Here is a 57,671-nt window from a genome sequence, read left to right on the forward strand (position 1 = left end):
CCGCGCCATTCTCGAAGCCTCCCCTTATGCCTACGAGATTATGGAGTGCGATCCAGAGCTCGCCGACACGGCCGTATTTTGTGAACGCTATGGCAAGGCACCGGAAGATTCGGCGAACACGATTCTGGTCCGCTCCAAGACGGGCGATCTGAAATACGCCGCCTGCGTGGTGCTGGCGACGCACCGGCTGGACGTGAACAAGGTGGTGCGGAAGAAACTGGAGGCCCGAAAGGTGTCCTTCGCCAGCGCGGAGGAGACGAAGGAGCTGACCGGTCAGGAAATCGGCGGCGTCACGGCGCTGGGGCTTCCGGCGGATCTGCCGCTCTGGATCGATGCGGACGTGATGGCGCGGAAAGAGATCATCCTCGGCGGCGGCAACCGATCCTCGAAGCTGATCGTCGATCCGAAATTGCTGCTGGACCAGCCTTGTGCGGAAGTCGTCGAGGGACTGGCAAACCCCATCGCTCTTTAGTCTTGAATCTTATCCTGGGTCGTCATTCCCGCGAACGCGGGAACCCAGGGATCAAGGGCATAGCTCTATGATTTCCGGGTCCCCACCTGCGTGCGGATGACGTCTGTTATTGAGCGAGCGACAAGCATCAGGGACGGAAAGTCGCCGTGAGGGCAGCCCGTTCAATCCGGCACACTTATTCTGCTCATAGCCAATTCGGGGGGCGATCATGGAAATCGACTGGCATGCAGAGCGCACGGATCTGGCCAACCTCGCTGTGCTCGACACCGAACATACGGCTGAGCCCATCGATCTCGTCGCTGTCCGGGCGTACCGGTTAGGCCGGGTCCGGGCCGAGATGAAAAAGCGCGGCATTGCCGCCTGTCTGCTTTTCGATCAGGTCAATATCCGCTACGCCACCGGCGCCCGGAATATGCAGATCTTCAGCTCCCGCAACACCGGACGCTACCTGCTGCTGACCGAGCACGACGCTATCCTCTACGAGTTCACCGGCGCCATGCATCTGGCGGACGGACTGGAGACCCTGACGGACGTGCGGCCGGCTATCACCGCGAGCTTCGTCGCCGCTGGCGAGAAGATCGCTGAGCGGGAGAAATTATGGGCGCGCGAGACCGCAGCGGCACTGAAAGAGCTGGTCGGCGATAAATCCACCATCGGCATCGAGCGGGTCAATGCAGGTGCGGCGGCGGCACTGGCGGCGGAGGGGTTCCGTCTCATCGACGCACAGGAACCGGTTGAAATGGCCCGGGCGATCAAATCAGCCGAAGAGATGAAATGCGTCCGCGCGTCCCTTCGCGCAACGGAGATCGGTGTTGGCAGGCTGCGCGCGGCCATCCGCCCCGGCCTTACCGAGAACGCACTCTGGTCGGTGCTGCATCAGGCGATCATCGAACAGGACGGGGATTATGTGGAAACGCGGCTGCTGAATTCCGGACCCCGGACCAATCCCTGGTTCCAGGAGACCGGCATGCGCGTGATCGGCGAGAACGAGTTGATCGCACTCGATACGGATGTGGTCGGCTGCCACGGCTATTACGCCGATTTCTCCCGCACCTTCCATTCCGGCCCGGATAAACCGAGCGAAACCCAGCGCACGCTCTACAAGACCGCGCATGAGCAAATCCATCACAACATGGCGATCATCAAGCCGGGCATGACCTTCCGGGACTATTCAGAGCAGGCCTGGGACATCCCCGAGAAATATTTCGCCAACCGATATTACCTCTCGTCGCACGGTGTCGGCATGACCGGGGAATATCCCTATCTCTACCACCGCGCCGACTTCCCGGACGCCGGTTATGACGGAGTGATCGAACCCGGCATGACTCTTTGCGTCGAGAGTTTCATCGGCAAAGAGAACGGCGGCGAAGGCGTCAAGCTGGAGCAGCAGGTGCTGGTCACCAAAACCGGGATCGAATTGCTCTCGCAGTTTCCCTTCGAGGACGCATTGCTGGCCTGATCAGGCAGTATGAAGATCCAGCGATCCCGCACCATGGATCGGTCCATTTCCCGGCGTCTGCACGAGGACCGATAGCCGGTCAGTGGGCATGCTGGCGGCGCTGCCCGGGATCCGGAGTGTATCCGCCTTGCCGTCCCAGTGGCCGAGCGACCGATAGAACCGGACCACGGCGAAGTCCTCCAGCGTACGGCCCCGGTTCTCCCCGCGTGGGACTTCAGTCACGTGACGGTCGTCGCTGCCGACGAGAAAAAGCTCGGCGTCCGTATAGTCGGCACCCTGCTCCGCATCCAACAGCAGCTCGAAATCCGCGCCGTCCCGGTTGAGCGTGACGGCAAGACCGGGCCCACCGCGCTGCGCCCGTCGCCGTTCCAGTTCCTGCAACACGATTGAGCGACGCGAGCCGACCAGATCCGCCTCACCGTCGATGACCAGTTGCGGCGTATAGATCGTGCGGAGCTTCATCGCATGACCATAGCGCCGCTGCCGGTCGCTCATCTCCTTGGAGGAGAACGGGTCTTCCCAGCCGATGTAGTTCCAGTAATCGACATGGTAGGCGAGCGCGATTACGTCCGGCTCTTTCGCCAACTCGCCGAGCAGTTCATCCGCCGGCGGACAGGACGAGCAGCCTTGACTGGTAAAGAGCTCCAGGACAATCGGACCGGATCGGCGGGTTGCCGCCATCACGGGCCGGGTGGGGCGCGCCAGGGCCGCAAGGCCGAGGGCGCCGGCGGCGGCGATGCCGCCCAGAATGGTGCGTCGCGTGGTCATCATGGGAGAAGAGGATACGGGCGCTTTCATCCCGGCCCGAATCAACACCCGTCACGGGCGGGTGACTGAAGCCGGTCTCAGAGACTGAGATTGAACGCCACCGAAACCCGTGTGCCGTCTCCGTTTTAGCGGGTCACACCGTACAGCCATTGATGCCCATTTTGACGCGTGGTGCGTACATCAGGGGCAAGGCCCCGCGCGGATCGTTGAACTCGAGCGCCCCACCCAAGGTTTCACCACCGGCAATCCCGCCATCGTCAGCATAAAAACAGGCGGACCAGAAGGCGCCCGGGTGATAGTGCGCATGGTTTCCCATGCCCTTGCCGTTGATATTGGCCCAGGCCGTCACTTTCCATTTCAGCGGATCACGTGTGAGCTGACCCGTGGAGAAATCCAGCGAGGCCTTGTTGGCGACTTGCTGCAAAGCATGCGCCAGAGCCTCGCCCTCATCCCCAGCCCATTGCAGGAAATCGTGGCCTGACTGCCAGCCTCCGTCATTGCTGTGGCTGACACCCGCATCCTGGCGCGACCGGGCCCGGATGGTGTCAGCCAGCCGAGCCACGTCGGCCTGACGGCGGAACGGCTTGACCACGATCAGCGGGGTGGCGAACAGGAACTCGGTTTTCATGGGTGTCATCCGTGCGACAAGAGAACGGAAACCCATTAACGGAGCCCGGCCCGTCAGCCCGGTTAAGAATTGTGAATAATGGTTACAGGGCCCTGGAGGCCGACACCGGAGCACCCGATGAACCTAGCGGCTCCGCCACTGTCCGTTCATGCTTTTCTCAGAAAATTGACGCAATCGGCCTCTGGAATCGGGCGGCTGAAGAGATAACCCTGGAACTGGCTACAACCAAGCGCGATCAAGGCATCCCGCTGTGGGATCGTTTCGACGAACTCCGCCACGATAGCGACGCCCCGCTTCTGACCCAGCGCCGCAATGCTCCGGATGATGTCGGCATTTGCTTCATTCACCAGCACATCGCGTGTGAGCGATCCATCTATCTTGATTGCACCGACCTCGAAGCGCCTGAGATAGAGCAGCGAGGAATACCCCATGCCAAAATCATCCATGGCAAGGCGGACGCCGATCTCCATCAGCCCGCGGAAGGCGTCATCAACCTGCTGATTGTCCGGAATCGCTTGAGATTCGGTAACTTCCAGCTCGATCTCACACGGCGAGAGTCCGTTCCGTTCCAGCGCCCGGGAGACCCTTTTCGGCAAGTCCGGATCGGTGAGCTGCATCGGCGAAATGTTGAACGCCATGGTCAATTCCTCATAACCGAGCGCGTTCAGTCGGGCTTTGCACGCACAAGCCTCGTCGATAACCCAGGCACCGAGTTCGTTGATCATGTCGCCATCCTCTGCCAGCGTCACCGCCAGAATCGGAGAAAGCGGGCCGTGCTGTCGATGCGTCCAGCGCAGCAGCGCCTCGAAGCCGACCACCGTTTCCTGTCCATCCAGCTTCGGCTGGTAATGCAGCTCCAGATCGCCGCGTGCGATGGCCTGTTTCAGTTCGCCGAGCAAGCCGCGCGCGATGACGCCGGTATCGTCTTGCCTGTGGATCACCGGCGAGCGCTTCTTCTCTTCCATGATGGCTGATGCGGCTTTTTGCACCAGCTCCGACTGGCGCGCCGCGCGCTGGCGTTCGGCCATTCGCACGAACGGCAGGTAGAGGAACGTGCTGAGCCCGATCAAGACGCATTGCAGCGCCGCGCCGTGCCAGGATCCGGTCACCATCCAGCCGGAAATTAGTGGCGGTGTGGTCCAGGGCACGCGGGTGTCGGCAAACGAGATCATCCCGGCCTCGATTGCGCCGACAGAAATCAGGGTGGCAAGCAGCGGCACGCCGATGAAAGGCAGCAAATATAAGGGGTTTAGCACCACCGGAAGCCCGAACAGAACAACCTCGTTGATATTGAACAGGGACGGGATCAGGGCCAGCCGCGCGACCCGGACCTGGCCGCCTTCGCGCACACTCAGCATGATGGAAAACAGCAATCCGAGCGTACAACCGGAGCCGCCGAGCAAGATGAAGGTATCAAATAGCGGCCGGTATCCGCGGGCGGATGAGTAGGCCTCACCAAGGGGGGCAAACAACAAACCCTCGACGGAACTCAGCACCAGCGTGCCATGCGCACCGAAAAACCAGGTAATCTGGTTTATCAGGCTGGCGAGAATGGTGGACGACCAAATACCGGAACTGAGGATCGATTCAAAAAACAGAACCGGGTCCGGCAGCCAGGCAGACATTTCTTTCGCCAGAGCGAGTGTGACCAGAGTGGCGAGCGCCGCCGAGGTGACAGGCAGACACGAACGTACCGCCTGGAAAAAGACCACATCGGTATCGAAGGTCAAATAGTGCGACCAGGAGATCTGCCATCGCGACATCGCGTGCAGAATAATGCCTGTGCCAAGTCCGATCAGGATGCAGGCCGGCATTGCGCCATAACTGAATCCGTCTGCCAGGCTGTCGCCGCTGATGAAAATATAGAGCATGAAATTCACCAGTGCGGAGAACCCCACGGCAATCGACTGCATCGGTTCGCGGTCAGCCGTCCGGCGCGACAAACGTCGATGAACGAACACCGCAACCGCAATGGCTGTTCCGACGCCCCAGGCTGCCAAACAGGCCTCGACCGCAAGCGCAACCGCTGCTTGCCAGCGGGGACCGAAGAGATCCGCCATGGCGGCGTGATAGCCGGGCACCGGCAGATATCGCAGCAGGTCAGCCAGCACCCGGAAAAAGGTCAGGGGCAACAGAGTGATGAAAGAGTCGCGGATGGCGAACAGATAGAGACGCACGGTATCACGCAACATGATCGGTCAAACTAACCTCGAGCCGGCATACGGATACGCAGAGCCCCCCGCGCGACCGGTGCACTCTCCCAAACTGTACGGAACCTATGTTCCAATTCCTTGAGATAGCGTTAATTTTCGACGCTCTCGCATAGAAATGCGCACCGAGACGGCTCCCGGAGCCGGTTCCGGAAACGTCTCCTTATCATCTCCGGCGTCATAATCTCCGGCATCCCATCAAGCGTCAGGAACGCCCAGACAAAAGAGCGTATCCGGCTTCTAGACCGAGCGAATATCGGTGACGGTTTCCGCACCGAACTTTTCGCCGATCATGTGCGCGGCGATCTTCGCGCCAACCGCATCTGGATCGGCCAGCGCGCCGGTCTCCTTCAGCTCGACGAACTGGGCGCGCAGTGCAAAATCCTCTTCCGAGCTACCGCGGATGGTCGACTGCATACCGGTATCGATCACGCCAGGCGCCAGGCTCTCGATCTTCATCCCCGGCAGCGCATCCTCACGCACCCCGTTCGCATGCTGGTCGAGCGCCGCCTTGGTCGCACAATAGACGCTCCAACCGGTATAGGCATGCCGTCCGGCGCCGCTGGAGATATGCGCCAGCCGCCGGTCGGCAATATTGCTGCTCGCCGCCGCGAAGGCATCCGCCAGCACCAGTGCGGCGCTGATATTTACGGTGACGGCCCGGGCAATTTCTGCGGCCCCCTGCCGGCCAAGCGGTGCGATCGGTTCGACGATCCCTGCATTGTTGATCAGTAATGCGCTTTCCGCTCCCTCCAGGAAGCTCTCCAGCTCCCCGCCATCCAGCCAGGCCGCAAGCGCGTCAGCATCCCCAAGATCGAGCGCGACCTGCTCCAGCCCCGGCTCAAAGCCCGGCAAAGCGGAGCGGGAAAGGCCCAGCACATTATACTCCTCCGCCAGCAGTGCGGCGGTAATGCCGGCGCCAAGCCCCTTGCTGTGTCCGGTGACGATAGCTTTTTTCATGATGATCTCCCTCAGCGGTTGGACAGGCCGGCGCCGAATGGGCGTCCTGCCGCAAATGATATGTCCTCACATAGCATTCCAGACTGTCCTCGTCCCGCTTCTCGCATCCATCACACAGCTCTCACAACAGCTCCAGCCGAGCGAGGTCTTTGGGACGGCCCGAGAGGCTGAGGATTTCAGCAATTTCAGCCTGCGACGGAACGAAAAGCGCAATCTCCCCGATTGTCTTGCGCTCCCGGCTCCGGGGACGAACCGGATGCCAGGCACCTGCCGAAAAGATCTCAAACCCCGCCATCACCTCAACCGGCACCGGACCGAGCGCGGGCTTCAGAAACCAGGAAGACCGAAATTTCGCTGTGCCACCATCGGCGCCATTCCCGATGTCCAATGCGTGGGCAAGACGCGCGGCATCCGCCTCCGAGACGAGCACGTCGATGTCTCTCGGATCCTCGCTCACGACACCGTGCAGCGCGAGAGCCGCACCGCCGAAAATCCACCAGGGATCTGCAGTCCCGTCCAGCGCGGCAGCCAAAGCCCCGAGCGTTACGTGAAACGCGTCAGACTGCATCTTCCCCTCCCGCTGCCTTAGCCCGACCACAACAGGCTTGAGGATCACGCCAGATCACTCTGGATCGTCTCCCCCGTAAGTATCATTCTTACGGCAGCTGCGACTCTATCAATGTCTGCTTGAGAGCCCCTGTGGAGAAACACACGTGGAAGAGCCTGAAATTTTTCCATAGAGCGGGATAGTCGGAAATTTTAGTGCCCTGCCTCTTGGTTGTATACAGTATAGATGAAAAACAGAGCCTATAGTTCGGGAAAGGCCATATATTCATCATGAAAAAAGAGAATAAAACGCACACAAAAATTGATGAAGTCTTTTACCGCGACATCATCGACAAAACAGCAGATGCAATCGTTGCGATAGATACTCACAAAAACATCATTTTTATTAACCATTCTGCCGAAAAAATGTTTGGTTATGAGTCAAACGATATCGTAGGCAAAGATCTTAATGTGCTGATTCCCTCCCGCTTCCATACCAGGCACAACATCGACATCGAGAATTTCTTCAATACCGGCCAGGATGCGAGGGTTATGGGGGACCGGCAAAGCTATATCGTCGGCCGCCATTCCGATGGCCACGAAATCAAACTCGGCGCCGGTATCGTGCGCGTTCATAATGGAAGCAGCGATGTTTTTGCCGCGATCCTGCGGGATGTCAGCTGGCGCATTGATCTGGTCGACGATCTAACGGAGATGGCCCGACTTGACCCTTTGACGGGGCACCTGAACCGCAGAAGCTTCATGGAAATCGCAGTCAAGGAGTGTGAGCGCGCCAATCGTCACTGCATGAATCTGGCTTGCCTGTTTTTCGATCTGGACCGCTTTAAATCCCTGAATGACCAATACGGGCACGATGCGGGAGATTTCATACTGGGTGAGTTCGCTGAGCTGACACGCAACACGCTCCGGTCAATCGACAGTTTTTGCAGGTGGGGAGGAGAGGAATTTGTCGCCCTTCTTCCGAATACGGATCTTGAGGGCGCCATAGTCGCGGCAGAACGAGCCCGCCGCAGAATTGAAAGTCAGAGCTTCGTATTACCGGATGCCAGCACTGTGAAACTCACGGTCAGCGTCGGCGTTACCCATGCTATCGGTCCCGGGATCGACATAACCAAGCAAATCAAACAGGCCGATCTGGCTCTTTATGAGGCCAAGCGGGAGGGACGAAACCGCGTGAAGGTCTCTCCACAGGCCGACCATGGTGGTCTCGCCCAAGCATCGGAACATCATGACGACCTGAACGATGGCGCAGACCGGGGATAGCGCCAACTCACGAACGAGATTTCGTGAACACACTGACAGTCTGCCCGACAACGACGGGAATCAGGCTGGCGCCGAGGCTCAGCACCCAACCTTCAGCACCAGGCGGCTGAAGCCCAATCACTGATGACAAAACCGGCAGGAAGACAGCTCCGAGAATCAATGCAGTGCACAGTATCAACGCCCCCCAGATATACGGGTTGGCCGTAACCTCATTCCGGATCAGGCCTGTGCCACGCCCCCGCATGTTGAAGACATGCCAAAGCTGGGCGAAAGCCAACGTCAGGAATGCGATGGTCACCGCCTCCTCCGGCGCATAATCAAGGCTCTGGAGCGCAACAACGAAAGCGCCGAGTGTGGCGACTGTGATCAGGACGCCGAACAGCGCGACCGAGAGCCAACGCTGACCGTCCAGGATCGGTTCATTCGGATCGCGCGGCGGACGGCGCATGATGTTTGAACTGCCCTCGCCAACCCCGAGTGCGAAGGCGGGGAACACGTCCGTCACGAGATTGAGATAGAGGATCTGCAGCGGCAGCAACGGAAGTGGCAGGCCACAGAGAGTCGCCACGCCAATGACCAGGATCTCGCTCAGATTACAGGACATCAGATAAATGACGAATTTGCGGATATTGGCGAAGATAATCCGGCCATGCCGCATTGCCTCCACGATCGACGGAAAAGCGTCGTCCGTCAGCACCATATCGGCCGCTTCACGGGCAACGTCGGTACCGCGACGCCCCATGGCAATCCCGATGTCAGCCTTTTTCAGAGCAGGTGCGTCGTTCACGCCGTCACCCGTCATCGCCACAACGGCGCCGCTCTGCTGATAGAGCGAGACCAGCTCAAGTTTCTTTTTGGGACTGACCCGGGCGAAAATTGACGTGGCCAGAAGCCGCGCGTGATCATCCTTCGTGCCGCCATCAAGGCTCTCAAGCTCATCCGGCCCCATGGCTGCGGCAGATTCATCGGCAAGCCCGACCTGAGCGGCAACCGCCTTTGCCGTCCCGATGTGATCTCCGGTCAGCATCGCGACACGCACACCGGCGGAGTGGCAGGCCGCAATCGCGTCCGCAACGTCCGAGCGGGGCGGGTCGAGCAGACCGACAAGACCGACCAGCGTCAGCTCTTGGTAAGGTGGTTCCGTGGCGCTCCTGACGGACTTCATGGCGAGCGCAAGAACCCGCAGTCCATCGCCGGTCATAGCCTCGTTGCGGAGCCTCCAAACCTTCCGGCTTTCCTCGTCCATCAGCACCGGACCGTCGTCCGTCAGAACCTGAGTGCAATGTTCGATTACCGTCTCCGGCGCTCCCTTGATCGCGACCAGGAAGTCGTCACCCGCCGCATGGGTCGTGGCCATCATTCTTGTTTCCGTCGCGAAGGGCTCCTCATGCACTTCCGGCATCAGCGCGAGCAGTGCGCTCCGGTCGAGGTCGGCGGCGCGGCCAGCGACCAGCAGGGCCGTCTCCATCGGGTCTCCAACACCCGGCGCATCGCTCGCGGTTTCAGAAAGCTCCGCGTTGCCACAGAGGACGCCAACACGCAGAGCCATGTGGATCGGTTGGTCCGGCTGGATATCGACCGGGTCGCCCTGCAGACTTATCGTCGGTGGGGCACCATCCTCCCCAGGCGCAACATCGAACACGCCCTCTTCGAGCTGGAATTGGACGACCGACATCCGGTTCTCGGTCAATGTGCCTGTCTTGTCGGTCAGGATGATTGTTGTCGCGCCAAGCGTCTCGACCGCCGACAGATCCTTTATCAGCGCGTTTCTCCGGGCCATCCGCCACATGCCGCGGGCCAGTGCCACAGTGGCGACGATAGGAAGTCCCTCAGGAACAGCGGCGACCGCCAGGGCGATGGCCGTATGGACCATCGGCACCAGGTCCTGCCCGGCATAGAGACCGGTTACGGCGATGAGCACCGTCAGCCCCAGGGTAACAAAGACCAGTTGCCCACCCAGCCGGTCGAGGCGTTTCTCCAGCGGGGACATCTGCGCTTCGGCATCGTCCGCGAGAGCAGCAATTTGACCGAGTTCGGTGGCCATACCCGTGGCGACGGTTATGCCAAGCCCGTTACCGCTGGTAACAGCGGTCCCCTTGAACGCCATGCAGTTTCGGTCGGCGACCGGCGCATCGGGTGGCACCGGCTCAACATCCTTGATCACCGGCACGGACTCGCCTGTCAGGGCCGATTCATCAATATGGAGTCCGGTATTCTCGACCAGCCTGAGATCCGCCGGGATAACGTCGCCCGCCTCCAGAACGACAATGTCTCCGGGCACGATGTCCTCTGCCGGAACCGTGATGGTACGGCCCGCGCGGCGTAGCCTTGCCTGTACTTTCGACAGGCGCCGCAGCGCTTCCATGGAGCGGACTGCCCGCAATTCGGTGACGAAACCGATTGTCGAATTGATGACAAGGACCGCCAGGATGGCGCTCCCCTCGACCCACTGCCCAAGGAAGACTGAAAGTGTTGCAGCGGCGATCAGCAGATAGACGACAACGCTGCGGATCTGGGCTGCGAGAATAGCCCATACGTTTTTGCGCCTGGCCGCACGTAATCGGTTCGGACCTGCACTCCGGCGCCGTCGCCCGACATCCGCATCGTTCAACCCGCTATCGAGGGCGACGTCATACTCACGAAGCACCTGCTCCGGCGATAGCGTATGCGGAGTCTCCGCAGCTGACCGGTTCGGGTTTTCGGCAGCCGACTCATGTGCTGCCCGCGCGACGCGTGTCATTACCCTGGTGCCCGGTTGTTAGTCGGCACCTTGGGTGTCGCCTGTCCGGGATGCCCCCTTTGGTTTCACCCCGTCCTTGGCACCACCCGCGACTTCCTTCGGCCCAAGACAGACTGCTATCTCATTGCGGTCGAGGGTTTCCCGTTCTTCCAGATCCGTGATCAGACGCGTAACCTTCGGCTCGTTCTCCTTGAGAAGGCTCACCGCACGCTCTTCCGCCGCCACAAGATACCGGCGGACGGCAACGTCGGCTGCAGCAGCCGTTGCCTCCGAGAAGTGCCGCGGCTGCGCCATCTCGCGCCCGAGGAAAGGATGGGACTCGCTCTCCCGCACATCGACCGGGCCGACCTCCTCTGACATGCCCCAGCGCCCAACCATGGAGCGGGCGATCTGGGTAGCCATGCGGATGTCCTCATCGGCACCGGAACTGACAGAGCCGAGGAAGACCTGTTCAGCGGCTCGGCCACCGAGGATTACCGTCAGCCGGTCGTTCAGATATTCCTCCGTCAGGGTGTGGCGTTCGATCTCCGGCAACTGATGGGTACCGCCGAGGGCACGCCCGCGCGGGATGATCGTCACCTTGTGCAGCGGATCCGCACCGGGCAGGAAATAGGCGACAGCCGTGTGCCCTGACTCATGTACCGCAAGCCGGTGCCGCTCCTCCGGATGGATGGCCAGCGTACGAACAGCCCCCATGATGATGCGGTCACGCATTTCATCGAAATGCCGGGGCTCGACCTTGAGCAGGCTCTCCCGCGCCGCCGCCATCGCAGCCTCGTTGACCAGATTTTTCAGGTCGGCACCGGAAAAGCCCGGCGTTCCGGTTGCGACCAGATGCAGATCGACACTTTCGGCCAGCGGCACGTTGCGGCAATGCACTTTCAGGATCGCCTCGCGGCCCTTCAGGTCGGGGAGTTCCAGCGTCACGTGCCGGTCAAAGCGGCCGGGCCGCAGCAGCGCAGGATCGAGCACATCGGGCCGGTTGGTGGCAGCAAGAACGACCACAGCTTCATGCCCCTCGAAACCGTCCATTTCGGCGAGGATCTGGTTCAGGGTCTGCTCGCGCTCGTCATGCCCGCCGCCGAGCCCCGCACCGCGTACCCGGCCGACACTGTCGAGCTCGTCGATAAAGATAATGGCCGGGGCCGCTTTCTTTGCTTCGTCGAACAGGGTGCGGACCCGGGAGGCCCCGACACCGACAAACATCTCGATGAATTCGGAGGCCGACATATGGAAGAACGGCACGCCCGCCTCCCCCGCCAGCGCGCGGGCCAGCATGGTCTTGCCGGTACCCGGGGGGCCCTGCAGCAGGATGCCGTGCGGGACTTCCGCGCCGAGCCGCTGATAACGCTCGGCATCACGCAGGAATTCCAGGAGTTCGGAGACCTCGGCCTTGGCGTTCTCCTGCCCAGCAACGTCGGCGAAGCGGATCTTCGGTGTCTCGGCCTTGGTGACAGATTTCATCCGGCCACGCAGGAAATCTCCGGCGCCCCCCCGGCCGCCGAGCCCGCCGGGCATCATTCCGGACATACGTGACCACATGAAGAACCAGAACCCGAGGATCAGCAGCCACGGCAACAGGCTGACGAGCCATGACCCCTCTTCCGCCGGGCGGGACTGAACCTCTACGCCCGCTTCCTGAAGGGCATCGAGCAGCTCAGGGTCGCCGGTCGGCGGGACATAGGAGACAAAAGCTGTCGTCGAACCGCTCGGGCCAGTCGTCGCTGCCCGCAGAAGTCCCTCGATCCGTTCTCCCTGGAACAGCACGCTCTCCACCTGACCCTCGGCGACCAGCGCCTTGAAGTCCGTGTAGCTCCGCACCACGCGGGTATCGGTTCCCGGAAGAAGCCGGGAAAGAGAGAGGATGGCGACGACCGCAAGCGCCATGATCACCCATTGGACGATGTGCGGCTTCCAGTCTTTCGGCGTTTCGTCCATCCGGGGATCCTGTCTTTCGCGGTCTCAGTAAGGCCTAAAGGTTAACAAGCACGGTGGGAAACGGCCCAATATCTGGATCAGGACCGTGTCCCGGCGAGGCATCATACCCCCCCGCGCCGCCACATCCTACTCTGCGGCCTGGGCACCACGTTTATTTTCCATATAGGCGTTCAGCTTCGGCCAGACATCCTCGGCCATCCGCGTGAAGGAGCGGTGCCACATGGCCTGCGTGCCTTCCATGTCGTGCCCGGTCAGCATCAGGGTGCCGAAATCGCCGATCTCGTCCCGGAAGGCGATGAGCCGGTCGAGCACCGTCTCCGCTGTCCCGGCAATAACGAATTCACGCGCTTTCTCCATCGCCTCGCGCTTCACCGCGTCCCAATCGATGGAGGCAGGCGCATCGCCGTTCGCAAGACGCCCCTGCGCCCCGAGATACTGGTAGTACCAGGAGAACACCCCGTCCGGATCGGCGAGCATTGCCTCCGCCTCGGCATCGCTGTCGGTGATCAGCACGGACCGGCCGACGCGCCAGACGGACGGGTCCGCCTTGCGCCCCGCCTTCTCCGCGCCCGCCGCATAGGTCGGCCAGTGGGTGGCGATATCGGCCGCCGGGACGAAGTTGCCCGACAACATGCACCAGCCACGTTGCCCCGCGAAATTGGCGGTCATGGAATTGGCACCGCGTACCGAAACGGCGATTGGCGGATGCGGCTGCTGGAAAGGCCGGATAAAGCGGCCGATGCCCATTTCCGGCAACACCCGATCCTCGATCCGCGCCGTGAAATGCTCGCCCTCGTGGCTCCAGGGCGGATCCTCGCTCCAGACCTTCTGGATCAGGTCGATGGACTCGACCATGGCCATGGCCCGGGCCTTGTGGTCGAGATTGTCGAAAATCTCCCAATCGCTCGACAGACCGCCGGAGCCGATCCCGAAGATGAAGCGGCCGCGCGCCAGATGGTCGAACAAAGCCGCATGCCCTGCGACCACAACCGGATGCTGCTGCGGTAACGAGATCACCCCGGAGCCGAAGGTGATCTGCGTCGTCTCCGCGATCAGCGAGGCGTTGAACAGCAGCGGTGAGGTCACCGGCTCGGCGGTCGAGGTGTAATGCTCTCCCATCCAGGCTTCCGCGTAGCCGAGCTTGTCCGCGAGGATCACAAGCTGGCGGTTTTCTTCCAGCACGTCCGCGAAATCCCGCGACGGCGGATGCAGCGGCATCATGAACAGGCCGAGCTTGGCCATGAGAGTCTCCCTGATTTTTTTGTATACAAAGCGAGGCTAGCACCGGCTCAGGTGGCGGGGAAGAGCTCTGGTGTGCGTCCATCACCCATGATCGTCATTCCTCGCCCATGATCGTCATCCACCCCACCAGTATCGTCATCCCGACGCAGGTGGAAGGTAAGGATGACCGAGGTGGAAGGCAGGGATGACGGCCTTGGGGAAGAGATCTGGTGTCGCGCTCACGGCCAGGCGCACACAAACCCCGCATTTCGCCCATTGACCTTCCCCCGGCTGGAAGCAGCAGAATGGAAATCCAGTCACCATTGGTCAGAGGAATTCGCGATGAAACAGCCTTTCCTGTTACTGGCGACGGCTACCGCCGCCCTCAGCACCCTCGCCCTTACCGCCCCGGCAGCAATGGCGGACGCCGGAGAGGGCTATGGCGGATATCACCACATGATGGGCAGCGGCTGGTTCATGGGGCCGTTCATGATGATGGTCCTGATCATCTTCCTGGTTGGCGCCGGGATTTACGCCTTCCGCTCTTTAGGCCATACGGCAAAACCGGACGCGGCCGGGGCGCAAGACAGCGCGCTGGCGATCCTGCGCGAACGGTTCGCCAAGGGCGAGATTGACCGGGAAGAATTCGAGGAACGCCGCAAAGCGCTGGAATAGCAGCAACGCTCCCCCGGCCCCGGCCCTTCGTCCTTTCGCTCCTTCACCCTCCCACCCTCACCGTCATCCCGACGCAAGTCGGGATCCACACGGTGGTGACGCGAAACAAGACCGGAAAATCTGGCCCGGATGGTTGCGGCTTGCCCTCCGAGCTATGGATCCCGACTTGCGTCGGGATGACGATGGGGGGGGGAGAGCGAACTGCGCACGAAACGAAAAAGGCCGGTGCACCTCTCGATGCACCGGCCTCCTCTTCTCACACCCGTCCGGATCAGAACGCTTTCACGGTCTCCGGGCGGTACTTGTTTTTCGGCACGAAGCCGGAGCGTGTCGCCTCGCGCTGCTCGCGGACCCAGACCTCGCGGTTCGGGTGCAGGCCGCCGCCGCGGGACGCCGGGACCGCCGTGTGGCGGGCGCGGTGCAGCAGGCGGGTATCGGCGACGCCGCAGAGCGGATGCACCCCGCCATTGTCGGCCACGACCTTGTCCCAGGCCGCCTTGCGCGCCGTCATCACCGCCGGATCGTTCAGCGCGGTGCAGATCAGCTCGTTCGTGGTCAGGTCGGCGATGATCTCGTCCCCGTCCTCGATCAGTGCTATCGGGCCGCCGAGCGCCGCCTCGGGACCGACATGGCCGATCACCAGACCGACCGAGCCGCCGGAGAAGCGGGCGTCGGTCATCAGGGCGACGACGATATCCCGCTCACGGCAGAGCGTGGTGATGCGCGAGGTCGGGTCGAGCATTTCCGGCATGCCCGGCGCGCCGCTCGGGCCGGCATAGCGGATGATGATGATATCGTTGTTCTGGAACCGCTCCGGCGTCTCGTCCAGCGCCTTCAGCAGGGCCGGCTCACCCTCGAACACCCGGGCGTTGCCGATGAACTTGTTGTCGTCGAGACCGCCCTCGACGCCCGCCAGCTTCAGGATGGCGGAGAAATCGGGGGAGAGATTGCCGCCGAGCACCCGCAGGCCGCCGGTCGGCTTGTACGGCTTCTCGACCGGATAGATCACCGTGCCGTCGACCTTCCTGGTCTCCAGCCGCTTCACCTGTTCGGCCAGCGTCTCGCCGGTGCAGGTCAGCACGTCGCCGTTCAACAGGCCCGCTTCCAGCAGCTCGCGCACGATCACCTGCACGCCGCCGACGCCGTCGATATCGACCATCGAGTATTTGCCGTAGGGCCGGGCGTCGGTCAGCACCGGCACGACATGCTCGGCCAGATGGTTGAACTCTTCCGGCGTGATGACCTCTTTCCAGAAATCGGCGAACCCGGCGGCGCGGGCGATTTCCGGGGCGTGCAGCGTCACGTTGGTGGAGCCGCCGATGGCCATAGCGACGATCATCGCGTTGCGCAGGCTGTCCCGGACCACGATGTCACGCGGTTTCAGGTCGTTCTTCATCATCTCGGAAAGAATCTGCACCAGCTCGGCCGGGAATTCCTTCAGGCGGCGCGGATCGTCGGAGGCCGGGGCCACCATGTGCAGCGGCTGCATGCCGACGACGCCGATGAAGGTCTGCATCGTGTTGTAGGTGAACATGCCGCCGCAGCTGCCCATGCCCGGGCAGGCATTGCAGGAGATCCGGTGCCGGAATTCTGCGTCCGGGTTCCCGGCGACCTGGTAGGCCGACACGATATCGAGCGCCTCGCCCGTCTCCGGGTCCTTGCCCGGATGGATCGGCCCGTCGGACATGATGATGGCAGGCTGGTTATGCTCCAGCAGCGCGGCCAGCGTGCCGACCGGCGGCTTGTCGCAGGCGACGACGGCGATGGTGCCGGCAAGGCCGGTTGCTTCCAGATGCTCGCACAGCGCGTCGTTGGTGACTTCGCGGCCGATCAGCGAGTAGCGCATTTCCGGCGTGCCGTTACGCACCCCGTCCGAGGTGGCGATGGTGAATTCCGGCTGCACCAGACGGAACGGCAGCTTGCCCGCCTCCCGGCCGATCCGGCCCTTCAGCGCCTCGTGGATCGCCTCCACCTTCTCCGCCACGCCGAGATAGCACTGGCTGTCCCCCTTGGTGCCGACCACGCCGACGGACGGCTCGTGGATCAGCTCCGGATCGGTGCCGAGCGCATTGGCAAGCCCGATGGTCTGGGCCGAACGGCCCGGATGGCGGTCGATAAGGACGGTCTTTGAATTCTTCACGGGAGCATTTCCTCAGGGTGGGCGCATATCACTCGGACGGCGGTTTGACGCCGCCGGGATGTTTGGAGCGGATATTAGGACATGCGGGGGCGCGAGGGAAAGGGGGGTGACGAGATGTAGTCATCAACCAAATATGCGACACGAGTTGCGCAACATATCAGCAAGCTGTTCTTATTTATTATGGCGATAGATTTCTGGAAGTTTCCTTTCCGGATACTCAGGCTTTAAGTGCCAGTGAGCTTTATAGCGATTTGGAATTTCAGTTATTGTGAGCAACATTTTTATTGAAGAAACAACCTCGTCGAGATCGTTACCTGTTGGCATATATCCTTTATGCACGACGTCGTGCCTAAACGTCACAGATTTTGCAATCCTACGCAGAACCTCTGCTTTGTCTCCATCGTATAAAGACAATATTCTAGGAAGAAGTTTCTGTGACAGAAACTTCCACCCGTAACGCTCATCATCTGAATATTTTTTTAATGCAATAAATTTTCGAAAATGCTTCCAACTATCAAGTAATGATAATTCAGCCAGACACATTGCCTCAAAAACCCCCATTCTCATATTTTTTTGGTGAAATGCATTCTCCATAACAATTTCCAAATCAAACAATGACTTAGGAAGTATAAAACCTGACATCAAAAAAGATCCAACATTCTCTGATCTATCTGAAATATCTCCAAATTTATTGGAGTGTCCAGCAACGCCAGAGACATAATCATCAACCTTTACAATTGTTACACTCCATTCCTCAGGTATCGAATCAGACAACCTCTCTAAAGCAGTTGGAGCCATTGTTCCGCTATAAAGAGTCCGCGCCGTCATTAAAAATTTACCCCCACACCCATTAGATGGATCAATCCTAGATCGCAAATCAGGCGTTAAATACCGGTATGTATATAATAACTTTCGAAGAGCCACGCTAAAGAACCTAAGATCGTCGTATTCTTTTTCATTTTTCACCTCCCTGCCAATAATTACCTCTGTAAATGACGAGTTTCCAAAAATTTTCCCATTATTTTTATTTTCAACTGCAATAGCCACACCTGACGATCCATACTTATCCGAAATTACTGCACTTGAATTATCAGAATCGACACCATGAATGGGATACTTAATCCTCGACACCTTCCCATTACCTTTTTCTTGCAAAAAAAGTTCATTATTGTAATCTATTATCTCTAGGGCTCTCACATGCCTTACAATATTTATGAATACAGGAACAGAATCAACAACCGTCATATATGCAGAATTCGGCGCCAAATCAATAAATGACGGATAGAAAGTACGACCATATACCGCCCCAACCTGCTCACAAAAAACCCAATCACCATCTTTAATTTCTAAAGGCCGACCATCCATTAGAAGCCCATCCTCATTTTATATTTTACGAACGCAGTTATTTTGAAAAACTTCAAATTAAAACAAACAATACGTCAAGAAAACCGCCGTCCAAATTAAAGAGAAATTTTATTTAGTTCGCATTGCCACCCCACCGGTATCTCCGCCCCACTCCGGCAACGGCCGCTCCTCATACGGGCAATCCCAGGCCGCGCAATTTTCCCGCCCGATGACCTCCGCCGGAAGTTCGAGCACCTCCGGCACCGCCTCCCCTTCCAGTATCCGCAGCGCCGCCATCAGTGCGGTGCAGACCAGTGCCGGGGCGTCGAAGCTGACCGTGGCGAGCATCCGGCCCGCGCGGATCGCCGTGATCGCTTCCGGCATGGCGTTCATGCCGACCACGGGGATGGCGAGGCCAGCGGCGTCGAGGGCTTCCAGCGCGCCGAGGGCCATCGCGTCGTTGGCGGCGAGCAGGCCGTCGAGCTGTCGGTGCTCCGCCAGTATCCGTGCCATCGCCTCCCGGCCGCCGGGGCGCTGGTACTGGCCGGTCTCGCGGGCCGCGACGGAAATCTCCGGGTGCTTTGCCGCGGCGTCGAGAAAGCCCCTGGTGCGCGGCGCCGTGGTCGGGGAGTTCGGTGCGCCCTCGATGATGCCGATCCGGCCGCGCCCGCCCAGCTCCCGGATGAGGGTCTCCGCCGCCGCCAGCGCCAGGGCGTAATTGTCCGACGTGACGAAGCTCGCGGGCGTCACCCGGTCCGAATGGGCGACGAAATAGACCAGCGGAATCCCGGCATCCTTCGCCCGCTGCAAGCTCTCGTCGAGGGCCGAGGGGTGGACGGGGGCGATCAGGATGGCGTCGGGGCGGCTGTCGATGGCGCGGGTGAGCAATGCCCATTGCTCGTCGATATCGTCCGGGGTCTCCGGCGCGGCCCCGGTCAGATCGCAGCCGAGGGTCTCCGCCAGCCGTGCCGCGGCGATCTGCGCGCCGACATAGGCCGGATTGGTTCTGTTCTTGGTCAGGCAGCAGATCCGATAGCGTCTTTGCATTGCCGCGCGCCTTACGCTCCCCCGTCCGACTACGCCTGCTCGCCCCGGGCGGCGGCGCGGGCCAAGAGCATCTCCTGCATGAAGATTTCGGCCTCTTCCGGGTCCCCGGTCACAATCACCCGGCCCACGAGGCCGGAGAGCACGATATGCGCGTTGGCGAGCTTGCCGATCTTGTCGTAGTCGGGATCGCGGGTGACGGTGGCGCCGTAGAAAGCGTTGACGCCGCCCGCCTTCAGCACCGCGACAATCGCGTCCATGTCCTCGATCGAGAGACTGTTCTCGTGCCGCTGGTGGTTGTCTAGGATCGCGAACAAGGCGCCCGACGGGCTCTGCCTGGCGATCACATGATAGAGCGGCAGGCGCTCCTTGATGCCGATCGGGCCGACTGCCTTGATCCGGTGCAAGACTTCCCCTCCGACCCGATAGGAAGCGTACTCGAAACAGCTCATCGTCCCGGTTTCGATCAGCTCGCCCGCAATAGTGTGGTTTTCGGTCAACATAAGGCGGTCTTCGGTCAGCTCACATCATTCGATGTCATCAAAGCATCCCCGGGCAGCGATCCAAAAGCCTTAATTCCATATCCAAGCAGGGGTACCGGCCCCTCTTTCACCATTTGCCACCGGCACCATTTGCATCACCGGCGGCCCGGCCATACATAAGAACAAGGCTCCACCGAGCCATTCCCTGTTCCGGAGGCACGCCCATGTCCGATTCTTCGCTCCAGAGCCGGCCCGCGCTGAAGAGCTGGCCCGAGGCCGCGCCGCGTCTGGTTGCCGTCGCCGCCGGGCGGGAGGCGGCCGCTCTCGTCATCCGCGACGTGCGCCTCGTCAATGTGCACAGCCGCGAGGTGCTGGACTGGCAGGTCGCCGTGGCCGAGGGGCGGGTTGCCTATACCGGGCCGGACGCCTCCCACTGCATCGGCGAGAATACGCGGGTGATCGAGGGCGGCGGGCGGTATCTGATCCCGGGGCTGTGCGACGCGCATATGCATATCGAGTCCGGCATGCTGACGCCGGCCGAGTTCGCCGCCGCCGTGATCCCGCACGGCACCACGACCATGTTCACCGACCCGCACGAGATCGCCAACGTGCTCGGGCTCGCCGGCGTCCGGATGATGCATGACGAGGCGCTGCTGCAGCCGGTCAACATCTTCACCGAGATGTCCTCCTGCGCGCCCTCCGCGCCGGGGCTGGAGACCACCGGCTTCCAGATCAGCGCCGAGGACGTGGCGGAGGCGATGAGCTGGCCCGGGATTATCGGGCTGGGCGAGATGATGAACTTTCCGGGCGTGATCAATGGCGATCCGCAGATGCTGGCGGAAATCGCGGCAGCCATGCGGGCGGGCAAGACCGTCGGCGGGCATTACGCTTCTCCCGACAAAGGTATCGCCTTCAGCGCCTATGTGGCGGGCGGGCCGGCGGACGATCACGAGGGCACCGAAGAAGCCGACGCGATTGCCCGGGTGCGCAACGGCATGCGCTCGATGATGCGGCTGGGCTCGGCCTGGTACGATGTCGAAAGCCAGATCACGGCGGTGACGGAGAAGGGTCTGGACCCACGGAACTTCATCCTCTGCACCGACGATTGCCATTCCGGTACGCTGGTGAATGACGGCCACATGAACCGCGTCGTCCGCCATGCCATCGATTGCGGCTGCGATCCGCTGGTGGCGCTGCAGATGGCGACGATCAACACCGCGACCCATTTCGGGCTGGAACGGGAGCTGGGCTCGATCACGCCCGGCCGCCGGGCCGACATGATCCTGACCTCGGACCTCGTGAGCCTGCCGATCGAGCATGTCATCGCGCGCGGGGAAACCGTGGCCATGGACGGCAAGATCACCGTCGACTGCCCGCATTACGATTGGCCGGACTCTGCCCGGCATACGGTGCATCTGGGCAAGTCCCTGGCGGCGGCGGATTTCGCGGTCCCGGCGCCGGAGGGCGCGAACGCGGTCACCGCCAAGGTGATCGGCGTGGTCGAGAACCAGGCGCCGACCAAGGCGCTGACAGCCGAGCTGCCGGTCGCGGACAGTGTGGTCGAAGGGAAAGATGGGGTTTGCCAGATCGCGCTGGTCGAGCGGCACCGGGCCACCGGCGGCGTGGTGAACGGGTTTGTCTCCGGCTTCGGCTACAAGGGCCGGATGGCCATGGCCTCCACCGTCGCCCATGACAGCCACCACATGATCGTCGTCGGCACCGACCGGGAAATGATGGCGCTGGCCGCGAACCGGCTGGGCGAGGTCGGCGGCGGTGTCACGGTCTGGAAGGACGGCGAAGAGCTGGCGCTGGTCGAGCTGCCCATCGCCGGGCTGATGTCAGACCACCCGGCAATCGAGGTCGCCGCCAAGGCGGACCGCATGGTCGCCGCCATGGAGGCATGCGGCTGCACACTGAACAACGCCTACATGCAGCACTCCCTGCTCGCGCTCCCGGTGATCCCGGAGCTCAGGATCAGCGATCTCGGGCTGGTGGATGTGACGAAGTTCGAGCTGACGGAGCTGATTGAGAGTTAGGGGCAAACGCCTCCCCTCGCCCACCTCCATCATTCCCGCGTGCGCGGGAACTCAGCGATCGTAGAGTCCGCCCGTCTTCCCTGGGTTCCCATTGTCATGGGGATGACGATGATGGGGAGCTGGAACGCGCCGGTTTCTACTTCCCGCCGTCAGTGCTTGCCAGCATTTCCATGATGAAGGTTTCAGCCTCTTCCGGGCTATGCGTCGTCATCAGCTTTCCGTTCAAGCCGACATTCTCGACGTTCGCGTTCGCAAGTTCGACGATATCCCGGTAGCCGGCGTCGAGCGTGATCGTCGCTCCGTAGAAAGTGGCGATGCCCGCGTCCAGCAACATCTGGTCGAGGAAGCGGATATCCTCGAAACTGAAGCTGTTGTTATGGCGTTCGCTGTTATCGAGGATGCAGAAGTAGGTATCGTCCGGGGTCAGCGCGAGGGTCTTGTGATAGAGCGGGATACGTTCTTTCAGACCAATCGGGCCGACGACCTTGATCCGGTGCAGGACGTGTGGGCCATGGCGGTACGACGCAAACTCGAAACCAGGCGTCGAACCGGTCTCGATAAGCTCGCCCTGGATGTAAAACGTTTGATTGTCCGCGCCCATGACGCGTTCATGTAGTCACTTTAAACTGGCCGTCAAGCAACAAAAACGCCCGGCCGAAGCCGGGCGTTTTCCATTCAGATTTTCGGCGCTGTACGTGTGGGCGTTACGCCGCCTTGGCGATGTTCCGCAGCACATACTGCAGGATGCCGCCGTGACGGTAATATTCAACCTCGTCCGCGGTATCGATGCGGCAGAGCAGCATCACGTCCTTGGTGGAGCCGTCCGCGTAGGTGATCTTGCACGGAACGTCCATGCGCGGGGTAATGCCGTCGGCAATCCCCGTGATGTCGAACTGTTCCGTGCCTTTAAGGCCAAGGGTCTCGCGGTTCATGCCGTCCTTGAACTGCAGCGGAAGCACGCCCATGCCGACGAGGTTGGAGCGGTGAATACGCTCGAAGCTCTCGACGATCACGGCCTTGACGCCCAGCAGACGGGTGCCCTTGGCCGCCCAGTCGCGGGAGGAGCCGGTGCCGTATTCCTTGCCGCCGACGATGACCAGAGAGACTCCTTCCTTCTCGTAGCGCATGGCGGCGTCATAGATCGCCATCTGCTCGCCGGAAGGCTGGTGCTTGGTGTAACCGCCGGTCACGCCCTCGACCATCTCGTTCTTCAGACGGATATTGGCGAAGGTGCCGCGCATCATGATTTCATGATTGCCGCGCCGTGCGCCGTAGGCGTTGAAGTCCACCGGGCGGACCTGACGTTCGCGCAGATAGTCGCCCGCCGGGCCGTCCGACTTGATGGAGCCGGCCGGTGAGATGTGGTCGGTGGTGATCGAGTCGCCGAGGATGGCCAGCTCGCGGGCACCTGTGATGTCCGCCAACGCGCCCGGCTCCTTGTCCATGCCCTTGAAGTAAGGCGGGTTCTGGACGTAGGTCGAACCGTCGTTCCAGTTGTAGGTCAGGCTGCCGGTGGTCTGCACCGCCTGCCATTCCGCCGAGCCCTCAAACACGTTGGCATAGCGGTTCTGGAACATCTCCCGGCTGAGATCGGCCTCCAGGAGTTCACTGATCTCCTTATTGGTCGGCCAGATATCCTTCAGGTAGACCGGGTTGCCGTCCGGATCCTCGCCGAGCGCGTCCTTGTACAGGTCCACGTTCAGGTTACCGGCGATGGCATAGGCAACGACCAGCGGCGGCGAGGCGAGATAGTTCGCCTTGACGTGCGGATTGACGCGGCCTTCGAAGTTCCGGTTGCCGGACAGCACAGAGGTGACGACCAGATCGCCCTTCTCCACCGCTTCCGCGATATGCGGGTCGAGCGGGCCGGAATTGCCGATGCAGGTGGTGCAGCCGTAGCCAACCAAGTTGAAGCCGAGCTTGTCCAGCTCGACCTGCAGGTTGGCCTTTTCCAGATAGTCGGTGACAACCTGGGAGCCCGGTGCGAGCGAGGTCTTCACCCATGGCTTGCTCATCAGACCTTTAGCCGCCGCGTTGCGGGCGACGAGGCCGGCCGCAATCATCACTGACGGGTTGGAGGTGTTGGTGCAGGAGGTGATGGCGGCAATCACCACGTCACCGTCGCTCAGCGTGTAGTCCTCGCCTTCGACGTCCATCGTCCGCGGCGCGACACCGCCGGCGAGATCCTTGAAGGCCTTGGCGAATTCCGGAGCGGCTTCGGTCAGCAGCACGCGGTCCTGCGGACGTTTCGGGCCGGCAATCGACGGCACCACGGTACCGAGATCGAGCGACAGGGTGTCCGTGAAAACCATCTCCTGACTGTCGTCACGCCACATGCCCTGGGCCTTGGCGTACTCTTCCACCAGCGCAATCCGGTCGTCTTCGCGGCCGGTCAGCCTGAGGTAGCTGAGGGTCTCTTCGTCGATCGGGAAATAGCCGCAGGTGGCACCGTATTCCGGAGCCATGTTGGCGATGGTCGCCCTGTCCGCGAGGCTGAGATGGCCGAGGCCGGAGCCGTGAAACTCGACGAACTTGCCGACCACGCCCTTCTTGCGGAGCATCTGCACCACGATCAGCACCAGATCGGTTGCCGTCGCGCCTTCCGGCAACTTGCCGGTCAGCTCAAAGCCGACCACTTCCGGGATCAGCATGGAGACCGGCTGGCCGAGCATGGCCGCTTCCGCCTCGATACCGCCGACGCCCCAGCCGAGCACAGCCATACCGTTCACCATGGTGGTGTGGCTGTCGGTGCCGACAAGCGTGTCCGGATAGGCAATCGTCTTGCCGTCCTCGTCCTTGGTCCAGACGGTCTGGGCCAGATGCTCCAGGTTGACCTGGTGGCAAATGCCGGTTCCCGGCGGGACAACGCGGAAGTTGCGGAAGGCCTTGGAGCCCCAGCGCAGGAACTCATAGCGCTCACCGTTCCGCTCAAACTCGAGCTCGACGTTCTTCTTGAACGAGTCGGGACCGCCGAATGCGTCCACCATGACCGAATGATCGATCACCAGGTCGACAGGCGACAGCGGATTGATCTTTTCCGGATCGCCGCCGAGCTCGGTCATCGCATCGCGCATGGCGGCGAGATCGACCACGGCCGGAACGCCGGTGAAGTCCTGCATCAGGACCCGTGCCGGACGATAGGCGATTTCGCGGGAAGACTTCTTGTTTTTCACCCATTCGGACAGCGCCTTGACATCATCCAGGGTCACCGTGCGCCCGTCTTCATAGCGCAACAGATTTTCCAGCAGCACTTTCAGCGAATGCGGAAGCTTGCGAATCTCCGGAAAACCGGCATCCGCCATGGCTTCGAGGCTGTAATAATCATAGCTTTTCCCGGACGCCTTGAGCGTACGTCGGGTTTTCAGGCTGTCTTGGCCAGCAGTCACTATCATCTCCTATGATTTGTGATGGTGGCCGCCCGAGGAGCGCCTCGGCCCGGTCTTTTCCATAAGTCTTTGTGGCGTGGGAGGGGAGCGCCCCTGACCGCGCATCTTTTATATAGGAAATTCCACCGACGAGTGCCAGTACCCAGTGCATGCGCTGGCCCGGTGAAATTGCGAAATTCAGTTCCGCAAAATGCCCGTATCGAAATTATCTTGTTGACCTAGGCACGAGTGCATCCAAAAATCGGCACCGATAACGAGGCCCGGCGCAATGTCGCTGGACCCGGAAATAACAAAAGGTCCGAAGCTGATCATCCGCGGCAAACGCGGAGGTCAAGGGCCAGGACAGACAGGGAGGAACGGCTCGCGGCATCACGCCACGGGTCCATCCACGGCTATCTTCCATAGCTGAATTCCGTCTGCACCTGCCCGGTTTCGGTCCGAGTAATAGGGACGGAACATGGCGTACGAATACCCGGACGCTTCGGTTTACGACACGTTGCCGAAGCTCCTCCGCTATAACGCGGAACGGTTTCCCAATGATGTAGCGCTGCGCGAGAAGGATTTCGGTGTCTGGACCGAATTCACCTGGGCCGACTATCTGGAACGGGTCCGAAATCTTGCGCTGGCCCTGAACGAAGCCGGGCTGGTCAAAGGCGACGTCTTCTCGATCATCGGCGACAACAATGTCGACTGGATCTGCGCTGAACTTGCGGCCCAGTCCGTCGGCGCGATGACCATCGGCTTTTACCGCGACGTGCTGGAAGACGAGATCGCTTATCTCACCGGCTACAGCGCGGCCCGGATGGCCTATGCCGAGGATCAGGAGCAGGTCGACAAGTTCCTCAATCTCGGCGACCGCGCCGGGACGATCGAAAAGATCATCTATTCCAACACCCGTGGCATGCGGAAGTTCGACGATCCGCGCATCCTCAGCTTTGACGATCTGGTCGCCCGCGGCGCCGAGATCCATGCCGCGAAACCGGAACTGTTCGACCAGATGGTCGATGCCGTGACGGGTGACGATATCGCTATTCTCTGCACCACCTCGGGCACAACATCGAACCCGAAGCTGGCGGAACTGCCGCATGGCAACTTCGTCCGCCACACCCAGCTCTATCTGAAGCACGACCCGAAGGACTCGACGGACGAATATGTCTCCGTGCTGCCGATGCCCTGGATCATGGAGCAGGTCTACACGATCGGCTTCGGCCTGAATTCCCGCATGAAGGTGAGTTTCCCCGAGAACGAGGAAACCGCGATGAACGACATGCGCGAGATCGGCCCGACCTTCCTGCTGCTCGCCCCCCGGGTGCTGGAGCAGATTGCGGCCGACATGCGTGCCCGGGTGATGGATGCGGGCCCCCTGACCCAGTGGATATTCGACAAGGGTGTCGAGCTGGGACGCAACGCACTCGACAAGGGAGGCAAGTCCTGGCTGGCCGATGTCGCCTTGTTCAGCGCCCTGCGCGACCGGCTCGGTTTTGCCAATGTACGCTCTGCCGCCACCGGTGGCGCCGCCATGGGCCCCGACACATTCAAGCTGTTCCTCGCCATGGGCGTGCCGCTGAAGCAGCTTTACGGTCAGACCGAGCTGCTTGGTGCCTACACCCTGCAGGATGGCAAGGAAATCGATGTCGACACGGTCGGCGTGCCGTTCGAGGGTTGCGAGGTTAAGATCATCGATGCCGACACGGACGGGGTCGGCGAGATCATCACCAGGCACCCGAACATGTTCCGCGGCTTCCACAAGAACGAGGAAGCGACCAAGGAAGACATGAAGGACGGCTGGATGCATACCGGCGATGCCGGCTTCTTCGACACCAAGGGCCGTCTGACGGTGATCGACCGGGTGAAGGATATTGCCCAGACCCGGACCGGCACGAAGTTCTCTCCGCAATACATCGAGAACAAGCTGAAGTTCTCGCCCTATATCGGCGAGGCCGTGATCCTCGGGGCTGATCGGGATTATCTGACGGCAATCATCTGCGTCCGTTTCTCGATCGTCTCGAAATGGGCAGAGAAAGCCCGCATCCCCTTCACCTCCTACACCAATCTCTCCGACCGCCCGGAAATCTACGAGCTGATCCGCGGCGAGATCGCGCATGTGAACGAGAGCCTGCCGGATACCCAGAAAATCCGGAAGTTCCTGCTCCTCTACAAGGAGCTGGACGCTGATGATGGCGAGCTGACGCGGACCCGCAAGGTCCGCCGCAGCGTCGTCTCCGAGCGCTACGGGCCGATCATCGAGTCGCTCTACGGTGACGGCGAGCGGGCGGAAATGAATTCCGAGGTGACGTTCGAGGATGGCCGCAAGGGCAACATCCAGGCGTCCATGAAGATCATGCAAGTCGACGGCGCAAGCGCGCCGGCACTGAAAAAGGCGGGCTGAGCGGTGGCAGAAGCACAGGTAGTAGAGTCCGGCGGGACCAGCGGGACCTCCGGGGCCGTCGATACACGCACCATCGGTGCCCCGGTTCTGGCGGTCGAGAATATCGTCGTCAAATTCGGCGGCGTGACCGCCATCAACGATGTCAGCTTTGATGTCCGCAAGGGCGAGATCCGGGCCATCATCGGCCCGAACGGGGCCGGAAAATCCTCGATGCTGAACGTCCTGAACGGTTTCTACAAGCCGCGCTCGGGCCAGATCAAATTCGCCGGTAAGACCTTCCCGTCGATGGACCCGTATTACGCGGCCTCGAACGGGATCGCCCGAACCTTCCAGAACATTGCCCTGTTCCGCGGCATGAGCACGCTGGACAACCTGATGACCGGCCGGTTGCTGAAGATGAAGAGCAATTTCTTCTGGCAATGCCTCTATTTCGGCCCGGCCCAGAAGGAAGAGCTCGAAAACCGGGCGCATGTGGAAAGGGTGATCGATTTCCTCGAAATCCAGCCTATCCGGCGTACGCCTGTCGGCCGCCTGCCCTACGGGTTGCAGAAGCGTGTCGAGCTTGGCCGCGCGCTGGCAATGGATCCGGACATTCTCCTGCTCGACGAGCCGATGGCCGGCATGAATGTCGAGGAAAAGGAGGACATGTCCCGGTTCATCATGGACGTGAACGAGGAATTCGGCACAACCGTGATCCTGATCGAACACGATATGGGCGTGGTCATGGACCTGTCCGACCGTGTCGTTGTGCTGGATTACGGCAGCAAGATCGCAGACGGCACGCCCGATGAGGTGCGCGCCAATCAAAATGTCATCGACGCCTATCTGGGCGTGAGCCACGACTGACACGGCGCGCCAAGGGAGTCCGAACGTGGAATTTATCTATGCATTGCTGGTGCAGCCCTTCGTGGACATGTACCTCGACCCGCTCATCTTTATCGAAACCGTTATCAAGGGCCTGATGGCCGGAGTGCTCTACTCCCTCGTCGCCCTCGGTTTTGTGCTGATCTTCAAGGCATCCGGCGTTTTCAATTTCGCCCAGGGCGTGATGGCGTTGTTTGCCGCGCTGACCCTGACAGGCATCATGGAATACATGCCCGACGGCCTGCCCAAATGGCTTACCGTCATTGCCGCATTGGGCATCACGGTTGTGATCATGATCCTTCTTGCCGTGATCATCGAAAGAGTCGTGCTCAGACCGTTGGTAAACCAGGAGCTGATCATCCTCTTTATGGCCACGCTGGGCCTCTCCTATGTGCTGGAAGGCGCCGGCGACCTGATGTGGGGCAGTGACGTGAAGGTTCTGGATATCGGTCTGCCGACCGACATCTGGGATATCGGCGGGGTTTATGTCGAGCAACTCGATGTGACCGCGGCCATCGCCGCCGGCTCACTCGTCGCCGTGCTCGCGATATTCTTCACCAAGACCCGGATCGGCCGCGCCTTGCGTGCCGTGGCCGACGATCACCAGGCGGCCCTCTCCGTCGGTATCTCGCTGCAGCAAATCTGGGTCATCGTCTGGTCCGTCGCCGGCATCGTCGCGCTCGTGGCCGGCATCATGTGGGGCAGCAAATCCGGGGTGCAGTTCAGCCTGTCGCTGATCGCATTGAAGGCCCTGCCCGTCCTCATCCTCGGCGGTTTCACCTCCATCCCCGGCGCCATTATCGGCGGTCTGATCATCGGGCTTGGGGAAAAGGTCGTCGAAGTCTTCTGGTACAGCGTCCATGGCGGTGCCGTGGAAAACTGGTTCGCCTTCATGCTGGCACTCGCCTTCCTGATGTTCAGACCGCAAGGACTGTTCGGCGACAAGATCATCGAAAGGGTTTAAGTCCATGCTGTACCGTGAAACAGGCCAGTTCAAACGGAACTATGCCGCCGATCAGCAGCTCTTTCCGATCTTTCAGGACAAGATTCTGCTGGCCGCCATACTGGTGGTGGCACTTGCCATCATTCCCTTCGCCATCAACGACTATTGGTCCAAGGCAATCCTGCTGCCGTTCATGGTCTATGCGCTGGTCGCGCTCGGCCTGAATATCCTCGTCGGCTATTGCGGCCAGATCTCCCTCGGTACCGGCGGCTTCATGGCTGTCGGCGCCTACAGCTCTTACAAGCTCTGCACGGCCTTTCCGGAATTGAACCTGATCTTCGTGATCCTTTTCTCCGGCGGCTGTACAGCGGCGGTCGGCGTGCTGTTTGGCCTGCCGAGCCTGCGGATCAAGGGGTTCTATCTCGCCGTCGCAACGCTGGCGGCCCAGTTCTTCCTGATCTGGATGTTCAACAAGGTTCCGTGGTTCTACAATTACGAAATGAGCCAGATCACCGCGCCTCCTCGTGAGGTGTTCGGGTTCCTCGTGTCCGGACCGCAGGCCGAACCTGCCGCGCAGTACCTCTTCGTGCTCGGTTTCATCATCGTCTTTACATGGGTAGCCCTGAATCTGGTTCGCGGCCGCATCGGGCGCAGCTGGATGTCGATCCGGGACATGGATATCGCGGCCGAACTTCTGGGCATCCGCCCGCTGCAGACCAAGCTGCTCGCTTTTGCCGTCTCGTCTTTCTACATCGGCATGGGCGGCGCGATCATCTTCCATATCTGGCTCGGCACAGTCGAAGCCACGGAAGCCTTTGACATCCTGCAATCCTTCTTCGTGCTGTTCGCCATCATCATCGGCGGTCTCGGCAGCGTGCTCGGATCGTTCCTCGGTGCCGCCTTCATGGCGCTGATGCCGGTCGGGCTGAAGGTTGTCCTGGTCGACTGGATCGGGATGGTTCCGGTGACGGCGAAACATATCGAGTTCATGCTCGTCGGCTCGCTGATCATCTTCTTCCTCATCAAGGAGCCGCACGGTCTGGCGCGTATGTGGCAGATCACAAAGGAGAAGCTCCGACTTTGGCCTTTCCCCTACTGACCAGCCTTGTCTGGCAGGCGGAAAAGGCTCCGCGTGGCACTTCACGCACTAACCCGAACGGACCGCGAAATATGCGGCCACTTTAAGGGAGGCAACTAATGAGACTATCGAAGGCAAGCATTGCCATCGCGGCGGCGGGCGTTATCGCCGGCGCGGCCTGGGCGGAGACGGCCCGGGCGGACTATGACTCTTATACCGTTCCGAACCTGGTCTACCGGACGGGCGCCTATGCCCCGAACGGCATTCCGCTGGCGAACGGCTTCATCGACTACTTCAACATGCTCAATGAGCGTGATGGCGGCGTCGAAGGTATCAAGGTCGACGTCGTCGAGTGCGAAACCGGCTACAACACCAAGGTCTCCGTCGAGTGCTACGAGAACCTGAAGAATGAAGGCCAGTCAGGCGCTCTCGTCTTCAACCCGCACTCCACCGGTGTGACCTACGCGCTGATCCCGAAGGCGAGCGAGGACAAAATTCCGATCCTCTCCATGGGATACGGCCGGACCTCCGCTGCTGACGGCACGGTCTTCCCCTACATCTTCAACTTCCCGGCCACCTACTGGTCGCAGGCCAGCGCTTTCGTCAAATACATCGGCGAAAAAGAAGGCGGGATGGACAAGCTCAAGGGCAAGAAGATCGCCCTCGTCTTCCACAATTCCGCTTACGGTAAAGAGCCGATCAAGACGCTCGAAACCCTTGGTGCGAAATTCGGCTTCGAGCTGATGCTGCTGCCGGTCGACCACCCGGGTCAGGAACAGAAGGCCACATGGCTGCAGGTCCGTCGCGGCAAGCCCGACTGGATCTTCATGTGGGGCTGGGGCGTGATGAATCAGGTTGCCATCAAGGAAGCCGCCGCTATCCGCTTCCCGATGGAAAAGTTCATCGGCGTCTGGTGGTCCGGTTCCGAGAATGACGTCGCACCGGCCGGTCCGGCTGCGAACGGCTATCTCGCAGGCACCATGCATGCTCCGGGCTCCGACTTCGAAGCCCTCGCAAGCATCAAGAAGCACGTCTACGCGAAGGGCAACGGCGCAGGTGAAGAAAGCCGCGTTGGTGAAGTCCTTTATAACCGTGGCCTGCTGGAAGCCATGTTCACCGCAGAAGCAATCCGGAATGCCGTCAAGATCCACGGCACGAAGGACATCCGCGGCGAACAGATGCGCGACGGTTTCGAGGCAATCGACCTCAAGGAAGCCGACTTTGAGCGCCTCGGCCTGAAGAACTTCATGAAGCCGATCAAGATCACCTGCGAAAACCACGAAGGTGATGGCCCGATCGCAATCCAGCAATGGGATGCGGCGGCCGGCAAATGGAACATCGTCTCCGAGTGGATCGAGCCGATGCACGATGTCGTTCGCGCCCTCGTGAAAGAAGATGCCGCGGCTTATGCCAAGGAAAACAACATCACGCCGCGCAAGTGCAGCTGATGACATGACACGGATGCGGCGCCGGACACCGGCGCCGCATCCAGCCATGCGGAGGGACAAAAAGTGACAGCGGTCGAACAGGACACCGGGGCGGAGCAGCCGATACTGCGCGTCAATAATATTGAGGTCATTTACGACCACGTCATTCTGGTCTTGAAGGGCGTATCGCTCGAAGTGCCGCGCGGCGGCATTGTCGCCTTGCTCGGCGGTAACGGTGCCGGCAAGACCACCACACTGAAAGCCATCTCGAACCTGCTCAAATCAGAGCGCGGCGAGGTGACCAAAGGCACCATCGATTTCGAAGGCCAGCCGATCCAGTCGATGAATCCGCACCAGCTTGTCGAGCGGGGCGTCATCCAGGTCATGGAAGGTCGCCACTGCTTCGAGCACCTGACCGTCGAGGAAAACCTGTTGACCGGCGCCTTCACGCGCGGCGGGGACAGGGCCGGCATCGCCCGGGATCTGGAGATGGTCTACAATTATTTCCCGCGCCTGCGTGAGCGGCGCAGTAGTCTGGCAGGCTACACGTCCGGCGGCGAGCAGCAGATGGTCGCCATCGGCCGGGCACTGATGAGCCGGCCGAAAACCATCCTGCTGGATGAGCCGTCCATGGGCCTCGCCCCGCAGCTGGTCGAGCAAATCTTCGAGATTGTGAAGAAGATCAACGAGCAGGAAGGCGTCTCCATTCTGCTGGCCGAGCAGAATACCAACGTCGCGCTGCGCTACGCAAAGTACGGCTACATCCTGGAAAGCGGCCGGGTCGTCATGGAAGGCGATGCGGAAAGCCTGCGCTCGAACGAGGATGTGAAGGAATTCTATCTCGGTATCAGCACCGGCGGCCGGAAGAGCTTCCGTGACGTGAAGCATTATCGTCGTCGCAAGCGTTGGCTCGGCTGATCCATCGCCACGCATTCAAGAATTGGGAACCATACCGACATGAGCGGCGATTTTTACGACACGCTTGAAACCCGCAGTACCGACGAACGCGAGGCCGCCCAAATGGCGGCCTTGTCTGCGCAGATTGCCCTGGCCAAAGGCAAGACTGCCTATTTTGGTAAGCTGCTGGCCGATGTCGATCCAAGTGCGATTACCAGCCGTAAGGCCCTCTCCGGGCTGCCCGTCACTCGCAAGGGCGACCTGCTCGACCTGCAGAAGAGCACGCCTCCCTTTGGCGGCATGACAACTGTCGCTCCGAACGGCCTTGCCAGACTCTATGTGTCGCCCGGCCCGATTTACGATGCGGAAGGCCCCGAGCCCGATCCCTGGCGGTTTGCACGCACGCTTTACGCCGCTGGGTTCCGTAAGGGCGAGATCCTGCACAACTGCTTCTCCTATCACCTGACCCCTGCCGGCATGATGGTCGACAGCGCGGCCCGCGCCATCGGTTGCGCCGTCTTTCCAGGCGGCGTCGGAAATACCGAAATGCAGGTCCAGGCAGCTTCCGACCTCAAGCCTGCTGGCTATGGCGGGACGCCAAGCTTCCTGAAAATCATCCTAGAAAAGGCACGGGAACTCGGTGTCGATATTTCCAGCATGAAGAAGGGCCTCGTCGGCGGCGAAGCCCTGCCCCCGAGCCTGCGCAAGGAACTCTCCGATCTCGGCTGCGATGTACTGCAATGCTATGGCACTGCAGATCTCGGGCTGGTCGCCTATGAGAGCCCGGCTCTGGAGGGCATGATCCTGGACGAAGGCGTGATCGTGGAAATCGTCCGCCCGGGAACCGGCGATCCGGTTGCCGAAGGCGAGGTTGGAGAGATTGTCGTCACCAGCCTCAATCAGAGCTATCCGCTCATCCGCTTCGGCACCGGAGACATGTCTGCGGTCCTGGCCGGCGCCAGCCCGTGCGGGCGCTCCAACCAGCGCATCAAGGGCTGGATGGGCCGTGCCGACCAGACCACCAAGATCAAAGGCATGTTCGTTCACCCGGGACAGGTTGCCGAGGTGGTGAAACGCCATCCGGAAATCTCGAAAGCACGCCTTATCGTCACCGGACGAACCGGCGAGGATGTGATGACACTGCATTGCGAGACTGCAGCATCCGGAGAATCTCTTTCCGACGCTGTTGCGTCCAGCCTGCAATCCGTCACGAAACTTCGTGGTTCGGTCTCATTCGTCGCCGAAGGCAGCCTTGCAAATGACGGCAAGGTGATCGAGGACGCGCGCAGCTACGATTGATAAAACGCGTCTGCAAGTACGAGCCACACCTTCATTTTGAGTAAATAAGTATTTTTTTCGATTGCCATTAGTCGCAACACAAAATACACTTTTTAGGAGAATATTTATAACAGTTGAGCGCAACAGCGCTCCATGGAGGTTGTATGCGCACTCTGCGAAACATCATGGCCGGCGCGATGCTGATTGCACTTTCCGCCTGCGCGACACCGCCCGAGGTCAAACAACTTTCAACGGCGCAAATCCAGTATTTCGAAACGGCAATCACAGCCGTCGCCACCCAGTCCGAGGCCCTTGTCCTTGCTTCCACTAAAATTCAGAAACAGGCGGAGGAGCGGATTGCCGCCCGGGAAGCAGACAGCAAAGCGCAACTGGTTACGCTCCTGTCCGATAGCAATAAGGGCGACAGCGCGGCCGATCGCAAGACACTGGCGGAAAAAGTCCTGAAAGCGTCCGAGTCATCCGCGAAATCCGCAGCGGCGGCCCGTGCCAAGCTGCAGCAGGATCTCGACGCCATAAAGGCGAAATCGGAGGAGCTCGGACAGTACATCGCGACGATGAAGGACGTGCAGATCGCCCTGGATGCTTATATCGAGTCGGAAAAAGCAGGCCAGAAAATCGTCAGCAGCGTGCTTGAGCAGCCCTCCGTCTCACACCTGCTCTCAAAGGTCCAAAAGACCATCCCCAAAGTGACCGGCGCCGCAAATGACCTGAAGGTCCTTCTGTCCGGTCTGGATGGCTAACGAACCCGCTCGCCCCACCCGCATTATTCCGGAAGGATTTTCCGTATGACCCGCGATGAACTGAACCAGAAGATCGCCGCGCTGGAAAGCGCCGCCGGCACCCTTGAAGAGCCGGACCGCACCTTGACCTCCGTCAAAATCAATAATCTGAAGAACGAGATCGACGGGATGTCGCTATCCGATATTGCGGAAAAGATGGCCACCATCGAAACGCCAGCAATTGCGGAAATGGATGCCAAGATCAAAGCGGCAAAAGACGCAACGGCAGCCCAGAACATGCGCGTCGATGCGATCAACTCGGTCATCGGATTGATCAAGACCGGGATTGGATTGGTGCTTTAAGAAAGCGCGCCTTTTTCCGACCACCGGCTGGTGCTCTCTCCTGCTTCGCTCCACAATCGAAAAAACGGCAAAGACCGGTGACGAAAGTGGAGGGGAAGAATGGGCGCGAAAGTCTCGACAATCGAAACCATCCGGATCGAGGAATTTCCAAACCTGCTCTGGGTTCGCCTCATCGCCGACGATGGTTCGGACGGCCTCGGCGAGACCTTCTATGGGCCTGGAGCCGCCGAAGCTCATATTCACGACATCATCGCCCCCTATCTGCTCGGCAAGGATCCGCACCGGATCGAACAGCATCAACGCGACCTGACCGGCTATGTCGGTTTCAGCGGAGCCGGTGCGGAAATGCGCGGCCGCTCCGCCGTCGATATCGCGCTCTGGGATCTGTTCGCTAAGTCAAAAGACATGCCGCTACACCAGGCGCTCGGCGGTGCGGTGCGGGACAGTATCCGCGTCTACAATACCTGCGCCGGCACCCGCTATGTGCAGAACCGGCCGACCCAGGGCACCGATAATTTCGGCCTCGACGCCAACCGCGGCGGCTATGAAGATCTCGATGCCTTCCTGAACCACGCCGACGAGCTTGCCACCAGCCTGCTGGAAATGGGCATCACGGCGATGAAGATCTGGCCGTTCGACTATGCCGCCGAAGCCAGCCGGGGCCATCATATCAGCCCCCGTGATCTGGCGACCGCTATGGCGCCTTTCGAGAAGATCCGCGAGGCACATGGCGAGCGCATGGATATCATGGCCGAGTTGCATTCCATGTGGGATCGGCCAACAGCGATCAAGATCAGCCGCGCCCTGGAAGCTATCGACCCGCTCTGGGTCGAGGACCCGGTCTTCATGGACAATCTCTCCAGTCTGGATGAAGTCGCCCGCGCCACCGCCGCGCCCATTGCCGTCGGCGAGACGCGCGGCGGCCGCGCTGATTACCGGCAATTGCTGGAAATGGAATCACTCAGCCTGATCATCACCGATATCGCCTGGGGCGGCGGTGTCTCCGAAGCGCGCAAGATGGCGGCCATGGCCGACGCCTGGCACGTTCCGGTCGCCTTCCACGACTGCACCGGGCCGGTTGTGCTCGCCGCATCCACCCACTTGGCCCTCAACACGCATAACTGCTTTATCCAGGAAATGGTGCGCGCCTTCTATTACGGCTGGTATGGTGATCTCGTCACTCAGCTTCCCCCGGTCACCAGAGGCGAGATCACGGCACCGGAAGGCGCCGGGCACGGCCTCAGCCTGCAGCCGGATATCCTCAAGCGAACGGATTGCCACATTCGCCGCTCATCACTTTAACAAAGACACACAACCATCTGAATTTAGGTATATTTAATGATCGAACTCTGGATTCCGATCACCATCGCTGCGGCCTTCTGCCAGAACCTACGCTCCGCGCTGCAGAAGCATCTGACTTCGAAGCTCAGCACGTCCGGGGCGACCTTTATCCGCTTCTTCTATGCCATCCTGCCGGCCTGGCTCTATGTCTGGTTCCTGCATGACGGCATCGGCCTCACCATGCCCGAGCCGCAGCCGGTCTTCTGGATCTACGCGGCAGTCGGCGGGGCGACGCAGATTGCCGCGACAGCCCTGCTCGTCTACCTGTTTGCTTTCCGGAATTTTGCCGTCGGAACCACCTACTCCAAGACCGAGACGGTACAGGCCGCGGTCTTCGGCATCGTTATTCTGGGCGACCCGCTGACCGCCGGCGCAATGGTCGCCATCATGATCAGCTTCATCGGGGTACTGGCCATCTCCGCCGCCAAGCAGGCCACCGGGATTTCCGGCATCGTCCGGTCCCTGACCAGCCGAACGGCCATGATCGGTCTCGCCTCCGGCGCCTGTTTCGGCATCTCGGCCGTATCTTACCGTGCGGCTTCCCTGTCCCTCGGCGGCGAGGGTTTTCTCATCCAGGCCGGTTTCACCCTTGCCTGCGTCACCATCATGCAGACCGTCGCCATGGCGAGCTATATGCGGATCCGGGATCCGGGCCAGATCACGGCAGCGCTGCGAAACTGGAAAGTTGCCGGTATCGTCGGGCTCAGCGGTATGGCCGCCTCGGCTTGCTGGTTCACCGCCATGACCATCCAGAATGCAGCCTATGTGCGCGCCCTCGGCCAGATCGAACTCGTTTTCACCTTCGCGGCCTCCTATCTCTTCTTCAAGGAGAAGAGCAGCCCGCTGGAGCTCGCCGGGATCGGCCTGGTGATTGCCGGAATCTTCTTCCTGCTGCTCTCGACATGATCCGCCGCAGGGATCATCCGGAACGACGTCAGCTGCGTATAGAGAAGGATTGGAGATCACGGTCATGTATTTCCGCGCCGCACGCCTCGCAAGCGCCATCCTTATCGGACTACTCCTGATGCCCGCCGGACAGGCCCGAGCAGCCAACGCTCACGATTTCTCTTTCGTCTCGATAGAGGGCGATCCGCTCTCCATGAAGGAGTATGCCGGACAAGCCGTTCTGGTCGTGAATACGGCGTCGTTCTGCGGCTTCACCAAACAATACGAAGGCCTGCAGACCCTTTGGGAGCGGTACAAGGAACGAGGCCTGGTGGTGCTTGGCGTACCTTCCAACGATTTCGGATCACAGGAACCCGGGACGGCGGCCGAGATAAAGGAATTCTGCGCGGTCAATTTCGCCGTGGACTTCCCGATGACGGAAAAGCAGGTCGTCTCAGGCGACCAAGCGCATCCGTTCTATCGCTGGGCAGCGAAAGAACTGGGAACACTCTCCAAGCCGCGCTGGAACTTCTACAAGATCCTGATCGCACCGGACGGAAAAGCCATCGACTGGTTCGCATCGACGACAGCACCCTCTTCCGCAAAACTTATCAAAGCGGTTGAGGCAGCCTTGCCGCGTTAGAGACTAAGCCTATTTTCGAACCCTGATCACGGCTCTTTCGGCATGTCCGGAATCCGGGTTTTGCGTACCAGGGACGATCCGGTGCCGAACGATCGTGCCATCGTCATCCCCATCGTTCCCTTCGCCGCCAAAGCTCATGACCGCCGCGCCCATGGCCAGCGCGCTGAAGGAAGCAAAGAAGGAAAAGCAGAGCAGGAACGGGCCAAGCCACGTCGGCTCTGACTTCATGCTCAGGCTCGCCAGCCCGGCGACATCGAACGCCAGCAGACTGACAGCAATCGCGATACCGGCCCCGCCACCGATCACCCCGTGACCGAACAGAAACCTCAGCATGGGAGATTTGAGATGCATGATTCAGCTTCCTCCTGAAGATACAGACTAAGACTGGTCTCTTTCTCGGGCCCATTCAATGGTTCAGGATGACGCATAGTTGCGAAGAATGTCGTCGCAGCCCATTCCGTTAACATTAAAGTTGGGCTATCAGAGAACGAACCGGACAACTCGGTCCGGTCAATCGCCTGGGGCCACACATGAGTGACGAGTTGAACGAGAGCTACAACAGGACCGGCTGGATGCGCGACATGACGGATCAGGAACGCCGCGCATTTGATCGCGTGGCATTCCATGTTTCCGCCGAGCTAACGCTTCCTGACGGCACAATCGCCAAGGGCGAGATCGTCAACGTCTCTTTGATCGGCTTTCTGTTCATAGCAGAGGCTCCGGTCGAGTTTCGTGGCGAAGCCCTGCTCGCGATCGGTGATGAGGTTTCCGGCCTGAAGATCAATGTCGTCGATGCCAGCCAGGTCGGCCTGCATCTCGAAACCTATCCGGGCGAGACCGACATACGCGACCTCGCCCTCAACCATCCGTCGATTGCGCGCCTGTTCCTGCCTTATATCTACAATTACGACGACGAGAATTGACCCGTCCCAACCAGTAGGACGCGCGCAACCATGCCTCCGGATCAGAGCTTTCTGTAAACGGCGTAGATGGCCTTAACCTTGTCCGCAAAATCGGGGTTACCCGGCAGGTAAGGCATCGGCTGAGAGACATGCAGCGCCTCCCAGCGGCCTTCGAGCTCAAGCCGGTTCAGCATCTCGGCGATGCCGCGTGACTGCCAGAAATCGTCCCTGCTGGTGAACACCGCGACGCCGCCAGCACGGAGCACTCTCAGCCATTCCTTGAAGATGGCCGCTTCCTCAAGATAGGTCAGAACACCGATACAAAGGATGCCATCCACGGACGTGTCATCAAGCGGGAGTCGCTTGTTGAGGTCCGCATATTCCAGACGGTCGTAGACTTTCTTCAGCTTCGCAGTTTCGAGACTGGCTTCAGACGCATCCAACCCCGTCAAGTCGCCACGAGAGCCAGCGGCCCTGAGCGCCGCGCCGGTCAAACCGGTTCCGCATCCGCAATCGAGAATTGCCGCGCTCTCGAAACCGGGAAGATGCCCTTTTAGCAGCCCGGCCGCCTGCTCCGGCGCGTCGTAACCCCAGCTGGCAAGCTCCCGGTCATAATCACTGGCCCATTCATCATAGCTTTCCGCATTAACCGCGCCGCTGCGGGACACGTTTCCATCGGTGCGTATGATTTTATCGTGTGACATTACTGCTTTCTCCCTCTGTTGGAGAAAACCTAGCATCCTGAGCAGCCGGTTTAAGAATGGATTTCAGAAAGTTTTACCATCATCCACCGGCCATGAGCGTCCGGCATAAAAAATGCGGACGCAGCAAAGCCGCGTCCGCACGTCTCTTGATTTAGCGGTTCTTGAATTCAGGCTTACGCTTTTCCATGAAGGCGCGGCGGCCTTCGATATAGTCTTCGCTGGCGAAGCAGGCGGTGACCAGTTCGTCACACTTCTTCAAGTCCCGCTCACTTTCCGGCGCCACCGTCTGATTGGCGATGAACTTCACCGAATTAACAGTCATCGGAGCGTTCTCGGAGATCGTCTTCGCATAATCGAGGCAGAACTGTTCCACCTGATCGTCCGGCACCACCCGGTTCACGAGGCCCATGATACGGGCATCCTCAGCCTCGAAGCGGCCGGCGGTGAAGAAGATTTCCTTGGCGAAGCTCGGCCCGACAAGCGCGGACAGGCGGGAAATCCCCGGATAGCCGTATCCGAGACCGAGCTTGGCGGCCGGGATCGCGAACTTGGAGCTTTCACCGCAGATCCTGAGATCGCAGCAGACCGCGAGCGCAACACCGCCGCCGACACAAAAGCCGTTGATCTGCGCGATGACCGGCTTCGGAAAACCGGCGACCTTGTCATAGACCCGCGCGGTGGTCGCATTGTAGCGGGCAACACCGTCAGCGCTGGCGCGTTCGGATTCGAACTTGGAGATATCGGCGCCCGAAACGAAGGCTTTCCCGCCCGCGCCGGACAGGATCAGGATGCGGACGCTGTCATCGGCCGAATACCGGTCGAGCGCGGCTTCAACCGCTTCCCACATTTCCAGCGACACGGCATTGCGTTTTTCCGGCTGGTTGAAAACGATCCGGGCGATCGCGCCGTCCTGGCTGGTGAGAATCTTGTCAGTCATGGTGTCTCTTTCCCTTGGATAATTCAGGCCCTTGGATAATTCAGGCGCTTAGATGACGCCGTCGCGTTTCAGTGTTTCGATGTCATCAGCGGTAAAGCCGAGATCCGTCAGCACCTCTTCATTGTGCTCACCCGCCATCGGCGGCGGGGAAGCAATGGTCGACGGCGTCCGGCTCATGGTAATCGGCTGGCCGACCAGATGGGTATCGCCACGCTCGTGCGACTTGACCGGCTGGGCAAGCCCCAAATGCGCCACCTGCGGGCTTTCGAAGACCTGCTGGATATCATTAATCTCACCACAAGGCACACCGGCGGCATTCAGCCGCTCGATCCAGTTGCTCATGGTGTCCTTGAGAGTCTCCGCCTCGATCTCTGCGTTCAGGGCGTCCCGGTTATCGGACCGGGCTGTTCCTGTCGCGTAGTCCGGATTCTCGTTCCATTCCGGTTTGCCCATGGCAGCGCAGAACTTTTCCCAGATGGCCTGTCCGGCAACGGCGATGTTCATGTAGCCGTCGGACGTCTTGAAGACCCCAGTGGGGATGCTGGTCGGGTGATTGTTTCCAGCCTGTTTCGGCACGTCGCCGTCGACCAGCCAGCGCGCCGCCTGGAAATCCAGCATGAAGACCTGGGCCTGCAGGAGCGAGGTCTGCACCCACTGCCCCTTACCGGACTGCTCGCGCTCGAGCAGGGCCAGCAGGATAGCCTGGGAGCAGAAAATACCCGCAGTAAGGTCCGCAATCGGAATACCGACCCGCATCGGTCCTTCGCCGGGCTTGCCGGTAATGGACATCAGGCCGCCCATGCCCTGCGCGATCTGGTCGAAACCCGGGCGCTTGGCCAACGGTCCGTCCTGGCCAAATCCTGATATCGATGCATAGACCAGTCCCGGATTGTCCTTGGACAGCGTCTCGTAATCGATGCCCAGCCGGTTTTTAACGTCCGGACGGAAATTCTCGACGATGACATCGACCTCACGGGCGAGTTTTCGGAAAACCTCAAGCCCGCGCTTGTCCTTAAGGTTAAGGGTCAGACTGCGCTTGTTGCGATGAAGGTTCTGGAAATCGGCGCCTTCGCGCGGTCCGCCAAGTTGCCCGGCATTATCCGTCGCCGGCATCTCGATCTTGATCACGTCGGCGCCCCAGTCAGCCAATTGCCGAACGCAAGTTGGACCCGAGCGCACCCGTGTAAGATCAAGAACCTTGTATTTGTTCAGTACCGTACTGGCATGAGAAATGCCCATTTTTGAACACTTTCCTCCGGTTTCTCAATAGCTTGGAGCCCTGTTTACAGGGCATCGCGATGATTGTCGCAGCGAATTTGGTAACTCCCTGACAATATGTAGTTTGTTGATTGTTGACAATCTGCATTTCTACTATTTACAGTCGACACAACGAGGAAACGCTTATAAAAAAGATGGCAATGCAAAATAAACCCTTCCACGCTCGCGAATACGCGACTCTGACAACTCACGTTGAACGTGAGATCGAGAGGCGCGTGCTGACCGGCGAAATCGCCGCGGGCGCACGGATAGGGGAAGCACTGATTGCGGAAGAGCTCGGTGTAAGCCGGGGGCCCGTCAGGGAAGCCCTGCGCAGTCTGGCACAATCCGGGCTGGTGGAAATTCTCCCCAACAAAGGCGCCATAGCGCGGACAATCGGCCTCGATGAGGTCAAGAATCTCTATGCCCTGCGCGGCGCTCTTTTCGCCCTGGCGTGTCAGGAAGTCGCCCGGCGGCACGATAATGAGACCGTGACGCTATTGCGTGACAATATGAGCGCGATGCGGGCGGCCCTCGCCTGCGACGACAAGGAAGCCTACTACCGGCTTAATGTCGACTTTCATACCGCTATCATTAACCACTCGCACAACCAGCGCGCCATCGACGTCTACCACAGCGTCGTGAAGGAAATGCACCTGTTCCGGCGCCGCGGTTTGTCAAACGTTCCGAACATCGCGGAGTCCGTGAAAGAGCACGAAACAATTCTTGCCGGCATAGTCGGCGGCGATCCCGACGCCGCTCGCGAAGCCGGACGCATTCATATCGAACGAGGATGCAATCGCTTCCTTGGCACATTGACCGAAGAACCGTCTGGGCTCTCCAAGACGGACCCTCAGAAAACCAATCTGGCCGGCCACTAAAAGAACCGGACGGACAATCGCCTACGCATCATCAACGGAACTCCCTCGCGGGGGTAATCCTGGTGCGCCTTTTCTACGAGTTAGGACAATGGAGGAATTTTATGTCCAATTCAGCTTTCTTCAATCGCCGTGATTTCCTGAAATCCGCAGCACTGGCAGGCGCTGCCGGTGCATCGGTCGCCTCCTTTGGCAATCAGGCCTTCGCTGAAGAATTCCCGGCCGAGACCCTGAACGTCGTGACCCATGCTGGTCCGGGCGGCGGCACCGACATCACCACCCGCATGATGATGCTGCGGGCCCGCAAGGTGTTCAAACAGGACCTGGTCGTTGTGAACAAGCGCGGCGGCAGCGGTTCGGCCGCGCTGATGTACACAAAGTCGCGCCCCCGTGACGGCTACACCTTCATGACCATCACGCAGTCGCACATCTTCCAGATCATTCAGAAGAAAGTGCCGATCAAAATCGAGGAAATGGTCGGCCTGGCACGCGCCACCGACGATCCGCAGATCGTCACCGTGGGCTCGAACAGCAAGATCAAGACCCTCGACGATCTGATGGCCGCCGCCGCCGCCAAGAAAGGCGGCCTGAAGTGGGGCACCACCTTCGCCGGTGGCGCTGACCATGTCGGCATCCACAACTTCGCCAAGGCTTGCGGCAACATGCCGTACACCATCGTCCCGTTCAAAGGTGGCGGGGACATCGTGACGAACCTGGTCTCCGGCAACATCGACGTGGCCCTTCTGAACTATGCAGAAGGCGAGTCCCAGTACAGCGCCGGTGAATTCCGCCCGGTCGTCAGCCTCTCCGAAGAGCCGATTGCCGCCCTTAACGGCGTCAAGACCGCCCGCGATTCCGGCGTCGACGCACTGGCCTCCACGGTCCGTGGTTTCGCCTGCCTCTCCGGTGTGCCGCAGGACCGCATCGATGTGCTCGGCGACGGCCTCGTCAAAGCGATGGAGCATGGCGTCTACCAGGGTTACCTGGCTTCCGGCGGCATGCCGAAAGCCAGTGTGATCGGTGCCGAAAAATGGACCGCGCACATCCGTCGGATCTATGACGAGAGCACGACGGCTCTCACCGAACTCGGTATGCTCTGAGGACAAAATGTCAAGCAAACCCTCCGTTGACCGGGCTGCACCAGCAGCCCGGTTTCCGCGTGATATGGTCATCGGTTTCTGTACCGTGGTCCTTTGCGCGGTCGCCTACTGGATTACTCTCAGCTTCGCCGACGCTCCGGCCGCTGTCGCCCAAAACGTGCAGCCAGCGACGTTCCCTCGCCTGGTGATCTCGGTGATTGCCGTCCTCGCGGTCGCCCTCATGGTGATCTCGTTCCGCAAGGATTCACGCCCGGGCAAGTCGGTGCCGGCAATGGTCGCCATGACCGCCTCCATGATGCTTGCTTTCGTGGTCGCCTTCGAGGCCCTCGGCTTCATCCTTGCGATGGCGCTGTTCTGTTTCTTCATGCCCGTGATCTGGGGCGAGCGGCGCTGGCACGCGGTCATTCCGTTTGCAGTGCTTTTCCCCGGAGCGATTTACATGCTGTTCGTCCTCGGACTCGGCGTGCATTTCGATACCGGCATTCTCGGTTTCTAGCGTTCAGATTGGTTCGAACTGATGGATGCGTTCCTCACCGCCCTTGCGGCCTTTTCTGACCCCTACCTGATCGCGGTTATCCTGATCGGGACCATAGGCGGCGTTCTGGTCGGCGCCATGCCAGGCCTGAGCTCCACCATGGCAACGGCACTTCTGCTGCCGTTCACCCTGACCATGGACCCGATCCCGGCGATCTCCCTGTTGAGTGCTCTCTATTGCGCCGGAACATTCGGTGGATCGATCACAGCGATCCTCGTCAATGCGCCAGGCGCGCCGCCTGCAGCCGCAACGGCTTTCGACGGCTATCCCCTGGCCCAGAACGGCAAGGCCGGGATGGCCCTTGGCATGGCGGCGGTCAGCAGCGTGATCGGCGGGATCTTCAGCGTCGTCGTCCTCATCGTAGCCGCGCCCCTGCTCTCTCGTGTCGCCTATAATTTTGGCCCTCCCGAATACTTCGCCCTATCTCTTTTCGGCCTTTCCATGCTGGCGACGATCAGCGGTGAATCGGCCTTGAAGAACCTGATCGGCGGCGCCTTTGGTGTCCTGCTCGCCACTATCGGCATGGATTTCACCACGGGTGTCGACCGCTTCACCTTCGGCTACTGGGAGCTGTCAGAAGGCATTCACTTCATCCCTGTGATGATCGGCTTGTTCGCCGGCTGTGAGTTCCTGACGCAAGCTTCGAAGCTCAAGGAAGGCCGGGTGCGCGCCATCTTCGATGCGGTGAAGCTGCCCGGCTGGGCCGATTTCAAGCGCTGCTTCGGCACGATTTGCCGATCCTGCGGTATCGGGTCCTTCATCGGCCTGCTTCCGGCCGAGGGCGGCACCGTTGCAGCCATGATCGGCTACAACGAGGCAAAGCGCTGGGCCAAGGACAAGAGCCAATTCGGTAAGGGCGATCTCCGCGGCATTGCCGGCCCGGAAGCAGCCAATAACGCCGCGACCGGGGCTGCCATGGTACCGACCCTGGCGCTCGGCATCCCCGGCAGCGCCACGACGGCGATCATCCTCGGCGCGCTGCTGGCGCATGGCCTGCGGCCCGGACCGCATCTCTTCACCGAGACACCGACCCTGCTTTACGCCATCTTCCTGTCGATGCTGATCGCGAACTTTGCCTTCGCCGCCTTTGGCTTCCTCGGCGCCAAGCTGTTCGCCCGCGTTACCCTGATCCCGACCGAGTTCCTCTGGCCTGCCGTGTTCGTGCTCGCGTCCATCGGTGCCTATGCCATGGACCAGTCGATCATGGATGTCTGGATCATGGTGCTGGCCGGTCTGTTCGGCTTTGTGCTGAAGCGCTACGGCTTCTCCGCGGCCCCGATCATCATGGGGTTGATCCTTGGCGAACTTGTGGAGAACAGCCTGAAGCAGTCCCTGATCATCTTCGACCACAACTGGTTCCATTTCCTTGAGCGGCCGATTGTGGTGACCTTCCTGGTCCTGACCCTAGCCTCGATGATCTGGCCCCTGGTCACTCTGTTCAGAACCAAGCGGCAAGAACGCAAAGCTGCTAACGCAGCCCAGAACTAGACATTATCTTCACGGGGCGGCTTCGGGCCGCCCCGCTGCATTTCAGACCCAGAGACCCCAGATGCGCATTACCCGGATACAGGCAAGCGTCCACCGCCCGCGCGCGGCGGGCGAGCAGGAAAACAAGGCGACCTATGCCGGCACCGACGGTCCGGTCTTCGTGCGCTGCCGTGTCGATACCGATGATGGCAACACCGGTAACGGCTTTACGGGACGCTTCCTTGCAGCCGAGGTCGCACATTTCCTGAACCACGCAGTCGCCGAGGCCGTCACGGGAGAAGATCCGCTCGCGCCGGATCTCATGGCGGCTATCGAGCGGCGTTTCAATCCCCGCGCCATGACCGGCGTGGTCGTCTCCGCCTTTTCAGCCCTGGAAATCGCCTTGACGGACATCCAGGCCAAGGCTGACGGCAAAAGCATAGCCGCACTACTCGGCGGCAAGCGCAGCCGCGTCCCCGTGCATGTCACCTGCGGCCTGCCCCATCTCGATATTGAAGCCCTGCAGGCAACCACCGCCCGCGCCATCAAGACCGGTGCCGCCGGTGTAAAGATCGTCATCGCCGCCAAGGACCGTCACTGGCAGGAAGATGCGGAACGCATCCTCGCCGTCCGCGAGGCAATCGGCCCGGACGCCGATCTCATCGCCGACGCCAATTGCGGGTTCGATCTCGCCACAGCCCGCAACTTTGCCTATGCCGTTTCGGACGCCCGCCTTACTTGGCTGGAAGAGCCCTTGCGTGACAACGACCCGCGACAACTGGCGGAGCTGACCGGCGAAATTGACTGCCCCGTCGGCGCCGGCCAGATGGAGCAATCGGACTACCGGTTCGAGCAACTGATCCGGCAGGGCGGCGTCTCCGTCATCCAGCCGAACGCCGTTTTCGCCGGCGGCTTCAGCAAAGCTCTCGACGTCCTCCGCCTCGCTGCCCGCCACAACCGGGAGGTCTGCCCCGCCGGTGGCTGGGATTTCGTCAACCTGCACCTGATGGCGGGCTCTCTGGAGCATGGAGCGATGGAACATCATGAAGGACACGAGTCGATCATCCGCTGCATCAGCGGATCGGCCACTACGCCCAAAGACGGCTATCTGACTGTACCGGATGCGCCGGGCCTCGGGATCGAGATCGACGAGAAGAGCCTCTTAAAGGCAAAAATTTACCCGTAATAACAATATTCTAACTTCTAGAACGGCCGCACCCGACGTCCCCGTTCCGTGATTCCTTATTATATTTAGGTAATTTTTTAATTTTAGAAAACTCAATTCCGTTTTTCGAAAAACCTTAGTTGCATTAGATAAAATTCCACGTAAATTTAATACGTTATTAACTATTATTTTCGCCAAATTTTTCAAGCAAAACGCTTGGAATGCGCCAGAAAGGCATGCGGAATGACGATACAGAATTCAGCTCTGACGAATCCGTCGAGCTTCACCGCGCTACGCAGTTTCGGGAACACATCAAGAGCCATGGACACGGTCCAGAACCGTGTTTCAACCGGCCTGAAGGTTACCGGCGCTGTCGACGATGCATCGAACTTCGCCATTTCCCAAGGAATACGAACTGAAATCAGGTCGTGGCAGGCGGTTCAGCAAAGCCTCAACAACTCGATTGGCACTGTGAATGTCGCGATCGCCGGAGCAGAATCCATCTCCGACATTGTCGCTGACGCGAAGAAAAAGGTAATCGAATATCACAATGCAACGGGCGCTCAGCAGCAGATATTGCTAAACGACTACAACGCGCTACTCGATCAGATCGATCAAATGGCCAACCAGGCCAGTTTCAATGACACAAACCTGATCAATACTAATGGGACGCCAATCCCCGATCCGCCAGACGCGGGCGCCAGCCATTTCGTCACCAGTTCAGGCGCGCCGACCCGGACTCACGCGCTTCCCGATTTTGAGGGGATCGTGAATGTCTCCTACAATTACGCAGGTGCCGGCAGCACGATCTCGTTGATTTATGGCGGCTCGACCATGGACTCCGTCACACACGGTTTTAACGGAGGCGGAGTCAACGGCTCGCTGAGCTTCAACTACTCGGCCGAAGATGGAAACGACTTCACCATCAACACGAGCGGCCTTGGCAATGTGTTCTACGAATTCACCTACACGCCATCCGCAAACGACACCGGTGAGGCGTTTTCCGCACTTGTCGACACCAAAGGAAACACCACCGAAATCTACAGTAAGTCGATGCTTGCAGAGGATATCGGATTGAGGCCCGTTGACCTGTCTAGTGTCCAGTCATCGGTCGCGCAAATCGAAACTGCCGAAACCATTATTGGCCAAACCCTTGGATATTTTGGCAGTAAGGCCAAACAACTCATCGCCACGCGTAATCAGGCCGAGGGCTTGATAGATTCCTACAAAGAAGGTCTCGGGAACATCGTCGACGCCAACATGTCGCGCGAAGCGGCTCGGCTGACATCCATGCAGGTCCAGACGCAGCTCTCGACACAGACCCTGTCGATAGCGAACCAGAGGCCGGAATCACTTCTTGGATTGTTCTGATCCATAGAAATTGCAGAACAATCACCTCCGTCACTCATCTTTCGAACGGCTGTCAAAACCCTCCGGATACGCCGAGCATCAGGGTCAAGATTGACGAGACCGAAGGAGACAATGCTCGCGTTAACTGACCAGCACATCCTTGACAGCTGTGGGCCCTTCTCGCATTTTCATCGCATGGGGCTCGCGAGCGCCTCGTGAGGCGACAGCCCAAGTTTCGCGTCCTTTGAACCCGCATTTTGGGAGGACGCGCCATGCCGTCACCAGACATCATTACAGTTTCCCAACTCGCCCGTCTTATCGGCACGCCAGAAGCACCGGTCATCGTCGATGTGTGCGTCGATGACGATTTCAACGCCGATCCGCGTCTGATACCTGGATCATTCAGGCATCCGTTTAACGACATTGAATCGCTGGTGCCCCGGCTTCAGGACCAGAGGGTGGTCGTCGTCTGCCGGAAGGGCCATAAGCTCGGCCAGGGGGCAGCAGCCCTTCTCCGAACCAACGGAATTGCCGCCGAAAGCCTGGACGGCGGTGTTGTAGCCTGGCACGAGGCCGGACAACCAGCGGTCCCGGCAGCGTCCATACCGCCACGCAGGAAAACCGGTGAGACTCTCTGGGTCACGCGCCATCGCCCGAAGGTCGACCGGCTTGCCTGCCCCTGGCTTATTCGCCGCTTCGTCGATCCCTCGGCACGTTTTCTTTTCGTTTCGCCGGCCGAAGTAATGGACGTCGCCGACAGGTTCGGAGCGACTCCCTTCGATGTCGAAGGTGTGTTCTGGAGCCATCGCGGCAAAGAGTGCAGCTTCGACACGATGGTCTCGGAATTCGGCCTCGAAACGGAACCGCTGAAACTGCTGGCAACTATCGTTCGCGCTGCGGATACCGATCGCCACGATCTGGCGCCGCAGGCAGCCGGACTGCTTGCTGCGTCGCTTGGCCTGTCGCGCATGTACCGGGACGATCTGCGTCAGGTCGAGGCCGGCATGTTGCTTTACGATGCGTTCTACCGGTGGTGCCGGGACGCGGTCGATGAAGGGCATGATTGGCCGACGGCCAAAGTGAAGGCCTGAAGCAATGACCGATACATTTACCGAAACTGTTGCGGCGGGGCGCAATGCCCCGTCGCTCGGCACCCTGTTCCAGGTCTTCCTGAAAATCGGCCTGCTCTCCTTCGGCGGTCCGGCCGCGCAGATTGCCCTGATGCACCGGCTGCTGGTGGAAGAGCTGAAATGGCTCACCGAGCAGCAGTATCTGAACGCCCTGAGCTTCTGCATGCTGCTGCCGGGCCCCGAGGCCATGCAGATTGCCACCTATGCCGGCTGGCGTCTTCGCGGCATCGCCGGCGGCCTGATTGGCGGCCTGCTTTTCGTCATACCGGGGGCCATACTGATCCTCGCCCTGGCGGCGATTTATGCCCTGTTCGGTCAGGTACCGCTGATCGACAGCCTGTTCCTCGGGGTAAAATCGGCGGTCCTTCTGATCGTCGTCGAAGCTTTGCTGCGGGTCTCGAAACGGGCGCTGCGCGGGCGCGGTGACTGGATCGTTGCCGGTTTGGCCTTCGCAGGGATCTTCATCCTCGATCTGCCCTACCCGCTCATCGTTGGCGCCGCAGCCCTCTGGGGCTGGGCGACAAGCAGCACGGTATCAGCGTCGGGTACAGCGGCCGAGCCGATTGGTCGCTCATTCGGCGGAACCATGCTGACGGTTACCGTCTGGCTCGTTATCTGGTGGCTTCCGGTACTGCTTATCGCCCAGCTCTCCGGGTTTCCGGTCCTGACCGACCTCGGGCTGTTCTTCTCAAAGCTCGCGGTCGTTACTTTCGGCGGCGCCTATGCCGTGCTGGCCTATATGGCCCAAGACGTGGTCGGCGCCTTCGGCTGGCTCAACGCGGGTGAGATGATGGATGGCCTCGGTTTGGCCGAAACCACCCCCGGACCGCTCATCCTGGTGACGGAGTTCGTCGGTTTCCTCGCCGCCTATCGGGATGGCGGCATCATGCTCGGGATTGCCGGCGCTGCCCTGACGCTGTGGGTCACGTTCGTTCCCTGCTTCCTCTGGATCTTCGCCGGCGCGCCCTATATCGACTGGATTTCGGCCCAGCCACGCCTCAAAGGCGCGCTTTCGGCCATTACCGCAGCGGTGGTCGGCGTGATCCTGAACCTGTCGCTCTGGTTCGGCCTGCATGTGATGTTCGGAACAGTTACACGGCAGGAAATCGGCCCGTTCACGCTCTGGCAACCCGAGCTTGCAACATTTGACTGGCGCGTAGCGGTACTGGCCGCTCTGAGCGGTCTGATGTTGCTGCGATGGCACTGGGGCATCGGCCGGGTACTAGCGATCTGCGCAGGACTCGCCTGGCTGATGGTCAACGGCCTTTAACACACCGGACTTAACCGGACCCGGGTGCTCACGCGCCCGGGTTCAACCTCGAATGCAGCGGCGGCTTTGTCCCAATCTCTGGTATGGGCTCGCTCACAAAATCCGGTTCGCAATTCGATATAAACGATGCCAAGTCAGAACATCAGAAATGGTCTCGGACGCAGGGCGCCAAGACTTCGGCTTAAAACACATAGGCCTATGTTCCATTATAGAAACCCCAAAAGCCTATCCCAGCGTGACATCGGTGCTTATCCTGTCCGGTGAGCCGTTGCGGAGCGTTGCCTGTCACGATATGTACCCGCAGCGTTTGCAAAGAAACATCTAAAATGGCCGGTGCCAATATGACCGTCGACAACAAGTTCCCCGGTAAGGACATCACTCAGGACGATATCGACGGCAAGATTCCGCTGGTCGCCAAGAAGTCGGCCGATCACCGCACCAAGTTCGAATGTGCGGGCATCGAATTCGGCGGCGCTCTGGTTCCCGTGATGGCCGGCCCGAATACGGTTGAGAGCGAAGAGCTGATCGTCAAGACCGCCAAGGGTATCAAGGCTGCTGGTGCACACTTCCTGCGCGGCGGCGCGTTCAAGCCGCTGACATTCCCGTATCGCTCGCCAAAATTCTTCGAGCCGCGGGAGGACGGCCTGAAATGGCTTCAAGTTGCAAAGCAAGAGACCGGATTGCCGATCGTCACCGAGGTCATGGAGATCTCGAAAATCGATATTGTGGCTCAAAACTGCGACATGCTGCAGATCGGCACCCGCAACATGCAGAATTATCCTCTCCTGACCGAGGTCGGGAAAACCGGCATGCCGGTCATGCTGAAGCGCGGATACGGGGCGAGCCTGCGGGATTGGCTGATGGCGGCCGAGTATATCGCGCTGGAGCATGACCGATTGGGTCAGCAACAAAAGATCCTGTTGTGCGAGCGCGGCATCGTCGCCAACCACACCCACCGCGCCACCTCGCGCTTCCTGCTGGATCTCCAGGTCATTCCGGCGGCTCAGGAAATCACCCACCTGCCGATCATGTCGGACCCCAGTCACGCCACTTTCTGGCAACCCTGGGTAAAATCGATGATGCTGGCCTCGATCGCGGCAGGTGCCGACGGACTTATGCTCGAGGTCCATCCGGACCCGGTAAACGCCGCCGTCGATCCCCTGCAATGCTCCAGTCTTGAGCAGTTCGACGACATTATGAAGGCCTGCCGTCCGGTGGCGCAGGCGGTCGGTCGCACCGTCGACGCCTAAACGCCCCCGTGAGGAGCTACCCATGGCGGAACTCGCTTTTCAAGACGCGCTCGACAACCCGGTTGAGATCAGGACCCCGTCCTACTCCGCGATCCTGGGCTTGAGTCCGTCTAAGGGCGCGCGGTCTCCATTGCTCTGGAATGCAGCATTCAAGGCAGCCGGGATCGACGCTGTTATGCATCCGATGGACGTGCGCCCGGAAAACCTGGCTTCCGTGGTCGCCGGATTAAAGGCGGACGCGCGCTATCTGGGAGGTGCGGTCGCGGTGCCCCACAAGAAAACCATTGGCAGCCTGCTTGACCGGATCGAGCCCGAGGCCGAGAAGATCGGGGCTGTGAACGCAATCTATCGTGCGGGCAACCAATTGGTCGGCGCCAATACAGACGGTGCCGGAGCCCTGAGCCAGATCGAGGATTTGGTCGGGGGTGCGGAGGCGCTGAAAGCTAAACACGTGACCTTGATCGGGGTTGGCGGTGCGGGCATCGCGGTTGCCGCGTTCCTCGCGGATCGGACGGCGGGACTTCGGATTGCGAACCGGACCTATTCGGTGGCCGAAGAGGCTGCAAGAAGGCTGGGAGCCGATCCCGTGGCAATGCCCCTGACACACGAGATTCTTTCCATGACCGATGTCTTGGTGAACTGCACGACGGTCGGATACCAAGACGGACCCGAAGGGTCACCGGTTCCTGTAGAGGCGCTCGCGTATCTTCCTGAAGGGGCTGCCGTCTACGACATCATCTATCAGCCCCGCGAGACCCCAATGCTCAAGGCCGCAGCCTCTCACGGCTTTGCAACACGTGACGGGCTTGGCATGAACCTGGACCAAGCGGTGATCGCGTGGCTCAAGGCCAATCCCGGCACGCTCACGCTCGAGGCTGTTCGCGTCGCCATGTCGGCCGTCTGACGGGCTGATCAAAAAGGGACAGCCGACAAACTGCCGCAGCTCAAGGACACCGACACATGACAGAGCCGACCGCCTCTCATAACTCTGGCCCGAATGAGTTTCGCGTGATCGCGATCATCCCGGCCCGGGGCGGCTCCAAGGGACTACCGGGCAAGAACCTTAAAATGATCGGTGGCATGCCGCTGATCGCGCATTCGGTTGTTCATGCGATTGAAAGCGGCGTCTGCGACCGGGTGCTTGTCACCACGGACAACGAGGAAATCCGAGCAGCGGCCGAGGCTGCGGGAGCCTGGACGCCTTTCTTGCGGGAAGCCGAACTGGCGCAGGACCTGACCCCGACGGAACCGGTTCTAAAGGATGCGCTGGAACGCGCGGAGGCGCTCGACGGGGTCAGCTATGACATCGTGGTGTTCCTGCAACCGACCGATATTTTCCGCGAACCTGAATGGATTGCCCGCGCGGTCAACACTTTGAAAACCCGGCCGGAAATCGACTGTTGTTTCGTCGCCAACAAAACCCACAAGAATTTCTGGGTCCAGGAGGACGATGGTAGCTGGACACGCGTTTTCGACTGGATGGCAATCTACGGGCCGCGTCAGACCCGGAAACCGCTGTTCCGCGAAGACACCGGTATCGCCTCCGCCTTACGCTCGGAGTTGATCCGTGCGGGGCGGCGCACCGGCGATAGGGCCGAGATCATCCAGATCGACGACACGGCCTCGGGCATCGACATTCATGACGCCTTCGATTTCCACCTCGCCGAAACGGCTCTGGATTGGCGTAAGGGGAACCGCTGAACGTTCAGGCACGGGAAGCACCCTCACCCCTTGATACCAAGCTTGGAAGAGCTCGGCATATCGGCCATCCGGACCCACCCACCGGTTTCCATGCTGGCGTAGAGCGCATGGATAAGCCGCAGAGATCCGAGCGCGTCTGACACCCCGATGGGCGGCGTACGGTCATTTCTCTGCAAACGATCCAAGACGTCACCAAGCAGGGGGCCGTGGCCAAAGCCATAGCCGTTGGGCACCTCCTGAGAATGATCTTGGGTTGCTGTCTCATCGCCCGGCTGGGTGGTGACCGGTCGCCAGATCTCAAGCTGGTTCAAAGCACGACCGCCGACCTTGGCCATCGCCTTCTCTCCGACCAGATGGATAGATGCCTCGAAATCATCATCTCGGGCTGAGGTCGTTGCCTCGATCGTGCCCAGCGCTCCCGAGGCAAACTTGACGATAGCGACCGCTGTGTCCTCGGCCTCCAAAGTGTTCAGAATATCGTCTCCGGCAGCGCATACGGCCTCGATAGGACCGCCCAGCCACTGCAACGCATCGACATGGTGGATCGCCTGCTGGGCGAGCACACCGCCATCCATCGACCATCGCCCGTGCCAGGGGTCATTGTAGTAGTCTTGGGTCCGGCACCAATGGACACGGACACCGGCGGTGACCAACCGTCCAATGCGCCCCTCGTCGATCGACCGTCGCAGAAAGCGCATGGCGGGATTGTAGCGGTTCTGTTTGACCACGGCGCACATCACACCCGCCTCGCGCGCGGCGTCTTCCATTGCCAGCGCGTCTTCTATCCGAAGGGCAACCGGCTTTTCGACCAGTACGTTGAGGCCGGCTCGTATCAATTGCATTGCGTGTTCAGCGTGGTTACCGGATTCGGTCATCACGCAAACCAGATCGGGCTTATGAATGATCAGAGCCTCGATACTGTCGACCGGCGTCCCGCCAAGGGCTTGAGTGAACGCGGAAGCTTTTGACAGGTCCAGATCTGCTGCCACGATCACCTCGACCCGATGTGCCAGTTCCTGTCCCAAAACCTCCCGGTATCGGGCCGAGACCCGCCCGCATCCGAGGACGCCAAGACGCAGTTTTTTGGTCATCACTAACTCCTACTCACTTATACGCCGACCAGGTCGGCTGGGCCGCACGCCTTCAGATCTGTGACGACTTGTGTCATGACGGTATCCCATTCATCTCCGGCTTTTTGCCGGTAAACACGTGTTTGAGGATACCAAAGAGAATCTGGTCGCGAGAGGCCCCAGCGCCAATCGGGATTTGGCGGTAATAGATTCCAGCAGGGCTTCGACAAGGCTCCGGCAAAATGGACAGTATTGTTGACTGGGCAGATCACCAGATCGACTGCGGCCACAAGGGCAGCCAGGCCATCCAGGTCCTCAAATGGCTCTACGCCGTGACTATGATCAATGGCAAGCCCACCCTCACGATGGAATGCCGCTATATCGTCCTCGGTTGCGCCGTATTGCAAAGAAACCAAGGCAACATTCTCAGCCGACGCGAAACCACGCCAGAAAGCAGGAGCTATAGTGCGAGCGGGGCCAGTACGGGGTGCAATCGATCGCCAAGTGATGCCCACTAACTTTTTCGAAGGGTGCCGGGCTTGTAGCCCGGACCTTATTTCATCTGATCGGGCTACGTCGGGGACCAACCAAGGTTTCGGGATTACGTCGCCGCCACAAAAGAGCTTCAGCCGGTGCGGGAGGTCACCGAGTGCCAGATGACAGTCCGCGCCGTGATGGCTTTCTTCAGCGCCGTCAGGCTCCGAAACATCCGGCACCGATATGCCGGGGAAACTGCGCTTGAGAAGAGGTCGTAAGCGAGGTTCCGTCAGGATCGTCAGTTTGACACCCCGGTCCAGCAAATACGGGACAAGTGAAAGAAATTGAATTTCATCGCCGATACCCTGTTCACCCCACAGCAAGAGATGATGTCCAGCGACATCGCCTTCCGTCCATTCGGGAATCTTGAAAAAACGGCGAAGCTTTGTGCCTTCTTTCGTTTCGAAGCGCCCACGGTGAAGGTCCCAACCTTCGTCAAAACGTTCGAGAGCCAACAGAGCGAATGCGGTATTGAAATTTGCGGACGCATGCCGTGGGTTTGCGCAAACGGCGCGGCGCCCGTACACAGCTGCATCAGATGCATTGCCCACACGTCCCAGCTCAACGGATATATTAAACCAGGCGTCGGCGTCAGCAGGCTCCGCGACAGTCCCGCGCCGCAACCATTTGAGGACTTCTTTGCGACCCGGCGAACGCGTCGCGAGGACGGCCAATCTGTTGTAAGGCTGCGGCGCTAATGGATTGATTGCCAAAGCGCGCCGCGCCCAAATTGGGGCGTCCATCAAGCCTGCCAATTCGCTACATGCCGTCAAATCGATTGGATCGATCAGCAGCCCCCGCTTGTAGGGAACGAGGGCCTCTTCAGCTTTATCGAGTTTCTGAAGCGCACGGGCGCGATTAGACCATGCGGCCGCTAGCATTGGGTCTGAGCGGCTGGCGGCCAGGAAACGCGCTTCTGCCTGTGCCCAATCGTTCCGGTTAAAAGCCAACAGACCAAGGTTGTTTAGAGGCGTGGCTGCTCGAGGCACAACACAGAGCGTCCTCAGATAGAGCCGTTCGGCTGGATCGATCTGGTTTAAGTCACGCATGACATTACCGAGATTGAAGAGTGCGGCGATGTCTGTCGGATGGTCTACCAGTCGGCGGCGAAAACGGTGCGCGGCATGACCAAGCTCACCGCTATGCCAAAGATCGATTGCAAAACTGGTTTCCGTTCCGGTCGTTCGATCCAGCGGCGATAGGATAAAACTCCGAATTCCGTAAGGGCGTCGCTCGGCTGCTGGCCTACCCTTGAAAAGCCCGGACACCCCATCGACCCGACTGGGGTTGATCAGAGTTGCTTTCCGAAAGCAATTTCGAGCCCCCGATGGTTCCCGTAACTGCTGCAGCAAGGCACCCAGAAAGACCCAATCGTCCGCACTTTCGGGCCGATAGTGCAGCGCCTCTCTTAAGTGTCGAATTGCTTCTGGAAGGCGTCTTTGCCCAAGTCGAATTTTACCCAGGAGGCTGAGGGCGTCGGGGTAGTTCGGATCTCCAACCGGTACCCGACCGCAAATCAGCGCGGCCCTGGCACTAAACCCGGCCTCATACCGCCGCATCGCTTCCTGCATCAAACTTCGGGAAGTTTCGCCCATAGCCTACGCCGTGATTCCAAAAGATTTTTTCAACGCCTTCGTTCTTTGCATATTTTTTTATTCATTAGAATTTCCTCATTGAAGGGCGTCGGATTCTTACTCGAAAAAACGTTAAGAAAATTTAAGGCACCTCGAAAAATGTGATCGTCTGTCCGAGGCTTACCAGAGTCTCCAGTCTTTGGACCGTGATGGGGTTTCCTGATGGGCCTGAAGGACGCCGACGCCCACTAAACCAAGAAGCACGTCAACGTGGACCAGCGCCACAAGTTGACCCGGCGCCAAGGGGTGACCGGAGCATCCGCCCACGACAACCAGCCCCTCGATGACGTCCCCGACGCAGACAATACGGCCTCCGATATCTGGGCGGATAGCGCTTACCGGTCGGCCGAGACCGAAGAGGAACTCCAGGAGCGGTGCACGATCATGACAGCGCAGTGGTCACTGTTGCGTTCCGCTACCTGAGTTGGGTGCCCAACAGACGCGGTACCTACAAAGCGTCTTCAAGCTGACAGGTGACAGTGGGCATCGCATGCACATCATCATGCCGACCCAGATAATCTCAGGTGAATTGCTGAGGCGCCAAAATAGAGTCTCATGCATCGTAAATATAAACCAATAGTTCGCGTTTTTGGCGATCCCTTC

The 57,671-nt window shown here is 60.1% G+C and carries 50 protein-coding genes and 1 pseudogene (1 of these 51 cut by a window edge); 31 read left to right on the forward strand and 20 right to left on the reverse strand.

From position 1 onward, the window contains the following. Together IG629_RS05965 and IG629_RS05970 are read left to right on the forward strand one after the other, a co-directional pair. A protein-coding gene (locus tag IG629_RS05965) for a YbaK/EbsC family protein (RefSeq protein WP_193171057.1) crosses the window boundary here: on the forward strand, window positions 1-472 show its 3' portion. 23 nt of this gene lie to the left of the window's left edge; only the last 472 of its 495 coding nucleotides appear in the window; its start codon lies beyond the left edge, outside the window; its stop codon occupies window positions 470-472. Between the two features lie 208 nt (window positions 473-680). Beyond that, a complete protein-coding gene (locus IG629_RS05970) occupies window positions 681-1,931 on the forward strand; it encodes a M24 family metallopeptidase (protein WP_226886493.1) in 1,251 nt (416 codons plus the stop codon). Here the strand turns inward: IG629_RS05970 and IG629_RS05975 are convergent, their stop codons facing one another. The 5 genes from IG629_RS05975 to IG629_RS05995 form a co-directional block, all read right to left on the reverse strand. After that, window positions 1,932-2,729 (reverse strand): DUF1223 domain-containing protein, encoded by a 798-nt coding sequence (locus IG629_RS05975; protein WP_193171058.1) that lies wholly within the window; start codon window positions 2,727-2,729, stop codon window positions 1,932-1,934. Window positions 2,730-2,832: 103 nt separating this feature from the next. Then, window positions 2,833-3,327, reverse strand: coding sequence for a putative 2OG-Fe(II) oxygenase (locus tag IG629_RS05980; protein ID WP_193171059.1), 495 nt, complete (start codon window positions 3,325-3,327; stop codon window positions 2,833-2,835). Between the two features lie 146 nt (window positions 3,328-3,473). Then, window positions 3,474-5,519: an EAL domain-containing protein gene (locus IG629_RS05985; RefSeq protein WP_193171060.1), complete on the reverse strand. Its 2,046-nt coding sequence runs from the start codon at window positions 5,517-5,519 to the stop codon at window positions 3,474-3,476. Window positions 5,520-5,777: 258 nt separating this feature from the next. Next, window positions 5,778-6,497, reverse strand: a complete 720-nt coding sequence (locus IG629_RS05990) for an SDR family NAD(P)-dependent oxidoreductase (protein ID WP_193171061.1) — start codon at window positions 6,495-6,497, stop codon at window positions 5,778-5,780. Between the two features lie 121 nt (window positions 6,498-6,618). Next, window positions 6,619-7,065, reverse strand: coding sequence for a nucleotidyltransferase domain-containing protein (locus IG629_RS05995; RefSeq protein WP_193171062.1), 447 nt, complete (start codon window positions 7,063-7,065; stop codon window positions 6,619-6,621). 269 nt (window positions 7,066-7,334) lie between these two features. Here IG629_RS05995 and IG629_RS06000 point away from each other — a divergent pair, with 269 nt between their 5' ends. Beyond that, a complete protein-coding gene (locus IG629_RS06000; protein WP_193171063.1) occupies window positions 7,335-8,327 on the forward strand; it encodes a sensor domain-containing diguanylate cyclase in 993 nt (330 codons plus the stop codon). Between the two features lie 7 nt (window positions 8,328-8,334). Here IG629_RS06000 and IG629_RS06005 read toward each other — a convergent pair whose 3' ends face one another. The 3 genes from IG629_RS06005 to IG629_RS06015 all read right to left on the reverse strand — a co-directional run bounded on the left by IG629_RS06005 (window position 8,335) and on the right by IG629_RS06015 (window position 14,247). Continuing rightward, a complete protein-coding gene (locus IG629_RS06005; protein WP_193171064.1) occupies window positions 8,335-11,067 on the reverse strand; it encodes a cation-translocating P-type ATPase in 2,733 nt (910 codons plus the stop codon). Between the two features lie 18 nt (window positions 11,068-11,085). Further along, window positions 11,086-13,005, reverse strand: coding sequence for an ATP-dependent zinc metalloprotease FtsH (ftsH, locus tag IG629_RS06010; protein ID WP_193171065.1), 1,920 nt, complete (start codon window positions 13,003-13,005; stop codon window positions 11,086-11,088). Between the two features lie 126 nt (window positions 13,006-13,131). Next, window positions 13,132-14,247, reverse strand: a complete 1,116-nt coding sequence (locus IG629_RS06015) for an LLM class flavin-dependent oxidoreductase (RefSeq protein WP_193171066.1) — start codon at window positions 14,245-14,247, stop codon at window positions 13,132-13,134. A 162-nt stretch (window positions 14,248-14,409) separates the two neighbouring features. Here IG629_RS06015 and IG629_RS06020 point away from each other — a divergent pair, with 162 nt between their 5' ends. Then, window positions 14,410-14,901, forward strand: a complete 492-nt coding sequence (locus IG629_RS06020; protein ID WP_193171067.1) for an SHOCT domain-containing protein — start codon at window positions 14,410-14,412, stop codon at window positions 14,899-14,901. 271 nt (window positions 14,902-15,172) lie between these two features. Here the strand turns inward: IG629_RS06020 and IG629_RS06025 are convergent, their stop codons facing one another. The 4 genes from IG629_RS06025 to IG629_RS06040 form a co-directional block, all read right to left on the reverse strand. Then, complete coding sequence (locus tag IG629_RS06025; protein WP_193171068.1) at window positions 15,173-17,041, reverse strand: dihydroxy-acid dehydratase domain-containing protein; 1,869 nt, start codon at window positions 17,039-17,041, stop codon at window positions 15,173-15,175. Between the two features lie 171 nt (window positions 17,042-17,212). After that, window positions 17,213-18,406 carry a hypothetical protein gene (locus tag IG629_RS06030; RefSeq protein ID WP_193171069.1) on the reverse strand — a complete coding sequence of 398 codons (1,194 nt, stop codon included), beginning with the start codon at window positions 18,404-18,406 and terminating at the stop codon, window positions 17,213-17,215. Window positions 18,407-18,514: 108 nt separating this feature from the next. Next, window positions 18,515-19,432, reverse strand: a complete 918-nt coding sequence (locus tag IG629_RS06035; RefSeq protein ID WP_193171070.1) for a sugar ABC transporter substrate-binding protein — start codon at window positions 19,430-19,432, stop codon at window positions 18,515-18,517. A 29-nt stretch (window positions 19,433-19,461) separates the two neighbouring features. Beyond that, a complete protein-coding gene (locus IG629_RS06040; RefSeq protein ID WP_193171071.1) occupies window positions 19,462-19,932 on the reverse strand; it encodes a hypothetical protein in 471 nt (156 codons plus the stop codon). Between the two features lie 203 nt (window positions 19,933-20,135). Between IG629_RS06040 and ade the strand changes: the two genes are divergently transcribed. Continuing rightward, window positions 20,136-21,947: an adenine deaminase gene (gene ade / locus IG629_RS06045; protein ID WP_193171072.1), complete on the forward strand. Its 1,812-nt coding sequence runs from the start codon at window positions 20,136-20,138 to the stop codon at window positions 21,945-21,947. A 136-nt stretch (window positions 21,948-22,083) separates the two neighbouring features. On the opposite strand, the gene IG629_RS06050 is transcribed toward ade, so the two are convergent. Then, complete coding sequence (locus IG629_RS06050) at window positions 22,084-22,548, reverse strand: hypothetical protein (RefSeq protein WP_193171073.1); 465 nt, start codon at window positions 22,546-22,548, stop codon at window positions 22,084-22,086. Window positions 22,549-22,651: 103 nt separating this feature from the next. After that, on the reverse strand, window positions 22,652-25,339 hold the full coding sequence (acnA, locus tag IG629_RS06055; RefSeq protein WP_193171074.1) for an aconitate hydratase AcnA: 2,688 nt from the start codon (window positions 25,337-25,339) through the stop codon (window positions 22,652-22,654). 451 nt (window positions 25,340-25,790) lie between these two features. On the opposite strand from acnA, the gene IG629_RS06060 reads away from it, so the two are divergent. The 13 genes from IG629_RS06060 (at window position 25,791) to IG629_RS06115 (ending at window position 38,181) form a co-directional block, all read left to right on the forward strand. Further along, complete coding sequence (locus tag IG629_RS06060) at window positions 25,791-27,722, forward strand: AMP-binding protein (protein ID WP_193171075.1); 1,932 nt, start codon at window positions 25,791-25,793, stop codon at window positions 27,720-27,722. A gap of 3 nt (window positions 27,723-27,725) precedes the next feature. Beyond that, window positions 27,726-28,568, forward strand: a complete 843-nt coding sequence (locus tag IG629_RS06065; protein ID WP_193171076.1) for an ABC transporter ATP-binding protein — start codon at window positions 27,726-27,728, stop codon at window positions 28,566-28,568. 38 nt (window positions 28,569-28,606) lie between these two features. Continuing rightward, window positions 28,607-28,684 (forward strand): hypothetical protein, encoded by a 78-nt coding sequence (locus IG629_RS23040; protein ID WP_449867043.1) that lies wholly within the window; start codon window positions 28,607-28,609, stop codon window positions 28,682-28,684. Then, window positions 28,684-29,550, forward strand: coding sequence for a branched-chain amino acid ABC transporter permease (locus tag IG629_RS06070; RefSeq protein WP_449867044.1), 867 nt, complete (start codon window positions 28,684-28,686; stop codon window positions 29,548-29,550). Before IG629_RS23040 ends, IG629_RS06070 begins: the two co-directional genes overlap by 1 nt. Before the next feature lie 4 nt (window positions 29,551-29,554). Continuing rightward, window positions 29,555-30,628 carry a branched-chain amino acid ABC transporter permease gene (locus IG629_RS06075; RefSeq protein WP_193171077.1) on the forward strand — a complete coding sequence of 358 codons (1,074 nt, stop codon included), beginning with the start codon at window positions 29,555-29,557 and terminating at the stop codon, window positions 30,626-30,628. Between the two features lie 98 nt (window positions 30,629-30,726). Then, window positions 30,727-32,055 (forward strand): ABC transporter substrate-binding protein, encoded by a 1,329-nt coding sequence (locus IG629_RS06080; protein WP_193171078.1) that lies wholly within the window; start codon window positions 30,727-30,729, stop codon window positions 32,053-32,055. Between the two features lie 63 nt (window positions 32,056-32,118). Beyond that, window positions 32,119-32,952, forward strand: coding sequence for an ABC transporter ATP-binding protein (locus tag IG629_RS06085; RefSeq protein ID WP_193171079.1), 834 nt, complete (start codon window positions 32,119-32,121; stop codon window positions 32,950-32,952). Between the two features lie 39 nt (window positions 32,953-32,991). After that, window positions 32,992-34,230 carry a phenylacetate--CoA ligase family protein gene (locus tag IG629_RS06090; RefSeq protein WP_193171080.1) on the forward strand — a complete coding sequence of 413 codons (1,239 nt, stop codon included), beginning with the start codon at window positions 32,992-32,994 and terminating at the stop codon, window positions 34,228-34,230. Between the two features lie 143 nt (window positions 34,231-34,373). Next, on the forward strand, window positions 34,374-34,970 hold the full coding sequence (locus IG629_RS06095) for a hypothetical protein (RefSeq protein WP_193171081.1): 597 nt from the start codon (window positions 34,374-34,376) through the stop codon (window positions 34,968-34,970). 45 nt (window positions 34,971-35,015) lie between these two features. Then, window positions 35,016-35,312, forward strand: coding sequence for a hypothetical protein (locus IG629_RS06100; protein WP_193171082.1), 297 nt, complete (start codon window positions 35,016-35,018; stop codon window positions 35,310-35,312). A 99-nt stretch (window positions 35,313-35,411) separates the two neighbouring features. Beyond that, complete coding sequence (locus IG629_RS06105) at window positions 35,412-36,614, forward strand: mandelate racemase/muconate lactonizing enzyme family protein (protein WP_193171083.1); 1,203 nt, start codon at window positions 35,412-35,414, stop codon at window positions 36,612-36,614. Window positions 36,615-36,650: 36 nt separating this feature from the next. After that, entirely contained in the window at window positions 36,651-37,559 is a 909-nt protein-coding gene (locus tag IG629_RS06110; RefSeq protein WP_226886494.1) for a DMT family transporter, read from the forward strand. Between the two features lie 64 nt (window positions 37,560-37,623). Continuing rightward, on the forward strand, window positions 37,624-38,181 hold the full coding sequence (locus IG629_RS06115) for a glutathione peroxidase (RefSeq protein ID WP_193171084.1): 558 nt from the start codon (window positions 37,624-37,626) through the stop codon (window positions 38,179-38,181). Between the two features lie 9 nt (window positions 38,182-38,190). On the opposite strand, the gene IG629_RS06120 is transcribed toward IG629_RS06115, so the two are convergent. After that, window positions 38,191-38,532 (reverse strand): hypothetical protein, encoded by a 342-nt coding sequence (locus IG629_RS06120; protein WP_193171085.1) that lies wholly within the window; start codon window positions 38,530-38,532, stop codon window positions 38,191-38,193. 179 nt (window positions 38,533-38,711) lie between these two features. On the opposite strand from IG629_RS06120, the gene IG629_RS06125 reads away from it, so the two are divergent. Further along, window positions 38,712-39,104: a PilZ domain-containing protein gene (locus tag IG629_RS06125; protein ID WP_193171086.1), complete on the forward strand. Its 393-nt coding sequence runs from the start codon at window positions 38,712-38,714 to the stop codon at window positions 39,102-39,104. Window positions 39,105-39,145: 41 nt separating this feature from the next. Here the strand turns inward: IG629_RS06125 and IG629_RS06130 are convergent, their stop codons facing one another. The 3 genes from IG629_RS06130 to IG629_RS06140 all read right to left on the reverse strand — a co-directional run bounded on the left by IG629_RS06130 (window position 39,146) and on the right by IG629_RS06140 (window position 41,963). After that, on the reverse strand, window positions 39,146-39,787 hold the full coding sequence (locus tag IG629_RS06130) for a class I SAM-dependent DNA methyltransferase (RefSeq protein ID WP_193171087.1): 642 nt from the start codon (window positions 39,785-39,787) through the stop codon (window positions 39,146-39,148). Between the two features lie 151 nt (window positions 39,788-39,938). Next, window positions 39,939-40,724 carry an enoyl-CoA hydratase gene (locus IG629_RS06135; RefSeq protein ID WP_193171088.1) on the reverse strand — a complete coding sequence of 262 codons (786 nt, stop codon included), beginning with the start codon at window positions 40,722-40,724 and terminating at the stop codon, window positions 39,939-39,941. Between the two features lie 48 nt (window positions 40,725-40,772). After that, window positions 40,773-41,963: a CaiB/BaiF CoA transferase family protein gene (locus IG629_RS06140; protein WP_193171089.1), complete on the reverse strand. Its 1,191-nt coding sequence runs from the start codon at window positions 41,961-41,963 to the stop codon at window positions 40,773-40,775. Between the two features lie 173 nt (window positions 41,964-42,136). Between IG629_RS06140 and IG629_RS06145 the strand changes: the two genes are divergently transcribed. From IG629_RS06145 to IG629_RS06195, 11 genes are all read left to right on the forward strand, one after another. After that, a complete protein-coding gene (locus IG629_RS06145; protein ID WP_193171090.1) occupies window positions 42,137-42,862 on the forward strand; it encodes a GntR family transcriptional regulator in 726 nt (241 codons plus the stop codon). A 101-nt stretch (window positions 42,863-42,963) separates the two neighbouring features. After that, window positions 42,964-43,959: a Bug family tripartite tricarboxylate transporter substrate binding protein gene (locus tag IG629_RS06150; RefSeq protein WP_193171091.1), complete on the forward strand. Its 996-nt coding sequence runs from the start codon at window positions 42,964-42,966 to the stop codon at window positions 43,957-43,959. Between the two features lie 7 nt (window positions 43,960-43,966). Further along, window positions 43,967-44,455, forward strand: a complete 489-nt coding sequence (locus IG629_RS06155; RefSeq protein ID WP_193171092.1) for a tripartite tricarboxylate transporter TctB family protein — start codon at window positions 43,967-43,969, stop codon at window positions 44,453-44,455. Between the two features lie 21 nt (window positions 44,456-44,476). Then, complete coding sequence (locus IG629_RS06160; RefSeq protein ID WP_193171093.1) at window positions 44,477-45,982, forward strand: tripartite tricarboxylate transporter permease; 1,506 nt, start codon at window positions 44,477-44,479, stop codon at window positions 45,980-45,982. A gap of 61 nt (window positions 45,983-46,043) precedes the next feature. After that, on the forward strand, window positions 46,044-47,147 hold the full coding sequence (locus IG629_RS06165; protein ID WP_193171094.1) for a mandelate racemase/muconate lactonizing enzyme family protein: 1,104 nt from the start codon (window positions 46,044-46,046) through the stop codon (window positions 47,145-47,147). Between the two features lie 300 nt (window positions 47,148-47,447). Beyond that, window positions 47,448-48,497 carry a flagellin gene (locus IG629_RS06170; protein ID WP_226886495.1) on the forward strand — a complete coding sequence of 350 codons (1,050 nt, stop codon included), beginning with the start codon at window positions 47,448-47,450 and terminating at the stop codon, window positions 48,495-48,497. Between the two features lie 251 nt (window positions 48,498-48,748). Then, the gene (locus IG629_RS06175; protein WP_193171095.1) at window positions 48,749-49,567 is read left to right on the forward strand and encodes a chromate resistance protein ChrB domain-containing protein; all 819 of its coding nucleotides are present in this window, start codon (window positions 48,749-48,751) and stop codon (window positions 49,565-49,567) included. A 4-nt stretch (window positions 49,568-49,571) separates the two neighbouring features. Beyond that, a complete protein-coding gene (gene chrA, locus IG629_RS06180) occupies window positions 49,572-50,876 on the forward strand; it encodes a chromate efflux transporter (protein WP_193171096.1) in 1,305 nt (434 codons plus the stop codon). 326 nt (window positions 50,877-51,202) lie between these two features. Next, on the forward strand, window positions 51,203-52,126 hold the full coding sequence (locus tag IG629_RS06185) for a 3-deoxy-7-phosphoheptulonate synthase (RefSeq protein ID WP_193171097.1): 924 nt from the start codon (window positions 51,203-51,205) through the stop codon (window positions 52,124-52,126). A 22-nt stretch (window positions 52,127-52,148) separates the two neighbouring features. Then, the gene (locus tag IG629_RS06190; RefSeq protein WP_193171098.1) at window positions 52,149-53,030 is read left to right on the forward strand and encodes a shikimate dehydrogenase family protein; all 882 of its coding nucleotides are present in this window, start codon (window positions 52,149-52,151) and stop codon (window positions 53,028-53,030) included. Between the two features lie 56 nt (window positions 53,031-53,086). After that, window positions 53,087-53,827, forward strand: a complete 741-nt coding sequence (locus IG629_RS06195; RefSeq protein ID WP_193171099.1) for an acylneuraminate cytidylyltransferase family protein — start codon at window positions 53,087-53,089, stop codon at window positions 53,825-53,827. Between the two features lie 23 nt (window positions 53,828-53,850). Here the strand turns inward: IG629_RS06195 and IG629_RS06200 are convergent, their stop codons facing one another. Together IG629_RS06200 and IG629_RS06205 are read right to left on the reverse strand one after the other, a co-directional pair. Continuing rightward, on the reverse strand, window positions 53,851-54,918 hold the full coding sequence (locus IG629_RS06200) for a Gfo/Idh/MocA family protein (RefSeq protein ID WP_193171100.1): 1,068 nt from the start codon (window positions 54,916-54,918) through the stop codon (window positions 53,851-53,853). Between the two features lie 17 nt (window positions 54,919-54,935). Further along, the gene (locus tag IG629_RS06205; protein ID WP_193171101.1) at window positions 54,936-57,029 is read right to left on the reverse strand and encodes a tetratricopeptide repeat protein; all 2,094 of its coding nucleotides are present in this window, start codon (window positions 57,027-57,029) and stop codon (window positions 54,936-54,938) included. Between the two features lie 246 nt (window positions 57,030-57,275). On the opposite strand from IG629_RS06205, the pseudogene IG629_RS06210 reads away from it, so the two are divergent. Further along, window positions 57,276-57,491 (forward strand): annotated as a pseudogene (locus IG629_RS06210) (hypothetical protein); the annotation flags it as partial. Window positions 57,492-57,671 lie beyond the last annotated feature (180 nt).

Origin of the sequence: Nisaea nitritireducens, assembly GCF_014904795.1 — a bacterium.
Classification (GTDB): Bacteria; Pseudomonadota; Alphaproteobacteria; order Thalassobaculales; family Thalassobaculaceae; genus Nisaea; species Nisaea nitritireducens.

What these genes read in the sequence shown, in the direction of transcription:
- IG629_RS05970 (WP_226886493.1), top strand. Translation starts at nt 681, where the DNA reads ATGGAAATCGACTGGCATGCAGAGCGCACGGATCTGGCCAACCTCGCT.
- IG629_RS23040 (WP_449867043.1), top strand. Translation starts at nt 28,607, where the DNA reads ATGCATTGCTGGTGCAGCCCTTCGTGGACATGTACCTCGACCCGCTCA.
- IG629_RS06030 (WP_193171069.1), bottom strand. Translation starts at nt 18,406, where the DNA reads ATGGATGGTCGGCCTTTAGAAATTAAAGATGGTGATTGGGTTTTTTGT.
- chrA (WP_193171096.1), top strand. Translation starts at nt 49,572, where the DNA reads ATGACCGATACATTTACCGAAACTGTTGCGGCGGGGCGCAATGCCCCG.
- IG629_RS06150 (WP_193171091.1), top strand. Translation starts at nt 42,964, where the DNA reads ATGTCCAATTCAGCTTTCTTCAATCGCCGTGATTTCCTGAAATCCGCA.
- IG629_RS06175 (WP_193171095.1), top strand. Translation starts at nt 48,749, where the DNA reads ATGCCGTCACCAGACATCATTACAGTTTCCCAACTCGCCCGTCTTATC.
- IG629_RS06190 (WP_193171098.1), top strand. Translation starts at nt 52,149, where the DNA reads ATGGCGGAACTCGCTTTTCAAGACGCGCTCGACAACCCGGTTGAGATC.
- IG629_RS06075 (WP_193171077.1), top strand. Translation starts at nt 29,555, where the DNA reads ATGCTGTACCGTGAAACAGGCCAGTTCAAACGGAACTATGCCGCCGAT.
- IG629_RS06125 (WP_193171086.1), top strand. Translation starts at nt 38,712, where the DNA reads ATGAGTGACGAGTTGAACGAGAGCTACAACAGGACCGGCTGGATGCGC.
- IG629_RS05990 (WP_193171061.1), bottom strand. Translation starts at nt 6,497, where the DNA reads ATGAAAAAAGCTATCGTCACCGGACACAGCAAGGGGCTTGGCGCCGGC.
- IG629_RS06195 (WP_193171099.1), top strand. Translation starts at nt 53,087, where the DNA reads ATGACAGAGCCGACCGCCTCTCATAACTCTGGCCCGAATGAGTTTCGC.
- IG629_RS06005 (WP_193171064.1), bottom strand. Translation starts at nt 11,067, where the DNA reads ATGACACGCGTCGCGCGGGCAGCACATGAGTCGGCTGCCGAAAACCCG.
- IG629_RS06135 (WP_193171088.1), bottom strand. Translation starts at nt 40,724, where the DNA reads ATGACTGACAAGATTCTCACCAGCCAGGACGGCGCGATCGCCCGGATC.
- IG629_RS06130 (WP_193171087.1), bottom strand. Translation starts at nt 39,787, where the DNA reads ATGTCACACGATAAAATCATACGCACCGATGGAAACGTGTCCCGCAGC.
- IG629_RS06165 (WP_193171094.1), top strand. Translation starts at nt 46,044, where the DNA reads ATGCGCATTACCCGGATACAGGCAAGCGTCCACCGCCCGCGCGCGGCG.
- acnA (WP_193171074.1), bottom strand. Translation starts at nt 25,339, where the DNA reads ATGATAGTGACTGCTGGCCAAGACAGCCTGAAAACCCGACGTACGCTC.
- IG629_RS06090 (WP_193171080.1), top strand. Translation starts at nt 32,992, where the DNA reads ATGAGCGGCGATTTTTACGACACGCTTGAAACCCGCAGTACCGACGAA.
- IG629_RS06170 (WP_226886495.1), top strand. Translation starts at nt 47,448, where the DNA reads ATGGACACGGTCCAGAACCGTGTTTCAACCGGCCTGAAGGTTACCGGC.
- IG629_RS06095 (WP_193171081.1), top strand. Translation starts at nt 34,374, where the DNA reads ATGCGCACTCTGCGAAACATCATGGCCGGCGCGATGCTGATTGCACTT.
- IG629_RS05985 (WP_193171060.1), bottom strand. Translation starts at nt 5,519, where the DNA reads ATGTTGCGTGATACCGTGCGTCTCTATCTGTTCGCCATCCGCGACTCT.
- IG629_RS06000 (WP_193171063.1), top strand. Translation starts at nt 7,335, where the DNA reads ATGAAAAAAGAGAATAAAACGCACACAAAAATTGATGAAGTCTTTTAC.
- ade (WP_193171072.1), top strand. Translation starts at nt 20,136, where the DNA reads ATGTCCGATTCTTCGCTCCAGAGCCGGCCCGCGCTGAAGAGCTGGCCC.
- IG629_RS06080 (WP_193171078.1), top strand. Translation starts at nt 30,727, where the DNA reads ATGAGACTATCGAAGGCAAGCATTGCCATCGCGGCGGCGGGCGTTATC.
- IG629_RS06060 (WP_193171075.1), top strand. Translation starts at nt 25,791, where the DNA reads ATGGCGTACGAATACCCGGACGCTTCGGTTTACGACACGTTGCCGAAG.
- IG629_RS06115 (WP_193171084.1), top strand. Translation starts at nt 37,624, where the DNA reads ATGTATTTCCGCGCCGCACGCCTCGCAAGCGCCATCCTTATCGGACTA.
- IG629_RS06155 (WP_193171092.1), top strand. Translation starts at nt 43,967, where the DNA reads ATGTCAAGCAAACCCTCCGTTGACCGGGCTGCACCAGCAGCCCGGTTT.
- IG629_RS06140 (WP_193171089.1), bottom strand. Translation starts at nt 41,963, where the DNA reads ATGGGCATTTCTCATGCCAGTACGGTACTGAACAAATACAAGGTTCTT.
- IG629_RS06100 (WP_193171082.1), top strand. Translation starts at nt 35,016, where the DNA reads ATGACCCGCGATGAACTGAACCAGAAGATCGCCGCGCTGGAAAGCGCC.
- IG629_RS06105 (WP_193171083.1), top strand. Translation starts at nt 35,412, where the DNA reads ATGGGCGCGAAAGTCTCGACAATCGAAACCATCCGGATCGAGGAATTT.
- IG629_RS06200 (WP_193171100.1), bottom strand. Translation starts at nt 54,918, where the DNA reads ATGACCAAAAAACTGCGTCTTGGCGTCCTCGGATGCGGGCGGGTCTCG.
- IG629_RS06205 (WP_193171101.1), bottom strand. Translation starts at nt 57,029, where the DNA reads ATGGGCGAAACTTCCCGAAGTTTGATGCAGGAAGCGATGCGGCGGTAT.
- IG629_RS06040 (WP_193171071.1), bottom strand. Translation starts at nt 19,932, where the DNA reads ATGTTGACCGAAAACCACACTATTGCGGGCGAGCTGATCGAAACCGGG.
- IG629_RS06185 (WP_193171097.1), top strand. Translation starts at nt 51,203, where the DNA reads ATGGCCGGTGCCAATATGACCGTCGACAACAAGTTCCCCGGTAAGGAC.
- IG629_RS06035 (WP_193171070.1), bottom strand. Translation starts at nt 19,432, where the DNA reads ATGCAAAGACGCTATCGGATCTGCTGCCTGACCAAGAACAGAACCAAT.
- IG629_RS06070 (WP_449867044.1), top strand. Translation starts at nt 28,684, where the DNA reads ATGGCCGGAGTGCTCTACTCCCTCGTCGCCCTCGGTTTTGTGCTGATC.
- IG629_RS05995 (WP_193171062.1), bottom strand. Translation starts at nt 7,065, where the DNA reads ATGCAGTCTGACGCGTTTCACGTAACGCTCGGGGCTTTGGCTGCCGCG.
- IG629_RS06050 (WP_193171073.1), bottom strand. Translation starts at nt 22,548, where the DNA reads ATGGGCGCGGACAATCAAACGTTTTACATCCAGGGCGAGCTTATCGAG.
- IG629_RS06120 (WP_193171085.1), bottom strand. Translation starts at nt 38,532, where the DNA reads ATGCATCTCAAATCTCCCATGCTGAGGTTTCTGTTCGGTCACGGGGTG.
- IG629_RS05980 (WP_193171059.1), bottom strand. Translation starts at nt 3,327, where the DNA reads ATGAAAACCGAGTTCCTGTTCGCCACCCCGCTGATCGTGGTCAAGCCG.
- ftsH (WP_193171065.1), bottom strand. Translation starts at nt 13,005, where the DNA reads ATGGACGAAACGCCGAAAGACTGGAAGCCGCACATCGTCCAATGGGTG.
- IG629_RS06015 (WP_193171066.1), bottom strand. Translation starts at nt 14,247, where the DNA reads ATGGCCAAGCTCGGCCTGTTCATGATGCCGCTGCATCCGCCGTCGCGG.
- IG629_RS06020 (WP_193171067.1), top strand. Translation starts at nt 14,410, where the DNA reads ATGACCGAGGTGGAAGGCAGGGATGACGGCCTTGGGGAAGAGATCTGG.
- IG629_RS06160 (WP_193171093.1), top strand. Translation starts at nt 44,477, where the DNA reads ATGGATGCGTTCCTCACCGCCCTTGCGGCCTTTTCTGACCCCTACCTG.
- IG629_RS06145 (WP_193171090.1), top strand. Translation starts at nt 42,137, where the DNA reads ATGGCAATGCAAAATAAACCCTTCCACGCTCGCGAATACGCGACTCTG.
- IG629_RS06110 (WP_226886494.1), top strand. Translation starts at nt 36,651, where the DNA reads ATGATCGAACTCTGGATTCCGATCACCATCGCTGCGGCCTTCTGCCAG.
- IG629_RS05975 (WP_193171058.1), bottom strand. Translation starts at nt 2,729, where the DNA reads ATGAAAGCGCCCGTATCCTCTTCTCCCATGATGACCACGCGACGCACC.